The sequence below is a fragment of the Nonomuraea phyllanthi genome, from assembly GCF_006334985.2.
Classification (GTDB): Bacteria; Actinomycetota; Actinomycetes; order Streptosporangiales; family Streptosporangiaceae; genus Nonomuraea; species Nonomuraea phyllanthi.
This window is the reverse complement of the sequence record NZ_VDLX02000025.1, coordinates 1-56,177: the sequence shown is the minus strand read 5'-3', so window position 1 is coordinate 56,177 and position 56,177 is coordinate 1. Positions and strand designations below refer to the sequence as shown.

Genomic DNA, 56,177 nt, shown 5'->3' with positions numbered 1-56,177 from the left:
CGGCGTCTCGTCGCCCACGGCGAACGTGGTCGTGGCGAGCACGTCGTTCAGCGCGTCGGTGAGCACCCAGTACTGCTCGGTGTTCAGCTTCCAGCGGTCCAGGCCCTCGACGATCCGGTGCCCGCGCCGCTCCGGCACGACGGCCACCTCGTGCGCGACGAAGCCGCCCGGGTGGGCCGCCCACTGCCCGCCCGTGAGATGCAGGTAGTCCGGCGAGGCCCGGAAGGAGTCGCAGATCCCGCCGTGCCAGCCGGCGAGACCGGTGCCGGCGGCTACCGCCGCGGACAGACCGAGCACCTGTTCGTCGGTGGCCTGCCCCTGGGTGTAGCACTGCACGACGAGGTCGGTCGCGGCGAGCTTGTCGGCGTCCGCGTACACCTCGGGGCTCTCGTGCACCTCGACGGCGTAGCCGTGCGCCTCCAGGAACGGGATGAACCTCTCGGTCGCCTCGACGGGGCTGTGTCCCTCCCAGCCTCCCCGGACGATCAGGGCCTTGCGGGTGCGCGCACTGTCCATGCTTCTCCTTGGTGTGTGGGTCCGGTCGGAACTGTAGCCAATCGATTTGCAAAACACCAGGGAGCCTCCTGGCGGCTCTGGAGGCAGGTCGAGTCCCGCGGGATCACCACGATCGTGGGCGAGCGGCGTCTGCTGAGTGAGATCGCCGAGCGTCTGCTCGGCTCGGAGCAGGACACGCACACCGAGATCGCCGGCATGTCGGGCGTACCCCGATGCCTGCCGCCGGCTCGCCGCCACGGCCAGGCGACGTCTCCACCGCGATCGGCGCCGCGCCGTCAGTGCCCATCGGCATCGCCGCATCGTCTCCGCCTTCAAGAACGCCTGCGAGCACGGCGACCTCGGCACCCTCATCGCCCTGCTCGACCCTCAGGTCAGCGTTCGCACCGACGGCGGGCGAAAGACCAGGGCGGTCAGGCGTGCGATCCTCGGCGCCGAGAAGGCGGCGCGTTGCCTCCTCTATCTGCGTCGGAAGGAGTTCGTCCCGAAGATCGCCGGCCTGATCGGGCGGGTAGAGCAGGGCACGTACGCCGGCCTCGAACACCGCCCGCCGGCCGGCCGGCGGGTCCTCGGTCCCGGTCGCCAGCGCGAAGAACCCGCCCACCAGCGCGCGCATGGCGAACGCCTGGTCCGCGAAGTCCCAGTCGTCCCTGGCCAGACCGTGCGCGCGCCACACCTCGATCCCGGACGACCAGTTCGGCGATCAGGTCCCCTTCGTCCGCCATTAGAGGTAGAGCGTTCCCTTGCCGATGTGCGCCGCCCGTGCGATCTCCGAGACGTTGGTGCTCCGCACCCCGTGACGGAGCACCAACTCCCGCGTGGCCTTGAGGATGCGTGCGGCCTTGGCCGGGTCGTGGCGCACAAGCTCGTTCACCGCATCTCCTCCAGGCTCGCACGGCCGCCACGTCCGCGTTCTTCGACATCCTGCGGCGCATGAAATACTGCCGGACCCAGCGGCCGATGGCGGGCCGGTCCTCGCCCCGGGTCCAGAAGTGGCGCAGCAGAGCCTCACGGCGACCTGACGGGTTGAACCACTGACGCAGCCCTTCGGCCGTGCCCTGCCACTCGGTGATGACCGGTTGCAGGTTGCGCTCCCATGCGGAAACGCCCGTTCGAGGTCGTCCGGATGCCGCTGCAGCGTCGTGCCGAGCAGATCCGCTCCGCCGGAGGTACGCGGAACTCGGCGTCGACGTCGTCCGTGCAGTACGTGAGCATCACGGTGGGGGTCCGGTCCCGGAATCCGAACACCACATCGCGAGGTCCTGGTCGGGTTCCAGAAGTACGGCCGTGTAAATCTCATAGCCGAAGGACCTCACATCTGACGCGGCTGAATCGTCGAAGCCGCTGTCTTCGTGGATCGCCCTCAGTCCCCGGCCGGCACGCCAGAATTCGGGGGAAGGCGAAGGCCACCTGCGGACAACAAGAGATGACCGATGTCCCGCCGACTACAAGGCCTTGAATGAATGAGCCACCTGAATGAATGAGCCACACCTGGCGGATCCCCCGGACATGGCCTCACCGCCGCAGGACGACGCCGTGGTGATCGAACGGTCCTGGGACGAGCCCGAGCGTTTCGGCGCCGTCTTCGACGCGCACCACGCGGAGATCCACCGGTATGTCTCCCGCCGGCTCGGCGCGCACGCCGCCGACGACGTCTCCGCCGAGACGTTCGCCCTCGCCTTCCGGCAGCGACGCCGCTACGACATGAGCCGCCGCAGCGCCCGCCCCTGGCTCTACGGCATCGCGACCAACCTCATCAGCCGGCACCGCCGCGACGAGGTGCGGCTCCTTCGCGCCGTGGACCGCCTGCATCCGGAGGCGGACCCGGCCCGGGGCCACGAGGACGAGGTGACGGCGAAGGTGAGCGCGCAAGCCGTCAAAGGCACGCTGGCCCGCGCCATCGCCGCCCTGCCCGCGGACCAGCGTGACGTGCTACTGCTGGTGGCGCTCGCGGAGCTGAGCTACGACGAGGTGGCACAGGCTCTGGACGTGCCCTCCGGCACGGTGTCCTCGCGGCTCAACCGGGCCCGCAAGAAGCTACGCAAGGCGCTGGGCGGATCGAATGCGCTGCTCGACGAGGAAGAGACACATCGATGAACGACCTTCATCTCGTACGGGGGATGTACGACGACCCGCCCCCGCCCTCCGAGAAGGCCGTCGCGGCCGCCCGTGCCCGGATGCTGGACCAGGACGACTCCGCACGGCCACGCCCCCGCCGCAGGTGGCGCATCCCTGCCGGCGTGCTCGCCGCCGCCACGGCCGCGGCCGTCGTGGCAGGTGTGACGCTCGCCACCGACGACCCCGCGCGACCGCGGACAGGCGTGGAGGCCACTCCTCACACCCTGTCGCCTCGCGGCATGATGCTGGCCGCCGCCTCCCAGGCGGAGCGACAGCAGCAGGGCCCCTACTGGTACACGCACCAGCGCACCGGCTTCGCGGCGCTCGCGCGCGGCAGGACCGGCGGGTACGTCGTGGAGGAGCGCGACGAGACCTTCACGTGGACGGGAAGAACCCCCGGCGACGGCGAGTCCTTCTACGGCCGCGCCTTCGCGGGCAAACCCCAGACCAGCGCCGACGCCGATGCCTGGCGCGCGGCGGGTTCCCCTTCGCACTGGACGGTGCGCTCGTCGGGTGTGAGCAGGACCGTCACGACGAAGTCCGGTGCCTGGCAGGTGGACGATCCGAACGACCAGGGCGGCGGCACGTTCGACATCGGCGGCGTCGGCCAGTTCACCTATCAGGAGCTCCAGGAGCTGCCCACCGACCCAGGAGCGCTGCGCACGCTGCTGTGCGAGGGCTCGGTGAAGCTCGCGGCGGGCCGGTCCGGGGCGCCGAGGCACTGCGACGGCCCCGGAAGAGTGCTCGACCAGGTCTTCTCCGTGCTCAAAGACACGCCCGTGCCGCCCAAGGTGCGGGCCGGCCTCATGCGCCTGATCACCGATTATCCGGGCGTGCAGCGGCTGGGCACCGTCACGGATCCGCTCGGCCGGCCGGCGGTCGGCCTCGCGGCCCCGTTCGAGAGCGCCGACGGCCGGGGGACGATCCGGAGAGAGGTGCTCTTCGACCAGCGGACCGGCCAGGTTCTGGGCAGCCGTGACATCCAGCTCCAGCCAGGCGCCGACAGCGAGAAGTGGCAGGTCCCCGGCAGGATGCTGGACTACTGGCTGGTCCTCGACTCGGGTTGGAGCAACGCCGAACCCGCCCTTCCCGACTGACTTCCGGGGTGAGCGGCGCCGCCGCACGGCGCACCTGTCACGGCCACCGGCAGCCGCTCACCATGGGCTCACGGAAACCGTCATGGGGCCGAGCCCGAGATCGGCCAGTGCGGCGGCGCCACGGGCGGCATGCTCGCCACCGGCCAGCACCATCGTCCGCGCCGCCTGGTAGCGGCAGCCAGCGGCCTCGAAGACGTCCGCGGTGGCGAGCAGGCGCTCGCGGTCCTGGTCGAGGAGGGATCCCGCCCGCTCCACGACGGCGCCGGCGACCGGGTTGCCGGCCGTGATGGTACGGGCGTCGGCCAGGCGGTCGCGCGCGACCGGGCTTCCGGCGAGGACGGTGGCCTCGGCGCGTATCGCCACGTACCAGTGGAGCCAGATCCAGGTCACCCACTTCCACACCTCCCCGGGCTCGGGCGCCATCCGCTCCATGGCTTCCCCGGCCTGCCCGTGATGGAGCATCCGCATCGCGTCGTAGAGCGCCCCGTAGCCGTAGGTGCGCTCCGACGGCTCGCCGAGCCGGTCCAGCACCTCCTGCCATTCACGCTCGTGGTCGCCGCGAAAGCTGTGGATCATCGCCACCGCGTCGGCCGCCGGGCCGAGGGCCGCCTTGGCCGGGCTGCCGGCGCGCCGCCACGCGTCGAGGAAGCGCGTGCTGCCGGAGAGGACGTCGTCGGCGTTGCCCGCCAGCGCGTCGGCGACCAGCAGCCAGCACGTGGCCCGATGGCCCACCTCGGCCAGTGCCGGATGGTCGGCCAGCTGCCGTCCCCACCGGCGGGCGTCCGCCAGGTTTCCCACGCCGAGGCTGGTCTGGACAGCCATGCCGAGCCCGTCGATCAGCTCGTGGACGCCGCCCGGCGTCTCCGGCCGGTCCGCCATGGAGGAGAGCAGCGTGACCCGGCGCCCGGCGGTGGCCGCGCAGGCGAACGTGTCCCCGGCCCAGGCGTGTGCCGCGGTGAGCGCGTCGAGCGCCGCGGACTCGGCGAGCGGGTCGCCGATGCGGCGGGCCAGCTCGACCGCGCGTTCGGCACGCGCGAGCGTCTCCGGTACGGCGTTGTCGGCCGGCCCCTGAACCGCGCCGAACGCGTCGCTGAGCACCCCTGCCTCCGCCAGCGCCACCGCCGCCTCGGCGGCCGGGTCGTCACCGGCCAGCTCCCGCGCCTCGGAGACCAGGGCGACCGCCTCCTCCTCGGGCGGGATCCGTACGAACGTGCTCGAGAACCGGTACGCGGCGGTGGCTGCGGTGGCCAGGTCCACGGCGGCGCGGGCGGTGTCGCCGGCACGGCGGGCGGCATCCGCGGCGGCGCGGTGGAGGCGGTACATGTCGTCGCCGCGCGTACGACAGCCGGCGACGTCCGCGGCCTTCCGGAACATGGACGCGGTGGCGGCGGGCTCGTCGGCGAGCGCGGCCGCCTGCTCGTATCGCTGCTGCGATTCGCCGATCAGGTGGCGGGTGAACGTCAGCTCGGCCAGGTGCCGGGCAAGATCGTGGGCATCCGTGCGCCGCTCCGGCTCGCCTGCCGCCCACGTCAGCGCCGCGCGGAGGTCGTCGGCGACCGCGTCGAACCGGGCCCGCCAGTCCGGCCCGGCCGCCGCCAGGTCAACGGCCTGGGTGAAGCACCAGCGCAGGTGCCGGGCCCGGGCACCGGCCAGCTCACCGGCCTGGCTGAGCCGTTCTGTCCCGTACTGGCGGATGGCCTCCAATGCCCGGTAGGAGGTGCCTCTCGGGGATGCCGTAACCGTCAGCAGGCTCTGTTCGGCGAGCCGGGCCAGTCCGTCGGTGACCACGTCCATCGTGGCTCCGGTGACCTCGGCCGCCGCCGATGCGGTGAACGGCGCTACGAAGATCGACATCTGGTGCAGGAGCTCCTGGTCGGCCGGTTCCAGCAGAGCGTGGCTCCAGTCCAGCACGGCCCGCACCGAGCGGTGCCGTTCATCGGTACGTGATCCGCCGGTGAGCATCCGCAGCGGGTGGGACAGCGCGGAGGTGATGCCGTCCAGCCCGAGCGTGGGGCAGCGGGCGGCGGCAAGCTCGATCGCCAGCGCCATCCCGTCCAGCCGCTCGCAGATCGAGGCGATCCGGCCGCGCAACGCGGGATCCAGCGGCAGGCCGGCCGCCGCCGCCCGCTCCACGAACAGCGCGACCGCGTCCGACTCTCCATCCACGGCCAGCGACAACGGCGGGACCGGATACACCCGTTCGAACGGCACCATCAGCCGGGCCTGGCTGGTCGCCAGGACGGTCATTCGAGGGCAGGCCGCGAGCAGCCGCTCGAGAAGCAGCGCCACCCCGTCCACGACGTGCTCGCAGTTGTCGAGCACCAGCAGCGCATGTCGGTCGGCCAGCGCGGCGACCACCGACTCGGTCAAGTCGCGGCCGGGCTGCTCGCCGAGTCCGAGCGCACCCGCGACAGCGGTCGCGATCATGCCGGGGTCGGTGACCGGGATCAGGTCGACGAACCACACCCCGTCGGTGTACCGGCCGGCCAGCTCCGCCGCCACCGCCAGCGCGAGCCGGGTCTTGCCCACGCCGCCCGGACCGACCGCGGTCACCTGGCGGTGCGCCGTCACCATCCCGGACAGCTCTCCCCGCTCCCTGGCCCGGCCGATGAACGAGGACAGCGGAGCCGGCAGGGGAACCGGCTCCCGGCGGGGCCGATCGACGGCCGCGCGCAGGGCGAGCGCTCGCCGGTCCGGCACCCCCAGCTTGCGCAGCAGTGAGGAGACGTGACTCTCGACGGTACGTACCGAGATGAACAGCTGCGCTGCGATCTCAGCGTTGCTGAAGTGAGCGCCGAGGAGCTCCAGCACCTCGGCCTCTCGCGGAGAGATGTCACCTTCCGTCGCCATAGTCGCATTCTTTCGTATCTCCTCCGTGCCCCACCCCGTGCGGGCGACCCGTGGCCGGGCCCCGTGGCCGGGCCCCGTGGTCAGGCCCGTGGTCAGGCCCGTGGTCGGTTCCGTGGTCGGTTCCGTGGTCACCACGGATGCCGACCGGCCAGGCCAGGCCGGAAGCTAGGAGCACAAGAGATCGCGCCCACAGGAGCAATCATGATCAAGACCGTCCTGCACCCCGTGTCCGACCTGGCCAAGGCCAAGGAGGTCTACGCCGCCCTGCTCGGCGTCCCACCGGAGCACGACGCTCCTTACTACGTCGGCTTCGAGGCCGATGGCCAGCACATCGGGCTCGTCCCGAACGGCGGACCGCAGGGCATGACCGCCCCGGTGGCCTACTGGCACGTGCCGGACATCGAGGCGAAGCTCGCCGCGGTGATCGCCGCGGGGGCCACGGTGCAGGAGGCGGCACACGAGGTCGGCGGCGGCCGCCTGGTGGCCACCTTCACCGACCCCGACGGCAATGTCCTCGGCCTCATCCAGGACCGATAAGGAGAAACCCGCAATGACCACCATTCACTCCGTCACGTTCGAAGTCCCCGACCCCACGGCCGCCGATGACTTCTACGCCACCGCCTTCGGCGTGGGAGCCCACGTACGCACCCGCGCCGCACAGCCGCCCGCGACCGGCTTCCGCGGCTACATCATGTCGCTGGTGGTGTCGCAGCCGAGCACCGTGGACAGCCTCTTCGGCACCGCGCTGCAGAGCGGCGCGACCGCCCTGAAGCCACCCACGAAGAGCTTCTGGGGTTATGGCGGTGTCCTGCGCGATCCGTACGGCACGCTCTGGAAGATCGCATCGTCGTCGAAGAAGGACACCGGCCCGGCCACCCGGGACATCGACGACATCGTCCTGCTGCTGGGCGTCGACGACGTCGCCGTGACCAAGCGCTTCTACGTCGAGCGCGGCCTGTCGGTGACCAAGAGCTTCGGTCGTAAGTACGTCGAGTTCGCCACCGCGCCGGTCAGGCTCGCCCTCTACAGCCGCCGGGCCGCCGCCAAGGACGCCGGCGTTCCCGTCGAGGGAACCGGCTCGCACCGGCTCATCATCAACACCGACGCCGACGCCATTGTCGACCCGGACGGGTTCACGTGGGAGGCCACCTCCCTCCCCGCTCGATGAACCCACCACCGACCGGCCGGCAACGCGCCCAGCGTCCGGCCGCCCCTTCCTCGGTCATGGAGATGACAGCATGAGCGTGACCCGTCCTCCGGCCCGCCCCCGCGACGAGCGGATCCGCGACACCCTGCACCGGCTCGAACACGACGTCGACGCCTGGTTCGCCACCGCGGACCCGGCCGGCTCGCCCTACCTCATGCCGCTGTCGTTCCTCTGGGACGGCCACACCGTGCTCATCTCCACGGCCGGGACCAACCCCACGGCCCGGTTCCTGGAAGCGACCGGCACGAGCAGGATCGCGTTCGGCCACACGCGCGACGTCATCCTCGTCGACGCCGAACTCCGCGAGACGATCCCCGCCGCCGAGATCCCGGACGAGGTCGGCGACGCCTTCGCCGCCAGGACCGGCTTCGATCCTCGCGACCAGAGCGGTGGCTACCTCTACTTCCGCCTGGCCCCGCGCAAGGTGCAGGCCTGGCGCGAGGCGAACGAGCTCAGCGGCCGCACCCTCATGACCGGCGGCACGTGGCTCACCGGCGAAGAACCACACAGCATCCGGCCAACCCGATCCGAAAGGTCGTGACAGGACATGAACCCGCAGATCACCGAGCGCCCACCCGGCGCCAAGGACATTGAGCAGCCCAAGGGGCGTGGAAGGAGGTTCACGCTCAACGGCGTACTGTGGCCGCTTCAAGTGGTGTTCGGCTTCTTCTTCGCCGGCAGCGGTTTCGGCAAGGTGCTGTTGTACGACGGCGTTCTGTATGCGGCGGCCCCTCGGGCCGTGGCCTGGTACGCCGCGGTGCCGCAGCCCCTGATCGTCTTCATCGGGGTCTGTGAGGTGCTCGGCGGCGTCGGCCTCATCCTGCCGGCGATGACGGGAGTCAAGCCGAAGCTGACGCCGCTCGCCGCCGCCGGCCTGACGCTGACGATGATTCTCGCGGCCGGCTTTCACATCGTGCGCGGCGAATACGCGCTGGTGCCCGCGAATCTCCTGCTGGGAGGCGGTACGGCGTTCATCGCGGTAGGACGGGGGAAGCTGAGGCCCGTCGCACCCGCGACCATCACCACCTCGCGAGCGCTCCAGTCGTTCGCGGTCCTCGGCGCGCTGGCCCTGCTGGTGTGCGCTCCGACGTGGTACACGATGACCAACGTGCAATTCTGATCACCCCGGTGGTCCGGCGGCCGGCGCCCCCTGGCCCCAGACCGACTTCTCCTGGCAGTACGTGGAAGGGCCTCGGCGGGGATGGCTACGCGACACGCGCCACGTATTTGCCGCTGCCCCTGCCGTCCGCGAGCAGCTGGTGGACGGCGGGCACGCCGGCCAGCGAGCCGATGTCCGTGACCGCTACATCCAGCCGGCCGGCGCTGATCAGCTCCAGGACGCGGCGCAGCGCCGCGGCGACCCGTTCCGGAGCCGACCTGCTCAGGCTGGTGATGCTGAAACCGCCGATCGCGACGTTGCCGCCGATGAGCTTGCCGAGGGGCGGCAGCGGGGCGGGCTGCCCGCCGCCGGCGTTGCCGAACAGGACGATCCGCCCTCCCGGCGCCGTGATGTCCAGGTCGACATCGACCAGGCTCGTGCCCAAGGGGTCCAGGACGACGTTGACGCCGTTCCCTTTGGTGGCGGCACGCACCGAGTCGACCAGATCGGCGCCGCGGGCGAGGGCGATGTCATAACCGCTCTGCCGTGCGGAGTCGGTTTTGTCCGGCCGGCCGACGGTGCCGATGAGCAGACCGCCGCCCAGCGCCGGCACCAGCTGCGCCAGGGCGCTTCCCACACCCCCGCCGGCCGAGTGCACCAGGACGCTCTCTCCTGAGGAGAGCCGGGCGGCGTCCGTCAGCAACAGCAGCGCGGTGGAGAACACCATCGGCGTGCCCGCCGCCGTCAGCAAGGAAATCTCGTCCGGCACCGGTACGGTGAGCGCTGCCCGCGCGATGGCCACCTCGGCGAAGCCGCCGCCCGCCGTGAACGCCACCACCCGCTGCCCCACGGCGAGCCCGCTCACGCCGGCGCCGAGTTCCCGTACGGTTCCGGCCACCTCGAGCCCGGGCACGTACGGCCAGGACGAGGCGTAGCCGGGATCGCCGCGGCGCGCCATCACGTCCATGAAGTTCACTCCGGCGTAGGTGACATCGATACTCACCTGTCCCTCACCAGGACGTGGTTCGGCGATCTCCTCCACGTCCGTGCGATCCGTCCCGTCTGAGGGCGCGGTCATCACCAAGGCACGCATGCTTTCCTCTTTCTACATTCGTCGTACGACGAAAGTCGTATCATGCTTGTACGCTGCTTGTCGAAAGAGAAAGGCGAGACATGCCCCGCACCCACCGCCGCCGCCCCGAACTGGTCCACCCGGACACCGAGGAGTTCGACGTCCTCGACGTCCTGCACGCGCTGGCCGATCCGACGCGCATGACCATCGTGCAGACCCTGCGCGCCGCCCCCGAGCGGGCCTGCGGCACCTTCCCGGTGGACGTCGCGCCGTCCACGCTCACCCACCACTTCCGGGTGCTCCGCGAAGCCGGGATCATCCGCCAGCGCGAGGAAGGCAACCGCCGCTGGACGGCACTGCGCATGGACGACCTCGACGCCCGCTTCCCCGGCCTCCTGGACGCCATCGTCACCGCCTACGACCGGCAGGCCGCCCAAGCCCCCGCCCTGGACGCCCCGATCACCGGCCATTGATCGGCGCCCGGTCAAGGACCTGGCGGTCACTCGGCGTACGGGGACTCTGCCACCTCACAGCGGGACCACCCTTCGCGGGGGAGCGAGCCGGTCTCGGGGAGTTCGTCGACGAGCTGGACGAGGCGCGCGTCGCCGGGCGCATTCCACCGCTGCGTGTCGTCACTCCGCTCGCCGTGCTGAGCACCGCCGGGGCTCCTGCTCGCCGCCGCGCCCGGAGCACGGCCGATCCCGCTCGCCGCCACGGCCGGAGCACGGCCGATCCCGATTCCCCGCGCCCGCCACGCATCGGGGCGTTCCCACCGCATACTGGGCGCGTGGATCACGTGGCGTATGTGCGCGAAGCCTTCGGCTGGGATCGGGAAGTCGTCGTGTCCCCAGGGCCTCAGGGTGCGCAAGGGCGGATCTGGCGGCTGGAAGTGGGCCGGGCGCGCTACGCGCTGAAGGAGATCTACGCCGACCCGCCGTCGAAGGCGTCGATCGACGCGGAGCTGGCCTTCGCGCGGCGGGCCACCGAGGCCGGGGTGCGCCTGCCTGCCAGCCACGCCGACCGCGAGGGGCGTTACCTCCTGACCACGCCCGACGGGACGTGGCTGCGCCTGTACGACTGGGCCGACCTGCGGCCGCTCGATCCGGCGGCGCGGACCACGCCGGGCGAGCTCGGGAAGCTGCTGGCGCGCCTGCACCGGTGCGCACCCGCCACGGCCTCGGAGCCGGACGGCCGACCACCCGCCTCCTGGTACGACCGGGTCCCCGCCGCGCACGAGTGGTCGAAGGTGTCCGCCTCGGACGCGTCGTGGGCCGGACGCCTGGCCGACCTGCCGGCCATGCTGCCCGATCTGGTCGCGGCGGTCGCGCCGGCCGATCCCGCCGGCCTGATCGTCTGCCATCGTGACCTGCACCCGGACAATGTCCTGGCGGACCCCGACGGCAACCTGGTGGTGGTCGACTGGGGCGACTTCGGCCCTGCCGCGCCGGGCCGGGAACTGGCCCGGGCGCTGTTCGACTGGTTCTGCGACGACTCGGTAACCGACCTCGACGCCATGCGCGGCATGTACGAGGCTTACGTGCGCGCGGGCGGTCCCGGTCGCCTGGCCGAGCAGGCGGACTTCTCGATGCTGGTGGCCTCCCGGCTCAACTTCCTGCTGCTCCAGGCACGCATCGCCGTCGATTCCGAAGCCGAGCCACGCCACCGGGAGTGGGCGGAACGCGAGATCGACGAGATGCTGCGCATCCTGCCGACCCCCCGGCAACTGGCTGACGTGCTGCAGATGGCCCTCGGAACTCCTTGATCTCCAGCACGGGGCGCCGCACCTCGTTCCCGTCGCCCGCCCGGTGTTCGAGGTCAGGCACCTGCGAGGCGTCGGGCCGGTCATCGTGCACATGGAGAAGGTCACCAGGGACGTCTGCCACGCAGCAGCGATGGTGGACGGCGGTCGATCCCCCGAAGAGCGGCAGCCGCTGATCTCGCCAGTGGTGTAGCGCCAGATGATCCGGCACGCGTCCACCGCCTCCTCGATCGTCAGCCCCCGCATACGGCGGCATCCTGTCATGCTAATTTTTATACATGTATAAAAACTTGTGGATCGTGGCGGTGCTCGCGTTCGCGGTAGCCGTGGGGACCCTCCAGATGACCGTCGTCGTGCCTCTGCTACCGGGTCTCGAACAGCAGCTCCAAGTCCCGCCCACCACCGTCTCGTGGACGCTCACCGCCGGGCTGCTGTCGGGAGCGGTCTCGATCCCGCTACTGGCCCGGCTCGGCGACATGTACGGCCGGCGCACGACATCGCTGGTCGCGCTCGGCCTGCTCGTCGTCGGTTCGATAATCAGCGCCGTGGCCGGCACGCTGCCGCTGCTCATCGTCGGCCGGGTGCTTCAGGGAACGGCCGCGCCGCTGCTCCCGCTGGCCATGGGCCTGCTCAGGCAGGTGGTGCCCGGCCACCGGCTGCCCAGCGCGATCGGGGTGCTCAGCGCCACCATCGGGGTGGGCAGCGGCGGCGGCATGATCCTCGCCGGGGTGCTGGAGGGGAACCACCGGACGGTGTTCTGGGCGCTGGCCGGGCTGGCCGCGCTGAGTTTCGTCCTGGTGGCGACTGTGGTGCGGGAGGCGCCGGCGCGCGGAGCAGGACGGCCTGACCTGGCTGGGGCGGCGCTCGTCGCGCTCTGGCTCATCTGCCTGCTGCTGGCCATCAGCAAGGGCGCGGCCTGGGGCTGGACCTCGCCACTGACGCTGGGCCTGTTCGCCATGGCGGTGGCGGTGGCCGCGGTGTGGGTCGCGACCGCCCGCCGTACCGCGGCGCCACTGATCGAGATCCCCATGCTGCTGCACCGGGGAACGGTGGGGGCCACCGTGGCGTCGTTCCTGCTGGGATTCGCGCTGTTCGCCGCCATCACGACCGTTTCGGCGGTAGCCCAGGGCACGCTCGGGGCCTCGGTGCTGCAGGTAGGGATCTACCTGTTGCCGACGACGGTGCTGATGCTCGTGGTCTCCGTGCTGGCGGGGCCCCTGATGCGCCGTTTCACCGCGTCCGCGCTCGTGGCGGGCGGCTCGGTACTGGTGACGGCCGCCACCCTGTGGCTGGTGGTGTCCAGGTCCTCGGGCGCGGACCTGTACGGTGCCGCGACGCTGCTGGGGCTGGGCATCGGACTCGGCTACGCGGCGCTCGGGACGATGGCCGTCGAGCACGTGGAGCCCGCCAAGACCGCAGCGGCCGGCGGGGTGAACGCACTGGTCAGGGTCGTGGGCAGCAGCGTGGCCGGGGCGGTGGGGGCGGCGGTGCTCTCCAGCGGGGGCGCCGGATGGGCCTTCGGCGTCGCGGCCGGCGCGGCTCTGCTGGCGGCCCTGTTCGCCGCCGTCCACGGAAACCTCTCGCGAAAGGCACTGGCATGACGGACCGGGACGCGGCCATGACGGCTCATGCGCGGAGTTTGACCACGTATCGGTAGCGGTCTCCCCGGGCTGCCGACCGGGTGTACTCGACCGGCCTGCCGGCGCGATCGTACGTCCATCTGCGGATGACGATGAGCGGGCTGCCGAACGGCACACCGAGGACCTGGGCCTCCCGCTCGTCGGCCGCCTCGGCGTGAATGCTCTCCGTCGCCTCGGCGACCCTGGTGTCGAGGTCCTCGGCGAGCGAGGCGTACAGCGACTGCCGGCGGGCCAGGGTTTCGGGGTCGATCCGGGAGCCGATCCGGTCGGGCAGCCACGAGTCCAGCAGCGCGAAGGGCGCCCCCGACCCGGTTCTGATCCGGCGTACCAGCCAGACGGCCTCGGAGGGCAGGAACCCGAGGATCTCCAGCGGCGGGCTCGGGTCGCGGCGGATCTCGACCCCGCTGATGCCCGGCTCCAGCCCCAGGTCGCGCAGCAGCGTGGTGAAGCTGCGCAGGCTGCCGAGCGAGTGGCTGATGCCGATCTCCACGTTGACGTAGCTGCCGGAGCCGCGGCGCCGGGTGATGAGGTTGGCCGCGGCCAGGCGGTCGAGCGCCACCCGGACGGTGTTCCGGCTGACGCCGTATTCCTCGGTGAGGGCGCCCTCGGAGGGCAGACGCTCACCCGGTTTGTACCGGCCTTCCAGGATCTGCGTGCGCAGCGAATCAGCGACGATCTCGTGCGCATGGCGCTTGGTCATGCGGGGCCTCTCTCCTCGCTCACAAAGCCGGCGCAGACCGAGCTATCAGTCAACGGTCATCAAGCACAACTTATACCAACAGGAGTCGGACTTGTACCTACAAGTCTTGACATTGCTTGGTACTGATTCCTACTCTCAACGGCACAGGCGGCACGGGGCGCGCCTTGAACCTGTTGAGTCGTCTCGTCGGGATGCGTAATGCGAAACATCAGAGCCGGGCTCGTAGCAGCCCTCACAGCGGCCGCCCTGGCGGCCTGTTCGACCGTCGGAGGGGGAGGACCGAGCGCCGCGCCGGGCGGCGGCGCAACCGGAGGCACCAAGGTCGCCTTCGTGTCGCAGGTGGAGGGTGTCCCCTACTTCTCCGCCTTCAAGCACGGCGCGGAGCAGACAGCGAGCTCGCTCGGCATGTCGTACACACAGGCAGGGCCGGCCACCGCCGACGCGACCGAGCAGGTCCGCATCTTCAACGGCCTCGTCCAGCAGGGCTACGCCGCCATCGCGGTGTCCCCGCTCGACCCGCGCTCCATGAACCCCGCCATCGCGGCGGCCCGGCAGAAGGGCATCGTCGTGATCACCTCGGACGCCGACGCGCCCGACAGCCAGCGCCAGCTCTTCGCGCAGCAGGCCACCGACGCCGCGCTCGGATCGACGGTCATGGACGAGATCGCCAAGCCGATGGGCGGCAAGGGCAAGTACGGCATCGTCTCGGGGGCGGCCGACACCCAGACCTTCAACAGCTGGGTGGCGGAGGCGCGCAAGCGGCAGGAGTCCGCGTACCCGGAGATGCAGCTGGTGGGCGGCGTGCGTTACACCACGGACACCGCGCAGGCGCTGAAGGAGGCGCAGGACCTCATGACCGCGAACCCCGACCTCAAGGGGCTGATCGCGGTGCCCTCGACGGCCGTTCCCGGCGTGGCGCAGGCCGTCCAGATCGCCGGCAAGGTCGGCAAGGTGGCGGTGTCGGGCTTCGGGTCGCCCAAGACGGCACGTACGTTCGTGGAATCCGGCGCCATGACCTCCACGGTCCTGTGGGACGTGCCGCAGCTCGGCATCCTGACCGTCTGGGCGATGAAGCAGCTCCTGGACGGCAAGCAGATCCCCGCGGAGGCGACGGTGCCGGGCCTCCCGCAGCCGGTGAAGTACGACGCGGCCACCAAGACTCTGGTGCTGGGCCCGCCGCAGGTCTTCACCAAGTCGAACATCGCGCAGTTCGATTACTAGGAGCGACGTGAGGACCATCCTCTCGGTCTCCGGCCTCTCCAAGAGCTTCGGAGCCACGGCCGCGCTCACCGACGTCGGCTTCACGCTGGCGGCAGGAGAACGGCTGGCCCTGCTCGGCGAGAACGGTGCGGGCAAATCCACCCTCATCAAGATCATCGCCGGCGTGCACCGTCCGGACGCCGGCGAGATGACCCTTGACGGCGCGGCCCACCGGCCGTCCTCCCCGGGCGACGCGCTGGCCGGTGGTGTCAGCGTCGTCTACCAGGAGCCGTCGTTCTTCCCCCGGATGTCGGTGCTGGAGAACCTGTTCGTCGGCCGCGAGCCGCGCGATCGCCTGGGGCAGGTCGACTGGCGCGGGATGCGCAGGCGCGGGGCGGAGCTGTTCGAACGGCTCGACGTCCCCGTGGAGCTGCTGAACCGGCGGATGGACGCGCTGAGCCTGGCCGAGCAGCAGCTCGCCCTGATCGCGCGGGCCGTCGACGTCGACGCCAAGGTGCTGATCCTCGACGAGCCCACCTCGATCCTCACCGACGCCGAGGTGCGCCGGCTCTTCCACACCGTGCGGCGGCTCTCCGAGGCGGGCGTGGGCATCCTCTACATCACGCACCGCTTCGAGGAGCTGGAGCACGTCGCGGACCGGTTCATCGTGCTGAAGGACGGCCGGCTCGCCGGCGACCTGCCAGCCTCGGCGGCGGACCACGACCGGATCCTGGAGATGATGTCCGGGCGGCCGGTCAACGCCACGATCAGCCGGACGGTCCCGGATCCGGGGCCGGTCATGCTGGAGGCGTCCGGGATCACGGTGCCGGGAGTGCTGTCCGACGCCGGCCTGAGCGTGCGGCGTGGCGAGGTGGTCGGGCTGTACGGGCTGGTCGGCGCCGGCCGTACCGAGCTGGCCCTGACCTTCTTCGGCATGATGAGGCCCAGCGCCGGATCGATGCGGGTGGAGGGCCGGGCGTACGCGCCGCGCAACCCGCGGGACGCCATGACGCACGGGATCGCGTACCTGCCGGAGGACCGCAAGACGCTCGGCATCTTCCCGGGCATGGACACGCTGAGCAACATCACGGCCGTCCGGCTGCCGGCCCTGCTGGGCCGGCTCGGCGTCATCCGGCGGGCCCAGGAACGAGAGCTGGCCGCCAGGTGGGTGCGCACCCTGCGAATCAAGGCCCCGGCGCTCAGCTTCCCCGTCACCGGCCTGTCCGGCGGCCACCAGCAGAAGGTGCTCTTCGCCCGCCAGCTCGCCACCGAGCCGAAGATCCTCATCCTGGACGAGCCGACACGGGGCATCGACGTCGCCACCAAGACCGACATCCAGCAGCGGCTGGTGGAGGTGGCCCGCGACGGCATGGCCGTGCTGGTGATCTCCAGCGACCTGCCGGAGCTGCTGGCCGTCTCCGACCGCGTCTACGTCATGCGCGAGGGCCGGATGGCCGCCGAGCTGTCGGGCGACGACCTGACCGAGGACGGCGTGCTGCGCGCCACGATGGGGGTGAACCGATGACGACGGCCGCCCTCACCGCTCGTGCGGAGCCCTCGGCCCGGCTCCTGACCGTGCTGCGCGACGCCCTGCTGCCGATCCTCCTGCTGGCCGAGGTGATCTTCTTCGGCGTCGCCGCGCCCGACTTCCTGTCCGCGGCGAACCTCGGCAACGTCGTGATCAACTCGGCCGACCTGGCGCTGCTGGCGGCCGGGATGACGCTGGTCGTGCTGCTGGCGGGGATCGACGTGTCGGTGGGCCCGATGCTGGGCGTGGTCGCCTGGGTCGGCGCGACCCTGTTCGTCGCCGGCCTGCCGCCGCTGCTCGTGGTGCTGATCTCGGTGCTGCTCGGCGGCGTGCTGGGCGCGGTCAACGCCGGCCTGATCGTCGGCGGGCGGATCTCCCCCATCATCGCCACCCTCGGTACGGCCGCCGTCTTCAAGACGATCCTGTTCGTGCTGTGGGACAGCACCGACGTCTTCACCGGTCCGGTGATCCCCCTGCTCGGCCCGGCGCGGGCCGGCGGCGTCCCCCTGGTCGGCCTGGTCGTGCTGGTCATGTTCGGGATCTTCGCATACGTCCTGCGGCGCCGCGTGTTCGGCCGGCGGCTGTTCGCCATCGGCAACGACGCGGAGGGCGCCCGGCTGCTGGGTGTTCCCGTCGGCCGCACCTCGTTCGCCGCGTACGTGCTCGTGGGCGCCCTCGTCGGCGTCGCCGCCCTGATCTACGTGGGCAGGGTCGGCGTCGTGCAGGCCACGGCCGGGCAGGAGCTGACCCTGCCGGCCATCGCCGCCGTGGTCGTCGGCGGCACCAGCATCCTGGGCGGCGAGGGCGGCGTGCTACGCACCCTCGGCGGCCTGGTCTTCATCGCGTTGCTGCAGAACGGAGTCGTGCTGATGGGCGTTCCTCCGCTGTGGAACGGCGTTCTGGTCGGGGTGGCGGTCGCCCTCGCGGTGGCCTTCGACGTCCTGACCCGGCGCAGCCTCGACAAGCGGATCGGAGCACAGAAGTGAGCGCAGGAACGAGCGCGGGAATGAGCGCCGAGCCGGCCGTGCGGGCCGTGGCCCCCCGATCGCTGCGTGACCGGGTGAGCGACCGCAGGGTGTTCCTCCTCGTGCTCGTCGTCGCGCTCGGCGCGCTGATGAGCCTGCTGTCGCCGTACTTCCTGCAGGTGAGCAACCTGCTGGCGATGACGCAGTACGGCGCGGTCATCGGCCTGCTGGCCCTCGGCCAGGCGTTCGTCATCCTGGGCGGGCGGGGCGGCATCGACCTGTCCGTGGGGTCGGTGCTGAGCCTGTCGGGGATCTTCATGGGCCTGCTCGCCCAGAACCTCGGGCTCAGCCCGTGGCTCGCCGCGGCGGCGACGGTGGTCTTCGGCGCCCTGCTCGGCTCGGTGAACGGCTTCATGATCGCCCGGCTCGGCCTGCCGCCGTTGATCGTCACGCTGAGCACGCTCTTCCTGTACGGGGCCCTGGCCCAGGTGCTCACCAACGGGGGCCAGCTCGGCGGGTTCGACCGCGAGGGCTTCGCGGCCCTCGGCCAGAGCGCGATCCTGGGCGTGCCCACGCAGGTCCTGCTGGTCCTGGCGCCGATGTTCGCGCTGGGCATCTGGGCCCAGAACCGCACCGGGTTCGGCCGCCGCCTGCACCAGGCCGGCACCAGCGACCGGGCCGCCGGGCTGGCCGGGCTCGACGTGAACAGACTGCGGTTCCGGCTCTATCTCCTGTCGGGCGCGCTGGCCGCGCTCGGCGCCGTGGTGACCAACGCGTGGCTGCTCACCGCCCGGCCCAGCGCCGGCACCGGGATGGAGCTCCAGGCGATCACCATCGCGGTGCTCGGCGGAATCGACATCTTCGGCGGGCGGGGCCATCTCAGCGGTGTGCTGCTGGCGCTCACGGTCGTGGTGGTCCTGTCGTGGGGGCTGCAACTGGCGCAGGTGGGCAACTCCGTGCAGACCGGCATCCTCGGCCTGGTCCTGGTGGGCGCGGCCCTGCTGAACAACCTGATCGGCAGGAAGGCGCCCGCATGACGACCTCACCTGCCCGGCCCGTCGACGTGCTGGCGGTGGGTGACGCCAGTGTCGACTACTTCGTACGGGTGCCGCACATCGCCGGCGCCGACGACAAGGCGATCGGGCGGCTGGCCGGCGTGCACGGCGGCGGCATGAGCGCCAACCTGGCCGCCGCCGCGGGGTTCGCCGGGGCGCGTGCCGCCCTGGCCACCGCCGTCGGCTCCGACGAGCCCGGCCGCCAGGCCCTGGACCGGCTCGCGCGGCACGGCGTGGACGTCTCCCCCAGCATCACCGTCCCCGGAGGGCACACCTGGTTCTGCGTGATCCAGCTCGACGCCACCGGGGAGAAATCCCTCGTCGGGGCCGTGACCGAGGTGAAGATCCCCGAGGTCGGCCAGATCTCCGACGACCTGCTGCGCACGGCGCGGGTCGTCGCCCCGCTCGCGGACGATCTGGGCTGGGCGACCGACCTGGCCGCGCGCGCCCGTGCGGGCGGCGCGAAGGTGGCCGTCGACCTGGAGCCCGACGCGGTCGCCGGACGGTGGGACCAGGTACGCGCCCTCGCCCGCCACAGCGACCTCGTCTTCTGCAACCAGGGGGCGGTCCAGGTGCTCGCCGACGGCGACCCGGTGCGCTGCGCCGAGCTCCTCGTCTCCGCCGGCGCCACCGCCGTCGTGACGACCGGCGGGCGCGACGGCGCCTCCTGCTACAGCCGTACGGAGAGCTGGTCCGCGCGCGGGCCTGAGATCGAGGTCGTGGACACCACCGGCGCCGGCGACGCGCTGGCCGGGGCGTTCACCGGGTACTGGATCCTCGGGCGCTCCCTCGCCGACAGCCTGCGCGCCGGGGTCGCCACCGCGTCCCTGTGCGTCGGCCACCTCGGCTCACGTGCCTACCTCGATGCCGGCACCGGTGTCGAGACCTTCGCGCGGAAGGTCACCCTCGACCCCGCGCCCCGTCTACAAGGAAACCCATGACCACACTTCTGCACCGCATCCACGGCAGCCTGGCCGCCGCCTGCATCGCCGACGCGCTCGGCGCCCCCACCGAGGAACGCTCCATCCCGGAGATCCGGCGGCTGTTCGGCCGGCGCGTGGAGAGCTTCCACGCGCCGCTGCCCGACGCACCGTACGCGGTCGGGCGCGGGCCGGCCCAGATCACCGACGACTCCAGCCAGATGCTGCTGCTGGCCGAGGCCTTCATCGAGCACGGCGGCGAGGTCACCCCCAAGGTCATGGCCGACCTGCTCATCGGCTGGTCCGGCAACCCCGACTACTTCCCCCACTTCGCCGGCCCCACCACGCGCCGGGCGATCGAACGCCTCAAGGCCGGCGACGACCCCTGGGACGTGGGCCGGACCGGGCGCATCATGAGCGAGGGCGCCAGCAACGGCGGCGCCATGCGGGTCGCCCCCGCCGGCCTGGTGCACCCCGGGGACATCGAGGGCGCCGTCCGGGCCGCGCACCTGACCTGCGTACCCAGTCACCACACGAACATCGGCGTCGCCGGGGCCGCGGCCATCGCCGCCGCCACCGCGATGGCCTGCGTGGACGGCGCGGACCTGTTCCAGGTCGTCCGGGCCGCCCGGCACGGCGCGGAGCTCGGCGAGCGGCTGGGCGCCGAGCAGGGCCGGCAGGTCCCCGGGCCCTCGGTCGCCCAGCGGATCGACCTCGCCGTCAAGCTCGCCGTCGAGTCCCGCGACCTGGACGACGCCATCGAGCGGATCGCCTCCGTCATCGGCACCGGGCTGCCCGCGGCCGAGGCGTGCCCGGCGGCCATCGGCCTGCTGGTGGCAGCGGGCGGCGACCCGTTCCGGACGGCGGTCGCCGCGGCCACCGCCGGGGGCGACTCGGACACGGTCGGCTGCATGGCGGCGGCCATCGCGGGCGCGCTCCGCGGCATCTCCGCCCTCCCCGCCGACCTGGTGGCCCGGGTGGAGCAGGCCAACAGGCTGAACCTGGCCGACGTGGCGGCCCGCCTGACCACCGTCGCCCGCCCGGCTCCTGTGGCGGTCCAGGACTGACCCGGGACCCGTGGCGGAGAGGGTCATCAGCGGGCAGCCGGGCAGGAGATCCGGTGCCGCCTCATGTCAGCTCTCCAGCACCGTGTCCCAGATCGCCGCATCAAGGACGGGCGGTTCCCCGCCGGGGAGGAGGGGCTGCTCGGCCCAGATGGTCTTGCCGTCGGCGCGGTAGCGGGTGCCCCAGCGGGAGGTGAGCTGGGCGACCAGGAACAGGCCGCGGCCGCCCTCGTCGCTGAGGCGGGCCCGACGCAGGTGCGGAGCGCTGAGGCTGCTGTCGGAGACCTCGCAGATGAGGACGTCGGTGTGGATCAGGCGCAGCTCGATGGGGCCACGTGCGTGGCGGATGGCGTTGGTGATCAGCTCGCTGACGATGAGCTCGGTGGTGAAGGAGAGCGGCTCCAGATTCCAGGCGCCCAGCTGCCCGGCGGCCAGGGCGCGGGCATCGGCGACCAGGGCGGGCTCTGCCTGCAGCCGCCAGGAGGCGACCCGATCCGCGCCCAGGCGGCGGGTGCGGCCCACCAGCAGGGCGACGTCCTCGGCGCGGCGCTCGGGCAGCAGGACGGCCTCCACGGCTTCGCAGAACTGGTCCGGCGACCGGCCGGGGCCGGCCAGGGTGCCGGCGAGCCGGTCGAGTCCGGCCTCGGTGAGGCCGGTGTAGAGGGCCAGCAGGGTGCCTTCAGCGAGGTGGAACTCGGCGGTTTCGAAGGGCAGCCCGCCCCGGCCCAGGGGCGGGCCCGGCGGCAGGTCGAGGAACTCCACCGCGCCATCGGAGTGGACCACGGCAGGGGGCGGGTGGCCGGCCCGGGCCAGGGTGCAGGTTCCGGCGATCGGGTCGTAGACGGCGTACAGGCAGGTGGCCCCCTCGATGGTGGGGTCTTCCTGGGCGAGGCGGATGACGAGGGCGTCGAGCTGGGTGAGGACCTCCTCGGGAGCGAGGTCGAGCTCGGCCAGGGTGTGGACGGCGGTGCGCAGCCGCCCCATGGTGGCGGCGGCGTGCAGGCCATGGTCGGTGACCTTTCCGACGATCAGGGCGACGCGCGCGCCGGACACAGGCAGCACGTCGAACCAGCCTCCGCCCACGTGGAGGTGGGTGGCGGCGGGCAGGTAGCAGCAGGCGCTCTCGACGGCGGGGTGGCGGGGAAGGTCGCGGGGAAGCAGGCTTCGCTGCAGGGCCAGGGCGGTGGTGTGCTCGCGGGTGTAGCGGCGGGCGTTGTCGACGCACACCGCGGCCCGGGAGGCGAGATCCTCAGCCAGGGCGAGGTCCTCCTGGTCGAAGGGCTCGGGATCCCGGTAGCGGGCGAAGCCGGCCAGGCCCAGCGTGACCCCGCGGGCCCGCAGCGGCACCACCATGAGCGAGTGCATCCCGAACTCGCGGATCTTCTCGGCCCTTCGCGTATCGAAGGCGAACCACTGGCCGGTGTCCAGGGCCGGCACCAGGACCGGCTTCTCGATGGCCAGGCACCAGGCCTGAGGGGTGCCGCAGGGGTATGCCACCGTCTCGCCCACCGCGTACACGGCCTCCGGAGCGTGCTCGGAGAGCGTGCGGATTCCCGTCCGGCGGGCCAGGACCTGTTCGCCGGGCGGGCAAGGGGCCGGCTCCTCCCCCTGGAAGATCGCCTCCAGCAGGTCGACGCTGACGATGTCGGCGAGCGCGGGAACGGCCGCGTCGGCCAGTTCCTGGGCGGTGCGTGTCACGTCCAGCGTGGTGCCGATGCGGGCGCTGGCCTTGTTCACCAGGGCCAGCCGCCGCTGGGCCCGGTAGCCGTCGGTGACGTCGACGGACGCCAGGCACATCCCCAGGGTCTGGCCGGCCGGGTCCGTCAGCCGGAAGGAAGAGAGCGACCACGCACGCTCGCGGTCGGGGTGGCGCGGAGTGCGGCCGCGCACCTGGAAGCCGATCACCGGCTCACCGGTGTCGCGCACCCGGCGCAGAGTCGCCTCGAGCCCCTCGACGTCTATGTGCGGTACGGCATCGCTGATGCGCAGGCCGACGAGCCGCTCGGCCGGCGCACCGATATCGCGCTCCGCTTCGGCGTTCACCCACAGGTAGCGCAGCTCGGGATCCACGACGACCACGCTGATCGGGGACTGGGTGAACAGCGCCTCCAGTATTCCCTGGTACATCGCCTCCCGACGAGCCCGATGCGCATCGGCGGCCATGACCAACCAGCCGCGCCCGCCCTCCGGGGACAGCGCCGGGCACACCCGCAGCGTCACCTGAACCTCGTGCCCGTCGCGGTGCCGCATGCCCAGCACGCCGTCCCAGCTCTTCCCGGCCGGTTGCCGTTCGACGGCGGCCACCGCCTGCCGATCCTCCGGTGTGGCCAGCAGGTCCACCGCGGGCCGTCCGCAGGCCTCGCGCGCCGGGTAGCCGAGAAGGGCCTGCGCCTGCGGGCTCCACAGGAGGATCCTGCCATGAGCATCCACCACTGCGATGGGCGTGTTCGCCCCCAGGGACGGCCATCCGGATCCGCTGCCGGAGCCGTCGCCGGTGGTCTTGGGCCCGCCCATCGGAACCAACCCTCGCCCTGCCCCTTCGCCTATCTCTTTCCCATGGTAGGTGGGCTCGCGCGTGGCTCGGGATCGAGCAGGGCGGCAAGCCGTGATCAGGCACGGGCACGCCACAGCAGGTAGAGGAAGTACGGCGTGCCGATCAGGGCCGTCACCAGGCCGGCGGGCACCTGGGCCGGTGCGATCACGGTGCGGCCGAGCGTGTCGGCGAGGCTGACCAGCAGCCCGCCGAGCAGCGCGGCCACCGGCAGCACCCGTACGTGGTGGGCACCGACCAGGGCGCGGGCGGCGTGCGGGGCCACCAGGCCGACGAAGCCGACGACCCCGACGGCCGAGACGGCGGTGGAGGTGAGCAGCACGGAGCCGGCCAGAGCGCCCAGCCGGACCGGCTCCAGGGGCACGCCGAGGATGCGGGGCGTGTCCTCGTCCAGGGACAGCAGGTCGAGGTCCCTGCGCAGCCAGGCCAGCAGGGGCACCACGGTCACCAGCGCCAGCACGACGGGGATTAGCTGCACCGGGACGCGGCCGTAGGTGGAGCCGGACAGCCAGGTCAGCGCCTTGGCGGTGTCCCAGGGGTCGGACAGCACGATGATCAGCACGGTGATCGCGGTGCAGGCGGCCTGCACGGCGACGCCGATCAGGACCAGCCGATCGGAGCTCAGCCCGCCCCGCCAGGCCAGCCCGTAGACCAGGCCGAACGCGGCCACCGCGCCCAGGCCGGCCGCCGCGGACATCGCCCAGATCCCGGCCAGCGGCGCGAAGGTGAGCAGCGCGACCGCGCCGACGCCCGCTCCGCTGGTGACGCCGAGCACGCCGGGCTCGGCCAGGGGGTTACGGCACACGGCCTGCACCGCGGTGCCCGCCACGGCCAGCGCCGCCCCGGCCAGCACGGCGGCCAGCACCCTGGGCCAGCGCTGGTCCAGGACGAAGGTCAGCGCCCGACCGCTGCGTCCCTGCAGCCAGTTGGCCACGTCACCGGTGAGCAGCCAGCGGTCGCCGCCCAGCAGGCCCAGCACGAGCGCGCCCCCCAGCAGGACCGCGCAGACGGCGACCACGACCAGGAAGGCGGTCCGGGAGCGGGCCGCGCCCGTGCGCGCCTCGGGCGGCCTGCGGGTCGGGCCGGCGTCGCGGTAGCGGCGGGCCAGCCAGACCATCACGGCCGCGCCGAGGACGGTGGTCACGGTGCCCGGCGGCACCTCCACTCCGGCCTGGGCGCCGAGCACGGCCCGCAGCACGATGTCGGAGCCCAGCACGATCAGCACCCCGGCCAGCCCGGACAGGGGTAGCAGGACGCGGTGCCGGTGCAGCCCGGGGATGGACTTGGGCAGCAGCCGGACGACCACCGGCGCGCACAGCCCGACGAACCCGATGGGCCCGGCGATCGTCACCGCGGCGGCGGCCAGCAGCACGGCCAGCAGTGTCAGCCACAGGCGTAGCCGCCGCACGTTCACGCCGAGCACGGTCGCGGCGTCGTCGCCGAGCCCGAGGATGTCCAGCCGGGGTCCGGCCGCCACGGCGGCGGCCAGCGCCAGCACGATCAGCGGGCCGAGCTGGGTGACGGCGGCCAGGTCGCTCTGCACGAGCGAGCCGCTGCCCCAGGCGAACAGGCCGGTGGTCTCCTGCTGGAACAGGATCATGACGAGGTTCGTCAGCGAGTACAGCGCCAGCGACGTGGCCGTGCCGGCCAGGATCAGCCGGGTCGTGCCGGTACGCCCGCCGGCCGACAGGGCCAGCACCAGCGCGGCGGCGGCCAGCCCGCCGAGCAGGGCGAGCCCGCCCGACACGGGGACGGGCAGCGCCGGCCCGAACGCGGACGCCGCGACGACCGCCAGGTAGGCGCCGGAGCTGACGGCGAGCGTGTCGGGCGATGCCATGGCGTTGCGGGCGATCGCCTGCAACAGGGCGCCCGCGACGCCCAGCGCGACGCCCACGCAGAGGCCTGCCATCAGCCTGGGCAGCCGCGAGGCGAGCAGCACGCGGGCGGCCTCCTCGGCGTTGCCGGAGTCGCCGAAGGGCAGCGCCAGCAGGTCGAGCGCGCCGATCGACGAGGTGCCCTGCGTGAGGTGCACGGCCGCCACCAGGACGGTGGCGGCCAGTGCGAGGAGGAGGATCCCGGCGGTGCCCAGCCGCCGCAGCGGCGTGGTGGGCGGAGCCGGGGTCAGGACGTCCGTCGTGCTCAAGCCGTGAACGCCTTCACCAGGGTGTCGGCGTACTGCTGGCACGACAGGGGCCCGCCGAAGGTCCAGATGCCGTCGGGCAGCTTGGTGACCTGCTGCTTCTTGACGAACGGCAGCGACTTCCAGATGGCGTTGTCCGCCAGGCCGTCGGCGAAGACGTCCTCGCCGTCGGAGGCGTTGTAGAAGAAGCGGATGTCGGGGTCCTTGAGCCCGCTGAGTCCCTCGACGTCGGTGGTGCCCAGGCCCCACTCCCCGTCCACCTTGCCGGTCCAGGCGTTGGTCAGCCCGAGCTGCCCGGCCACCTCGGAGACCAGCGCGCCCTTTCCGAACAGGCGGATGCTGATGGTGCTGCCCTGCTTCCAGCCGTCGGCCATGATGAACGGCTTGCCGGCCGCGCCGGCGGCGGCGAGCCTGGCCTTGCCGTCGGCCAGCGCGGCGTCGAAGTCGCTCAGCAGCTTGGCGGCGGCGTCGGTCCTGCCCGTGGCGGTGGCGATCATGTTGACGTCGTCGCGCATGCGCTTGAGGTTGTCGCTCGCGTCGCTGCCCTTGGCCACCAGGACCGGGACGAACTTCTCCAGCTGCGCGGCCAGTTCCTCGTCGTCGGACTCCATGACGACCAGGTCGGGCTCCAGGGCGCTGATCGAGTCGACGCTGGGCTCCTGCCGGGTGCCGACGTCCTTGACGGAGGCGTCGAGCTTGGCGGCGGTGACCCAGGTGCCGTAGCCCTTGACGTCGGCCGCGCCGACGGGCATGACGCCGAGGCCGGCCAGGATCTCGGTCTCGCCCCACTCCAGGCTGACCACCCTGGTCGCGGGGCGGTCGAGCGTGACCTGCTTGCCGCGGGCGTCGGTCACGGTGATCGGGGCGGCAGCGGCCGAGGTGGCGCCCGCGGGGGCGGGAGCCTGCTCGGTCACAGGGGCCTCGGTGGTGCCGCAGGCGGCAAGGAGGGCGATGGCGGCGATGGCCGTCAGGGCGGTGCGCATGGGGGTTCCTGTCATGTCGTCGCGTGCAGGGTCTTGCTGTGGCGGCCGATCGGCCGGGTGGTCAGGGTGCCGGTCGTGTCGTCGTGGCTGACCTCGATGCGGATGCCGTAGGTGTCGGTAAGGAGGTCCTCGGTCAGGACGTGCGCGGGCGGGCCGTCCGCGCGGACCCGGCCCCGGTGCAGCAGGACGATGTGGTCGGCGACCTCGGCGGCCTGGTTGAGGTCGTGCAGGACGACGCCGACGGCCACCCCGTGCTCCTGGGCCAGGTCGCGCATCAGGTCGAGCAGTTCCACCTGGTAGCGCAGGTCGAGGAAGGTGGTGGGCTCGTCCAGCAGGAGGATGCCGGTGTCCTGGGCCAGGCAGGTGGCCAGCCAGACGCGCTGCAGCTCGCCTCCTGACAGCTCGTCCACCGGCCGCTCGGCCATCGGGGTCACGCCGGTCAGTTGCATCGCCCGTTCGACGGCGGTGGCGCCCTCGGGGTCGGTGGCCCGCCAGCGCCGCCGGTAGGGGTGGCGTCCGTACTCGACGACGTCGCGCACCCGCACGCCGCCCGGTGTCGGGCGGCTCTGCGCCAGCAGCGTCACCTGCTTGGCGAACTCGCGGGCGGACAGATCCAGCGCGTCGGCGCCGTCACCGAACGTCACGGTGCCGCTGTCGGGACGGTGCAGCCGGGCCAGCCCGCGCAGCAGCGTGGACTTGCCGCTGCCGTTGGGGCCGACGAGGGCGGTCACGTGGCCGGGCCGCAGCGTGATGCGCCCCTCCTCCACCACGGTGGTGCCGTGATAGCTGAGGTTGAGCTCCGCGCCGCGGAGAGAGATCTCCTCGGTCATGGAACAAAGGTTAGGCTAACCTTGCTTACGGCGCCATGCCGGGGTCCGCGCGGGCGTTCCTTCCCGGCTCAGAGCCAGGCCGGCAGGATGGACGGCGGGATCGGCCCCCTGTTGCGCCGCCCCTGCCCGGACTCCTCCCAGGCGTGGGCCAAGATCCCGGCGGATCTGCTGAGCACGAAGGGCCCGCGCGCCAGGGGCGCGGGGAAGCCCAGCTCGGCGTAGACCACCGCGGTCGCCCCGTCGACGTTCATCGGCATCGGCGTTCCCATGGTGAACGAACCGGTGCCGACGCCAGGCCACTGGAACATCAAGGACATCTACCAGGGGGTCTTCGCCGACCGACCCATCGCAAACCGTTGTAAGGTCGAGATTCCCTGAGCCGAATCATGACGTCACCGACGCGGCCATGCAGTCGGTGGCCGAGGAGTGGCGCAACCTCACCATGGCGCTGGTCGGCATCGGCAGCGTGCAGCCCTCGCCGCTGCTGCGCGACAGCGGCAACGCGATCGCCCCGGCCGACCAGGACCACCTGATCGCCGCCCACGCGGTCGGCGACGCCTGCCAGCGGTTCTTCGACGCGGCCGGTGAGCTGATCCGCAGCGACCTGAACAGCCGGGTCGTCGGCATCGATCCGGACGCCTTCCGTACGATCCCGCGCCGGATCGGCATGGCCGGCGGCGAACGCAAGCACGCGGCCATCCGCGCGGCGATCAGCGGCGGCTGGGTCAACGTCATCATTACCGACGTCGCGGCGGCCCGGGCGCTGCTCGACGAGGATCACTAGGCTCCACGGCCGCCGGCACATCGCCACCTTCGGGTCATGCACCGAGGCGAAGGACATCGATGGAGCGGGCTTCGTCCCGAACGGCGACGTCCTGTCACGGATCGGGCGCCGGACCGGTCCCCGGTGAAGGACGAAAGTCCCGCTTCGCAGAGTCTTTCAGCCCTGCCGGTTCGCGCAGGCGCCTCTCACGGTGATGACCAAGGAGGTCACACGATGAAAAGTTCGACCAATCCGTTGATGTTGCGTACGCGCCTGTACCGCCCGGACGGCAACCCCCTGCGCCGGCGCCATGACCGGCGGGAGTCCGCGGTCGTGCTGGCCGCCTTCTTGCTGGTGCTGGTCAGTGTCTGGCCGGCGGTGCTGACCGGCCGGCTGGCCTACGAGAGCGCGCTGCGGGACGAGAGCGCCGCCGCCCGCCACCAGGTCACGGCGACCCTGCTGGAGGACGCCCCGGCGGCGCGCGTCTCCTTCACGGAGGTCCCCGCCGGACGGCCGACCGCGACGGCGCGCTGGACGACCTCCACGGGCCGGGAACAGGTCGCCGACGTGCCCGTGCCCGCACTCGCCAGGGCGGGCTCGTCGGTGGTGGTGTGGCTTGACTCCTCCGGTACGCCTGCCTCGCCGCCCACGGACCCGGCGGTCCTGCTGATGAGAGGGGTGGCGGTGGGCACGCTGATCGTGCTCGGTGCCGGGCTGCTGGCTCTGGGCTCGTTCGTGAGCGCGCGACGGTGGCTGGACCGGGCTCGCTACAGGGACTGGGATCTCGCCTGGCAGCGGGCCGACGCGAAGTGGCGTCACCCACGGCAGACCTGAATGCTCCCGCGGAGCGGCCGGGCAGGCATCCGCGATCAATTCGTACCGGACGCCGAAGCAGTGGGTGGTGGCGATGAACCCCTCGCGTGGGGGTAGGCCGAGGTCACCGACGGAAGGGACCTTCGCACCTGGTCGGGCGCCACCGTCACCGGCGAGCGTGAAAGCCGGCACACGAGGAGGACACGCCATGAGGGCACTCGTCTATCACGGGCCTGGCCGCCGCTCCTGGGAGGACGTTCCGGATCCGCGGGTCGTCGACGCGACCGACGCAGTCGTCCGCGTGGACGCCGTCACGATCTGCGGCACGGACCTGCACATCCTCAAGGGCGACGTCCCTGCCGTGGAGCCGGGCAGGATCCTCGGCCACGAGGCGGTCGGCACGGTGACCGTGACCGGGAGCGCGGTCGGGACGGTCAAGGAGGGCGACCGCGTGCTCGTCTCCTGCATCACCGCCTGCGGGCGCTGCCGCTACTGCCGCACCGGCGCGTACGGCCAGTGCCTGGGCGGTGGAGGATGGATCCTCGGCCACCGCGTCGACGGCGCCCAGGCGGAGTACGTACGGGTGCCGTTCGCCGACACCTCCACCCACCCGCTGCCCGACGGCGTGACGGACGAGGCGGCGCTCATGCTGGCCGACATCCTGCCCACCGCCTACGAGGTCGGGGTGCTGAACGGGCGGGTCCGGCCCGGCGACACCGTGGTGGTCGTCGGCGCGGGCCCCATCGGGCTGGCCGCGATCACCACCGCGCGCCTGCTCACGCCGAGCCACATCGTCGCCGTCGATCCCGTCCCGGCCCGCCTGGAGGCCGCCGAACGGCTGGGCGCGGACATGCTCGTCGGCGCCGATGACGATCCCCGGACCGCGGTCGCCGACCTCACCGGCGGCCTGGGCGCCGACGTCGCCATCGAGGCGGTCGGCGTCCCGGAGACCTTCGAGCTCTGCACCCGCCTGGTGCGACCGGGAGGGCACGTGGCAAACGCCGGCGTGCACGGCGCGCCGGCGACGCTGCACCTCGAGGACCTGTGGATCCGCAACGTGACCATCACCACCGGCCTGGTGGACACGTACTCCACGCCGACCCTGCTGGACATGGTCGCCGCCGGGCGCCTCGACCCGGCCGCGTTCATCACCCACCGCTTCGGCCTGCAGCAGATGGACGAGGGCTACCGGACGTTCTCCGATTCCCGGACGACCGGAGCGCTCAAGGTGGTCCTGGCCCGGAACTGAGCCCGCTCGCCGCATCGGCGGGGGCTTTGCGTCAGTTTCCGTACTGCTTGGTGTCCGGGTGCTCGACGAGCAGGACATGGGCGGTCCTGTCGGCGACGGGGCGGTGTCGCATCCCCCGGGGAACGACGAACAACTCGCCCGCCTTCAGCACCACCGGGTCCCGCCCCTCCAGGTCGATCCTGAAGCTGCCGTCCCAGCACAGGAACAGCTCGTCCTCGTCGTGGTGATGCCAGGGGAACTCGCCCTCCAATCGGGCCAGGCGTACGACGGTGGTGTCATTCACCATCGCCAGGTTGTGCTGCTGGAAGGGGCCCGGGAGCCGGCCGATGGCGTCAGGAACCGAGACCGCGGCAAGATCGCGCACATCTTCGTGTCGAGTGGTCATGCCACGATCCTTGCCCTCATAGTGGTCCGGCAACAGAGCCAATGCGCGACAATTGGTCTTCCTTGCGAGCCAATTGTGACGCTGTCCGGCTGGATGCAGCGCCACACCGAGGCCGCCATCGCCGTCCGTATGGCGGGCCGGGTCAACGGTGTCGTCGGTGTGGTCGGCAGGCTCGCCTGGAGGCAGGACGACTCCCAGTGGGAGGCGGGCTGATCGATGAGCTGCCCCTTCCCCGTCGCGATGAGGGGGAGGCACGCGCTCACTGCGGCTGTGGAGGCGCCGGCAGGTGGTCCGGCGGCGTCGGGCTCGGTCACTGTCCGACGTTCGGGAGCCGGCGCCGCACGGCTCCGTAAGGGATCTCGCGGAAGACCGACACCCCGTCCACCTTCGCGCCACGGACCTGCCCGTGCTCAGTGGCGACGGTCGTGCATGTTCCACAGGTCACCTCACGTCTGAGGGAGAAGCCTCGAAGTCTCCGGGCAGCGTTGCGGCGAACGCGAGCGACCACCCCAGCCGCCCTGGGCGAGGCCGAAGTTCCTGGCCCGCGCACCCACGATTCCGCTCCGGTTGCATCATAGTAAGATCATCGGTATATATCGTTCACATGAAGAACAGGTCGATGCAGGAACCGACATTCCTGATCCTCACGGCCCTGGCGGCCGGGCCGCAGCACGGCTACGGCATCATCACCGATGTCCTGGAGATCTCCGGTGAGCGCGTGCGGTTGCGCGCCGGCACGCTCTACGCTGCGCTCGATCGGCTCCAGGGCGAGCAGCTGATCGAGACCGACCACGAGGAGGTCGTCGACGGCCGGGCCCGGCGCTACTACCGCCTCACCGCCGGGGGCGCGGCCCGGCTGTCGGCCGAGGCCGAACGGCTGCGCCGGAACGCCGACACCGCCGCCGCGCGGCTGCGCCGAGGGCCGGCCGCGCGGCCGGGTCTCGAGGGGGCGTCGTGACCGCGCTGGAACGGCGTTACCGCCGGCTGCTGGCCTGGTACCCGAAGGACCACAGGGCGCAGCACGAGGAGGAGATGCTCGCCGTGCTGCTGGCGGCCTCGGCTCCGGGCCGGAACCGCCCTGCCGTGCGGGACGCGTTTGACCTGGTGCGCGGTGGCCTGGCGATCCGGCTGCGCCGGGTCGTGCCGCTCAGGTCGCGTCGGGTCTGGCGGGCCGCCGTCGACCTGGCCGCCCTTCTCGCCCCTCTCGTCCTGTTCGGCGCCGGCCTGTTCCGCGTCGCCGGGTACGCCGGACGGTTCGCCTTCGACCTGGCCGTCCCGGTGCTCGTCGATGCGCTGCCGTACGGGCTGGTCGTGCTGCTGGCGTGGCTGGGGCGGCGGTGGGCGGCGATCGCCTGCGCGTGGGCCCTGGCGGCGCTGCACGCGACGATGCAACTGGTCCAGCTGCTGTCCCTTCCCGAAGGGACCATGGTGGTGGGCGACGTGATTCTCGTCTCGGGGCGGCCGGTGATCGCTGCCAGCATGCTGCTGTCCGCCCTGCCGGCGTGCGTCTGCGCGGCGATGCTGACCCTCGCGCCGTCGCCCGGTCCTGGCCCGGTGGGGTCTCGGCGGCTGCTGCTCTGGGCGGGCGGAGTGCTGGCCGCGTGCGTCGGAGGCGTCCTGCTGCCCAAGGTCTTCGGGGCCGCCCTGATGCTGGCCGCCCTCGGCACGGTGGCCGTGATGGCGCTGCGCTTCACTACGGGCCGCCGTACCGCTGCCGTCCTGATGCCGCTCCTCGTCGTCGCTGTCATGCCGTCGTGGTTCACCGATCCGGCGAGCCTGACGGGGGTCGCCGCCGCGACGGCGGCGCTACTGGGCGCCACGGCGTGGCTGGCCCGCACCGGGGAACCCGCCTGACGTGGCCGGCCTCGACCGGCGCGCAGCCCTCGGCCCACACCCGGATGACGACCTGTCCCGGACTCGCGCGTCGTACGATCGCGAGCGCTCGCCCGTCGAAGGTCGACACCGCAACGGCAGTCGCCCCCCGGAGCGTGCGGGGAGCTCGGATCGAGCGCAACTCCGGAGCCGGCGTCGGCGCGAGCGCGCGAGCACGGCGAGCGGGCCGGAGGACGGCGAAGCGGACCGTCAGTATGTGGCCCTTCCGCCGCTGATGTCGTAGACGGCGCCGGTGGAGAAGCTGACCTTGTCGGAGGCCAGCCAGGCGATGAGCTCCGCCACCTCCTCGGGCCTTCCGACGCGGCGCATGGGGATGAGGCTGGTGATGTGGGCCAGGGCTTCGGGGCCGGTGTCGGCGTTCATCGGGGTCTCGATCACGGCCGGGGCGATGGCGTTGACCAGGACACCGCTGGTGGCCAGCTCCTTGCCGAGCGACTTGGTCAGGGCGATGACGGCGGCCTTGCTGGCGGAGTAGGCGGCCATGGTGGGGTTGCCGTCCTTCCCGGCCATGCTGGCGAGGTTGACGATGCGGCCCCAGCCGCGCTCGCGCATGCCGGGGACGAAAGCGCGGCAGGTGTGGAAGATGCCGTTCACGTTGACGTCGAAGGTGCGCTGCCAGCCGTCGAGCGGGAGCTCCCACAGCGGGGCGTTGGGGCCGACGATTCCGGCGGAGTTGACGAGGATGTCGATCGGGCCGAGGTCGTCGGCGGCGGCCTGGACGGCGGCCGGGTCGCTGACGTCCACGACCAGGTCGGCGCCGTCGGTCACGTCGAGGGTGACGACCGTGACGCCGTCGGCTTCCAGACGGATGGCGGCGGCCTTGCCCAGGCCGCTGACGCCGCCGGTGATGAGGGCGGTGCGGGGCATGAGGAGTCCTTTCAGGGTGATTCGCGCGGTACGTGGCCGCCGCTGGAACCGACGAAGAAGCCGAGCTTCCCGCCATGAGCCACCGAATCTTCCATTAATTGGAACATCGATCCGAATTATGAAAACCACGGGAAGAGTAACCCAAACTTCGCGTGGGCGGAATCCGCTTCGAGAAGAACTTCCGTTTCATGGAATGGCGATCTAGTATTCGGAACATGTCCGAGCTGATCGACGAGCCGAAGCTCGTCGGGTCCGACCGCGTGCTGGCGGTGCTGGCCGAGCTGGCGCGCCATCCCGACGGGATCGGGCTGGAGGAGATGGCCCGGGCCGTCGCCAGCCCGAAACCGACCGTGCACCGCGCGCTGGCCGCGCTGCGCCGTGCCGGGTTCGCCGCGCGGCACGGTCACGGCCGGTACGTGCTGGGCGACGAGTTCCTGCGGATGGCCTTCGCCCATCACGAGGCCCGGCCCGACCATGTGCGGGTCACCCCCCTGCTCAAGGCGCTGTGCGACCGGTACGGCGAGACCGTGCACTACGCGGTGCTGGACGGCGACTCGGTGGTCTACCGCTCCAAGCTCGACCCGGCGGCCGGCGCCGTCCGGCTCACCTCGGTCGTCGGCGGCCGCAATCCGGCGCACTGCACGGCCGTCGGCAAACTCCTGCTCGCCCACCGCCTTCCGGACGCGGACGCGGTCCGCGCGTGGGTGGGCGACCGGGTGCTGGAGCGCCGCACCGAGCGCTCCATCACCACCGTCGAGGGCCTGCACGCCGCGCTGGAGCGCATTCGCGAGCAGGGTTACGCCACCGACGATCAGGAGAGCGAGCCGGGCGTCAACTGCCTGGCGGTGCCTGCCTACCTGACCTCTCCCACGATGCCCAGCGGTGCGATCAGCGTCAGCGGCCTGGCCTACCGGACCCCGTTGCGGGCGCTCATCGACGACGTGGCCGCCATCCGTGCCGTCGTCACGGGAAGGCAGCCCCTGTGAAGGCCACCCCGGCCTCGGCCGACCCGTACGTCCTGCGCGAGAGCCAGGTTCGGATGCCCACGCCCTGCTGAAACCCCTTCGGAAAGAGACACCCGTGTACCTCATGCGCATCGGCGCGCCCGGCGCCGAGAAGCCCGTCGTCCGCATCGACGAGACGCACTACATCGACGTCTCCGACGTCACGCCCGACTTCGACGAGAAGTTCTTCGCGGCGGGCGGCGTCGCGCTGCTCGCCGAGAAGGTCGCCACCGGTCGGCCCCGGGAGTTCGCCGGCGAGCGGATCGGCGCGCCGTTCGCCCGGCCGCACCAGATCCTGTGCATCGGCCTCAACTACAGCGACCACGCCGCCGAGACAGGACAGGCGGTCCCCGACGAGCCGATCCTGTTCACCAAGTCGCCCAACACGCTCGTCGGCCCCAATGACGACGTACGCATCCCGCGCGGCTCCACCAAAACCGACTGGGAGGTCGAGCTCGGCATCGTCATCGGCCGCCGCAGCTCCTACCTCGGCTCGGCCGAGGAGGCGAAGGGGGCCATCGCCGGCTACTGCGTGGTCAACGACGTCAGCGAGCGCGCCTTCCAGATGGAGCGCGGCGGCCAATGGAGCAAGGGCAAGTCCGCCGAGACGTTCAACCCGGCCGGGCCCTGGCTGGTCACCCCCGGCGAGATCGCCGACGTGACGAACCTCGGCATGTGGCTGGACGTCAACGGGGTGCGCCGCCAGAGCGGCACCACCGCGAACATGATCTTCGACCCGTACGTGATCGTCCATCATCTGAGCCAGTTCATGGTCCTGGAGCCCGGCGACCTCATCAACACCGGCACCCCGCCCGGCGTCGGCATGGGCCACGACCCGCAGATCTGGCTCCAGCCGGGCGACGTGGTGGAGCTCGGCATCGACGGCCTGGGCAGCCAGCGCCAGCACGTCGTCGGCCCCCGGTAGACGCGTCCTCAGGTCGCCACCTGGTCGCGTGCCCGCGGACTCCGCCTGAAGACGCCCTGATCCCTGAGCAGGACGGCTCCCGCCAGCGCGAGCCCGATGGCCATCAGCACGAGCAGGACGCCGAAGTTCTCCGGCTTCACGGGCATGCTGCGCATGCCCAGGTGGAAGCCCAGGTGCACGCCGGCCGCCATCCACAGCCCGCCGCCGCGCACCCGCGCCGCCCCGGCCGCGAAACCGAGCGCCGTGGCCATGAGCACGTACAGCAGCTTGTCGCCGATGGTGGTTCCCGAGCCCTGGGAGAAGACGTGCATGGAGCCGAACGCGACCGACGTGATGATCAGGACCGCTCGCGGCGACAGCCGCTGTGACAGGGTGTCGAAGACGTGGCCGCGCCAGAGCAGCTCTTCCGGGAAGGCCTGGTTGAGCAGGAGCAACACGGCGCCCAGCGGCAGTTGACCCAGCAGGACGGAGGCGTCCACCGGCACCCAGGTTCCGGCCCCCATGGCCATGGCCGTCCCGAAGGCGGCGAGGATCGGCAGCGCACCCGCGAGAACGCCGAGCAGGAGGTGCCACGGTCTGTGCCAGCCCAGTGACGACCAGGGCCGCCGGTCCAGGAATCGCCGCACCACGTAGACGAGCAGCAGCGCGGTGAGCGTGATGCCGAGCGGGCCGAGAAGACTCACCAGCGGGCTCGTCCGGTCGAGGAACAGTAACGGGAGGGTGGAGCCGATGATCGCCTGCGCGAACATGAGCACCATGGCGAGCAGGACGGTCCGGAGAGTTCTCATACCGGGAACGCTAGGAAAGCGCGGACGCGCGGCGCATCGAGCCAGAGATAGAACTCACCATGACCAACGTCATGGTGACCTTCGGTGGATCACAGGTGCCCGGCGGAACCGTAGGTTTGTCGTATGGCATGGCTACGTGACCCCGATCGGCCCCCTCTCCTGAGCGTGGTGTTCTGGCTGGTGCTCGGGGCCACGGTCGCGGTCAACCTGATGCTGCCCAGCGGCGTGGTCAACCGGCTCCTGTTCTTCGCCGACGTCGTGCTGCTGTGCGGGTTGTGGCTGGTCATGCCGTGGCGGCCCGGACGCGGCCGGCTCCTGGCCACCCCCGTCTTCCTGGCGGGCTCCTTCGCGCTGGGGCTGGTCGGGGCGGCGGGCACGCACGCGCCCTTGACGCTCCTGGGCATGGCCAACCTCGCCCTGGTGTACGGCATGCGGACCGCCGGCGCGACCCTGGCCGCCTTCGGTGCGATCCTGGTCATCGTCCCTCCCCTGTTCTTCGGCAGGACGTTCGTCCAGGCGCTGGTCGATCTGGCGGCGATCGCGGTGCTCAGCGCCTTCTCCATGGGCATGGCGTCGGCGGTGCTGCGGGCCAGGCGGCTCGCCGAGCGGGTGCGGGAGTTGACCGTCGCCGAGGAGCGCGCCAGGATCGCGGCGGAGATGCACGACTCGATCGGCCACCATCTGACGGTGATCAAACTGGGTCTGGAGAACGCCGAGCGTTTCCGCGAGCGCCGGCCCGAGGCGGCCTGGGAAGAGGTGCACCAGGCCAAGGACCTCACCCAGGCGGCGCTGGCCGACGCCCGCCGGTGGGTGCGCGCGCTGCGCCCTCTGGCGCTCGACGGCGACCTGGGCAGTGCCGCGCTGCAGAAACTCGCCGACTCCTTCTCCGGCACGGGTGTCACGGTGACGTTCGAGGTGGAGGGGATGGAACGCCCGCTGGCGCCCGACACCGAACTGGTGCTCTACCGGGTGCTGCAGGAGGGGCTCACCAACGCCGTACGGCACGCGGAAGCGACGTCCGTGCGCGGCACGCTGACGTTCGACAGGAGGAGGATCGTGCTCGTGGTCGCCGACAACGGCAAGGGGTTCGGCCAGGGCCATGGCTCGGGCTTCGGGCTGAGCTCGCTGAGCGACCGGGTCGCGGCGCTCGGCGGCAGGCTCATCAGCGGCGACCAGGCCGTGGGCTTCGAACTGCGCGCGGAGCTGCCGTCGTGAGCGCGGTCCGGGTGCTGCTGGTCGACGACCAGGAGCTGATGCGGCAAGGACTGCGCAAGCTGCTGGAGATCGAGGAGGGCATCGAGGTCGTGGGCGAGGCCGCCGACGGGGTGGCCGCGCTGGCGGCGATCGACGAGACCAGACCCGACGTGGCGCTCGTGGACGCCCGGATGCCGCGCATGGACGGCGTGGAGCTGATCACCCGGCTGTCGGCCGAGCATCCGGGGGTGGCGGCGATCGTGCTCAGCACCTTCGACGAGGACGACTACATCTTCGGGGCGCTGCGCGGCGGCGCCGTCGGCTACCTGCTCAAGGACTGCTCCCCCGACGAACTGGTCGCGGCCGTGCTGCGCGCCGGCCGCGGCGAGACCGTGCTGAGCAGCCCGGTCGCCGCCCGGCTGGTCGCCAACCTGCGCCGGACACCGGCGCACGGCGCGTTCTCCGGCGAGGACCTGCTGTCCGGCAGGGAGCGCGAAGTGGCGCGGATGGTGGCCGCCGGGGCCGCCAACAGGGAGATCGCCGCCCGGCTGCACATCACCGAGGGCACGGTGAAGAACCACGTCTCGAGCGTGCTGCGCAAGCTGGGGCTGCGTGATCGCACCCAGCTCGCTCTGCACCTGACGGAACGGCGGTCCTGACCTCGCGCGGTTTCCGCGGCGCGGGGCTCACTCCGCCGTGGTGTCCCCCGTGGCCCACACGCCGCGCACGTGCCGGAGATGCCGGCGCATGAGCGCCTCCGCTCCGTCGGCGTCACGCGCGCAGATCAGGTCGATCAGCTCCGCGTGCTCACGGGCGGTCGCCTCCAGTTCCCCGCGCTCGGCCAGTCTGGCGATGCCGTACAACCGCGAGCGGACCCGGAGGCTGTGCACGGTGTTCACCAGGCTCTGGTTGTTGCCGTAGGACAGCAACTTGAGGTGGAACTGCAGGTCGGTGGCGCTGTGCCCGATCGCGTCCTTGTCCCGGGCCGTGCGGACGAGTTCGTCCGCCATGGCGCGCAGTTCGTCGAGGCCCGCCTTGTCGTCGATGCCCCGTTCGGCTATGAGCCGCACGGTGGGGGCCTCGATCAGTTCGCGCAGCTGGATGAGTTCGTCGAGTTCGGTGCCGGTGAGCTGGACGACCCGGAATCCCTTGTTGGGGATCGCCTCGACGAGCCCTTCCTTGACCAGGTCGAGCATCGCCTCACGGACGGGGGTCGCGGAGATTCCGAGCTGTGCGCCGAGCGCCCGGGCGGAGTAGACGGTGCCGGGCTGGAGGTAGCCCGACATGATCGCGGCGTGCAGCCGTCGCACCGTCGCGTCGCGAAGGGACTCGCGGGGACGCAGGGTCGCCAGCGGATCGTCCGTCATCGTGTCGGCGGGCATGTCGGTGGCCCTCATCGCCTCGTCGTCCGGCGCCGGCCGGACGTCCGCCGGCGATCGCCCGGCGGCTCCTCCTGGTTCACGATTGGCTCTCCCCTCGGTCTCGGACACCGGTTGATCGTAGTCCAGCGGGGACGTGTCCCTCCCCGCGTAGGGGTGCCGCTCCCCCGCGCATCGCGACCCGGTTGACGCAGAAATCTGGTCATCAGCCCTTCCCGATTCACCGGAACACCATCTAAGCTGCACTGCTATATCACATGCGACACCTGATACTCTGCTCCATTCTCGCAGGTAAGCGCAAGAGAAGAGGGACGAATGGCCGAATCCACGACCAAGCGACGTCTTGCCGTCGATGTGGGCGGAACCTTCATCGACTACGTGCTGCTCGACGAGACCACCGGGGAGGTGGTCGTCGAGAAGCAGCCCGCGACGGCGAGCAACCTGCTGAACGAGTTCATGACCGGCATCGAACGCCTGCCCGTGCCGCTGTCGGAGATCGAGCTGCTCATCCACGGCACCACGGTCGCGCTCAACACCCTGGTCCAGCTCCGCGGGGCCAAGACCGGGCTGCTGACCACGAAGGGCTTTCGCGACGTGCTCGAACTCGGTCGCGGCGGCCGGCCGGACATGTTCGACCTGCAGATCACGGCCCCCGAGCCGCTCGTCGAGCGCAAGCTCCGTCGCGAGATCGGCGAGCGCCTGGCGGCCGACGGCGGCGTGGTGCGTCCCGTGGACTTCGACGAGGTCAAGCGCGAGGTCGACTTCCTCGTCGGGCAGGGCGTGAAAGCGGTCGCGATCACGTTCCTGCACAGCTACAAGAACCCGAAACACGAGCAGCTCGTCGCCGAGTACGTACGCTCCACCTACCCCGACCTGTCCGTGAGCGTCTCCAGCGAGCTGGTCCGCGAGTGGCGCGAGTTCGAGCGGACGTCGACCACGGTCATCAACGCGTTCACCCAGCCCCACTTCGCCGGTTACGCCGGCGCGGTGGAGGCGGCCACGCGTGAGAACGGCCTGGCCAACCCGATCGCGTTCCTGCGCTCCAACGGCGGCGTCATGCCGATCAGCGCCGCCCAGCGGCGCCCCGTGGACACGCTCGGATCGGGTCCGGCCGGCGGGGTCGTCGGGGCGCGGGCGCTGCTCGCGGCGACCCCGTACCGCAACGGGATCTGCGCCGACGTCGGCGGCACGACCTACGACGTCGCCCTGATCCGCGACGGCGAGGTCGTCGAGCGGTCGGAGACCATCGTGGAGGGCCGCCCGATCATGGGCTCGGTCATCGACATCGTGTCGGTGGGCGCCGGCGGCGGGTCCATCGCCTCGATCAACCCCCTGTCCGGCACGTTGAAGGTGGGGCCGGAGAGCGCCGGAGCCCATCCCGGCCCGGCCTGTTTCGGCCATGGCGGCACCGAGCCCACCGTGACCGACGCTCAGGTGATCCTCCAGATGCTGGACCCCGACCGGTTCCTCGGCCGGCGGATGACGCTCGACCGCGAGCGCGCGGAACACGCCATCATCGGCGCGCTCGGCGACGGCGCGAGCGTGGTGGAGCACGCCGCGGGCATCGTCGCGGTCGCCCAGGCCAACATGGCCAACGCGATCCGGCAGATGACGACGCAGCGCGGCCTCGACCCCCGCGAGTTCGTGATGATCTCCTTCGGCGGGGGCGGCGGCCTGTTCGCGGCCGGGGTCAGCGAGGAGCTCGGCGTCCGCACCGTCCTCGTCCCGCCGGCGGCGGCCGGCTTCTCCGCGTGGGGGATGCTCACCAGCGACTACCGCGAGGACGCGACGGTCACCGTCTCGGTCCCGATCACCACCGAGACCTACCCGCTGATCACGCGCCAGCTCAAGGAGCTGCACGCCGAGGCGACGGCGGCGCTCGGCGGCTACGGCTTCCCCCTCGACCGCGTCGAGTGCTCGTACAGCGCGGAGATCCGCTTCGCCGGTCAGGAGCACACGCTCAGCACGCCGGTCGACGCCGCCGTGGTCGAGGACGACGCGCTGGAACTCCTCGGCGAGCTGCCCGCGCAGTTCGCCGCCCAGCACCGCGAACGGTACGGGCACGGCGACCCGGAGGCGCTCACCGAGGTGGTCACCCTGCGCTGCCGGGCCATCGCCCCCGTGGTGCGCCCCGCCTTCCCCACCCCGCCCACCGTGTCCGAGGTCACGCCGGTGACCTCGCGCGACATCTGGTTCCCCGCCACCGGCTGGTGCCGGGACGTCCCGGTGTACGAGCGAGCCGACCTCGGGCTCGGAGTGACGATCAACGGCCCCGCCGTGGTGGACGAGTGGACGACCACCGTGATCGTGCCACCGGCGTGGAACGCCCGGATCGACCAGACCGGGAACCTTGAACTCACCTTCGACGGCAAAGGGAGCGTCCGATGAAGGCTATCGCCGACCCGGTCAAGGCCGAGATCGCCCGTAACGCGCTGGTCTCCGCGGCCAGGGAGATGCACGACACCCTCATCCGCAGCGCGTACAACCCGCTGATCTTCGACGTCAAGGACTTCGGCGTCACCATCCTGTCGGCCGACGGCGACCTGTGGGCCGACGCGCCCGGCCTGCCCGTCTTCGTCAGCTCGCTGCCGGAGACCGTGCGGTCCGGCATCCGCCGCTGGGGCAAGGACGGGTTCCAGGAGGGCGACGTGCTGATCGCCAACTGCCCGTACCTCACCGGCACCCACCTGTCGGACACGGCGGTCTACATGCCGGTCTTCCACGAGGGCGAGCTGGTGGCCTTCACCGCCACCATGGCGCACTGGGCCGACATCGGCGGCATGAGCCCCGGCGGCTGGACCGTGAACTCGACGGAGATCTACCAGGAGGGCCTCCGGTTCACCAACCAGCGACTGCACATCGCCGGCGAGCCGAACGTCGACCTCCTCGACTTCATCGCGGCGAACGTGCGCGTCTCGCACATCGTGATGGGCGACCTGAACGCCCAGATCGCGACCTGCCTGACGGGCGCGCGCCGCATCCAGAGCCTGTGCGACCGGTACGACCGCAAGGACGTCACCGCCATCATGGGCGACGTCATCGGCCGCACGGAGGCGGCGCTGCGCCGGGAGCTCGCCGTCCTGCCCGACGGCCGGATGGAGCGCGTGCTCGAACTCGACTTCGACGGCATCGACCGCGGCTACCGTCCGCGGGTCGCGGTGCAGGTCGCGGTCGAGGGCGACCGGCTCACCATCGGCTTCGACGGCACGTCGGCCGCCGCCCCTGGCCCGATCAACGTCGGCAGCGCGGCCGCGTTCAGCGCCGTCACCGAGGCGGTCAAGGGCATCCTCGACCCGCTGGGGCCGACCAACGAGGCGCATCTGAAGGTCATCGACGTGACGTGGCCGGAGGAGAGGACGCTGGTCACGCCCGGCCAGCCGTCTCCGTGCGACTCCTACGGCTACGTCGGCACCAGCCTCACCGAGCTGATCGCGCACGCCATGACCGAGGTCGCGCCGGAGCGCGGCCGCGCGGCGTCGTACCAGATGGTCTCCGACTACGTGCTGCGCACGAAGGCCGGCACCCGGCAGTTCGTGTTCGCCGAACCGGTGATGGGCGGGCACGGCGCGTTCGAGGGGCACGACGGCGGCACGTTCGTCTTCAGCGGCGACGGCGACACGCTCAACACGCCCGTCGAGGTGATGGAGAGCCGGTACCCGCTGCGGTGCGAGAGGTTCGCCTTCAACACCGAGTCGCCCGGGGCGGGCGAGTTCCGCGGCGGCATGGGCGTCATCCGCGACATCCGCGCCCTCGAGGACGACTGCATGATCAAGACCGCGCTGGAGAACACCAAGGACCCCCTGGCGCTCGGCCTGCACGGCGGCGCCGCGGGCGAGAGCACCAGGACGGTCCTGACCTACGCCTCCGGCGAGGCCGAGACGCAGCACGAGCGCGTCGGCGACTTCCCCGTGCCCAAGGACACGGTGATGAGCCTGCGGACCGGCGGTGGCGGCGGGTACGGCGACCCGCTCCTCCGCGACCCCGCGCGGGTGCTGAAGGACGTGGACAACGACTTCCTCGACCTCGACGGCGCCCGGACGGTCTACGGCGTCCACCTGCTCCGCGACGAGAACGGCGAGCTGTCGGTGGACGAGCGCGCGACCGAGCGGGAGCGGGCCTCCCTGCGCGAAGGCCGCCGGCCGTGAGACCCCGCGCGATCGCCGCCGCGGCCCTGGCCGGCGTCCTGGCGCTGGCCGGGTGCACCGCGGACAAGCTGGGCGTGACCGGTCCGGCCGTCTCGCGGGGAGCCGACTCCGCTCCCCTGCAGGTCAGCTTCGCCTCGGCGCCCGCCTCGCTCGACCCGGCCAAGAGCTGCACGGGCGAGGACCGCCAGCTGCTCAACTCGCTGTACGTGCGCCTGGTCGACTTCGGGGCCGAACCGGGCCCCGAGGGCACGACCCAGATCGACTACTCCACGATCACGCCGTATCTGGCCAGGAGCTGGGACGCCTCCGACGACGGCAAGACCTACACCTTCAAGCTCAAGACCGGCTGGAAGTTCCCCAGCGGCACCCCGATGGACGCGCGCGCGGTCGAGTTCTCGCTCGAACGCGCGCTGAAGATGAACCAGTGCGGCGCGGTGATCCTCCACGACCTGTACACCGATCCGCCGCTGATCAAGGAGATCGAGGCGCCCGACGCGGAGACGCTGGTGATCAGGCTGAGCCAGCCGGACCCGCAGGTGCTCGCCGCGCTCGCCGACACCTCCGGCGGCATCGTCGACCCGTCGCTCGTCAAGGCCAACGGCGGCGTCGTGGAGAACGAGGGCAACGCCTGGATGGACTCGCATTCGGCGGGCGGCGGCGCGTTCGTGCTGCAGTCGTACGCGGCCGGTGCCTCGGCCGTGCTGAAGGCCAACCCCGACTACGGCGGGCTGCCACCGGCGAGCAAGGAGATCCGCATCACCTGGGTGACGTCGCCGTCCACGCAGTTGCTGAACGTCCAGAACGGCACCACCGACATCGCCTACGGCCTGAGCGGGTCCGCGCTGAACTCGCTCAAGTCCGACCCGAAGGTGCGGGTCGTGTCCTACGACGACACCCAGTCGATGCTCATGACGCTGCCGAACAACCAGGAGCCGTGGACGAACCGCGACGTCCGCGAGGCCGTGGTCAAGGCGATCCCGACCGAGGACATCATCAAGAACGTCGTGTACGGGTTCGGCAAGGCCTACTACGGGCCGATCCCGCCGTCGATGCCGGGTTACAGCGAGGAGCACGGCCGGCCGGTCGCCACCGACGTGGCCGGGGCCAAGGCGCTGATCGCCAAGTCAGGGGTCAGGACGCCGATCGACGTGACGCTCGACATCCTGGCCGGCGACCAGAACCAGAAGGCGCTGTCGACGGTCATCCAGAGCGCGCTCAAGGAGATCGGCATCAACGTGTCGGTGCGCACGCTGACCTCGAGCGCCTGGAACGACGCCGTCTACAACGGCAAGAGCCAGGCCTCGCTCCGGTTCGACGGGCCCGCGCTGGCCAACGCCGGCTACTACCTGCAGTACGACGAGGCGTGCAGCAGCGTCGGCTCGTTCAACACGGGATACATCTGCGTCAAGGCCAACACGCCGCTGCTGGACCGGGCGCGCGGGACGGCCGACACGAGCGAGCGGGACGAGCTGTACGCGCAGCTCACCGAGAACTGGGTGAAGGAGTATCCGCGGGTGACGCTCTACCAGAGCCTCACGCCGTTCGTGCTCTCCTCGTCGGTGCGCGCGTTCCACTTCTCCAGCTCGTACGACATGCGGACATGGGCGAAGTAGCCATGAACGGCACGACATCCGCCTGGCGCCGCTGGCCGGTGATCGCCTCGATGGTCATCCTGGCCGTCTACCTCATGCTCGCCCTCGCCGGGACCTTCCTCGGCGACCAGGCCAACGTGGCGGACGTGACGCGGACGCTGCGCCCGCCGAGCGCCGAGCACCTGCTCGGGACCGACGGCGAGGGCCGCGACGTGCTGAGCCGCGTCAGCGTCGGGGCGGGGATCTCGATCATGCTGGCCGCGATCTCGGTCGCGCTCGGCGCGGCGGGCGGCCTGATCGTCGCCCTGGCCTGCGGGCTGGGCGCGCGGTGGCTCGACCGGGTGCTGATGGCGCCCATGAACGCCGTGCTGGCCTTCCCGCAGCTCCTGCTCGCCATGGCCATCGCGATCGCGCTCGGCAGCGGGCTGACCAGCGCGGTGATCGGCATCGTCGTGACCATCATCCCGGTGTTCGCGGTGACGCTCCGCGGTGAGGCACTGCGCAGCAGGTCCGAGGCGTTCGTCGAGGCGGCCACCACCATCGGGCTGCCCCGCTGGCGCATCGCGCTGCGCCACGTCGTCCCGTACCTGGGCACCACCATGACGGTGCAGATCGCCGCGAACTTCGGCTCCGCGGTGATCACGCTGGCGGCGCTCAGCTACGTCGGCGTCGGCGCCAGGCCGCCCACCGCCGAATGGGGCGCCATGATCAACGACGGGTTGCAGCACGCGGTCAGCGGCCAGTGGTGGGTCGGCGTCGCGCCGGGCATCGCCCTGCTCGGCCTGGTCATCGCCGTCAACATCTTCACCGACCAGGTCCGGGCGCGCCGCCGCCCGGCCGGCTGGTGACCGGAACGCAGGAGAGTGCCGCATGTTCCGCGACATCCGCCAAAGACTCCTCGCCAGCGCCGTGACCATCGTGCTGGCGTCGTTCGTCTCCTTCGTCGTCCTCCGCGCGCTGCCCGGCGACCCGGCCCGGCTCATCGCCGGTCCCCTCGCCGGCCCCGAGACCCTGGCCGCCACCCGAAGCAGCCTCGGCCTGGACCGTCCGTTCTTCGCCCAGTACGGGCAGTTCCTGTGGAACTTCGTCCGCGGCGACTGGGGTTACTCGTTCTCCGTCGGCGACGAGGTGCGCGAAGCGCTGACGTCCCGCCTCACGGCCACGCTCGAACTGGCGCTGTACGCCTTCGTCCTGGCGGTCGTGGGCGCGCTGGTGTGCGCCAGCGTGGCGAGCTTCCGCCCGGGGTTCCGGCGCGGGCTGGTGCGGCTCTTCGCCCTCGTGGGTCTCGGCAGCCCGCCGTTCTGGGTCGGGCTGGTCCTCATCGTGGTGTTCTCGTCCTACCTGGGGTGGTGGCCGGGCCCGAGCGGCCGGCTGTCGCCACAGCTGTACCCGCCGGAGCCCGTGACCGGCTTCTACACGGTCGACTTCGCGCTGCACGGCGACCTCATCGGCGTCAGCGACTCGGCCGCGCACCTCGTGCTCCCGGTCGTCTCGCTGGCCCTGCTGCCGTGGGCGTTCCTGACCCGGCTGCTGACGGCCAACATGGCCGACACGGCGGGGCAGCCGTACATCCTCGTGGTCCGCAGCAAGGGCGTCCCCGCATGGCGCACGCACGTGCGGCACGTGCTGGCCAACAGCCTCCTGCCGACGGTGAGCTCGTGCGGGCTCATCCTGGCCACGCTGATCACCGGCAGCGTGCTGGTCGAGACGGTGTTCAACTGGCCGGGCGTGGGCGCCATGCTCACCGAGGGCATCTCGGCCCAGGACTTCGCGCTGGTCCAGAGCTTCATCCTGCTGAGCGCGATCCTCTACGTCGTCGGCAACCTGGTCGGCGACGCGGTGAACCGAATGATCGACGCCCGCCTGCGCACCCCGGGAGCCGCCAGATGACCGTGAGCACAGTGAACCCCACCGGCACCGCGGTCGAGGTGTCGGACCTGCGCGTCGCCTACGGCGGCGACGAGGTTGTGCACGGCGTCTCGTTCCGGCTGCGACGCGGCGCCCGCCTGGGCATCGTCGGCGAGTCGGGCTCCGGCAAGTCGACCGTCGCGCGGGCGGTGCTCGGCCTGCTGCCGCCGGGCGGCCACGTGACGGGGGGCCGGATCGAGCTGCTGGACACCGACGTGGTGGGACGGACCGACAAGGAGATGAACGACCTGCGCGGGCGCGTCGTCTCCCTGGTGTTCCAGGACCCGCTCACGTCTCTCGACCCGGTCAAGCCCATCGGCAAGCAGATCGCCGAGGTGATCGTCCAGCACCACCGGGGCCTGCCCAGGGCCGAGGTGCGGGAGCGCTGCCTGCGGCTGCTGAACGAGGTCGGCGTGAACGACGCCGAGCGGCGGCTCAAGCAGTACCCGCACGAGTTCTCCGGCGGGATGCGCCAGCGCGTGCTCATCGCCATCGCCATCGCCAACCAGCCGGACGTGCTGATCGCCGACGAGCCGACCACCGCGCTCGACGTCACGACCCAGGCGCAGGTCCTCGACCTGCTCAGGACGACCGCCGAACGGCACGGCATGTCGGTCATCCTGGTGACCCACGACCTCGGCGTCGTCGCGGAGTTCTGCGACGAGGTCGTGGTGATGAAGGCGGGCGAGATCATCGAGACCGGGACGGCGGAGCAGATCTTCGCCTCGCCGGCGCAGGACTACACCCGGCACCTGCTCGACTGCATCCCGCGGCCCGGCGATCGCCGTCCCGGCCCGGAGTTCGGCGACCCCGGCGACGCCGAACCGGCCGCGGTGCTGACGATCACGGGCCTGCGCAAGCGGTACGGGCGCGGCCCGCACGTGCTGGACGACATCGACCTGACGCTGCACGCCGGTGAGACGGTCGGCATCGTCGGCGAGTCGGGCGCGGGCAAGTCCACCCTGGCCAGGACCCTGATCCGGCTGGAGAACGCGTCCGGCGGGACCATCGACCTGAACGGGGCCGACTTCGGCGCCGCCAGGTCCAAGCGGCTGCGCGAGCTGCGCCGCGACATCCAGATGGTCTTCCAGGACCCGTTCAGCTCGCTCGACCCGCACATGCAGGTCGTGGACATCGTGGCGCAGCCGCTGATCGTGCACGGCCTCTGCGACCGGCCCGCCGCCCGCGCCCGCGCCACCGAGATGCTCGCGAGCATGGGGCTGGACGAGCAGTTCCTCGACCGGCTGCCGCGCAACCTCTCAGGCGGGCAGCGGCAGCGGGTCGCCATCGCCCGGGCGCTGATCCTGCGCCCCGCCGTGGCCGTGCTCGACGAGCCGATCTCCGCGCTCGACGTGTCGGTCCGCGCGCAGGTGCTCGACCTGCTGCGCGAGGAGCAGCTCTCCCTCGGTACGGCGTATCTGTTCATCGTGCACGACCTCGCGGTCGCCCGGTACTTCTGCGACCGGATCGCGGTCCTGTACGAGGGGAAGATCGTCGAGTTCGGCAGCCCGGCGGACCTGTTCGAGCGGCCGCGGCACCCGTACACCCGGCGCCTGCTGGACGCGATCCCCGATCCCCACCACCTACAGCGACGGATGAAGGACACCACATGACCGTGATCGGACTGCGCGGCGCGACGATCTTCGACGCGACCGGGCGTGAACCCCGGCGTGCCGACGTCTGGCTGCGCGACGGCACCATCGGCGAGATCGGCGGCGGCGTGCCCGCCGGCGACGGCGACGCCCTGGACCTCGACGGGCACACGGTGCTGCCCGGCTTCATCGACGCGCACGCCCACGTGGGCCTGCTCTCCCTGTACGGCCAGGCGGCCTGGTCGGACGCGGAGCAGGCCGCCTACGTCTTCCGCAACCTGCGGGAGTCGCTCGACCAGGGCTTCACGACGCTGCGCGACCTCGGCGGCATCGACGGCGGCGTGGTGAAGGCGATCAGGGCCGGGCTCGTCGAGGGCCCGCGGGTCCTGCCCAGCGGCCAGATCCTCTCCCAGATCGGCGGGCACGGCGACATGCGGCCGCGAGCGTCCGACGAGCCGGAGAACCCGAGCTTCGGCTGCGGCGGCCTGGTGCGCAACCACGCCCTGTGCACCGGGACCGATCAGGTGCGGGCCGCGGTGCGCACCCAGTTCCGCCGCGGCGCCACCCAGATCAAGATGTTCGTCACCGGCGGCGTGCTGTCCGAGGGCGACCCGCTCGACGTGCCGCAGTTCACCGTCGAGGAGATCCGCGCCGCGCACGAGGAGGCCGCCGGCCACGGCTCCTACGTGACGGTGCACGCGCACAGCGACGCCGGGCTGCTGCGCGCCCTGGAAGCCGGGGTGCGCTCGTTCGAGCACGCGTCCATGATCAGCGAGGAGGCGGCGCAGGCGTTGAAGCGCGCCGGCGCGTTCGCCGTGCCGACGCTGGCGGTCGACGAGGTCCTGGCGTCCGACCCGGCTTCCTGGGGCGTGCCCGCCCACCTGCTCGACGACCTCGACGACCTGCGCGACAGCCAGCGCCGCTCGGTGCGGATGCTCTTCGGGCTGGGCGTGCCGCTCGGCTCGGGCGCCGACCTGATCGGCGTCGAGCAGCGCAGCCGCGCACGGCAGATCTACCTGATGGCGAAGGAGATCGGGCTCGCGAACGCCATCGAGTCGGCCACCCGCGTCAACGCCGAGCTCATGGGCCTCGCCGGCCGGGTCGGGACGATCGAGACCGGCAAGATCGCCGACCTGGTCGTGTACGAGGGCGACGCGGCCGTCGACCCGGAGATCATCGGAACCCGTCCCCCGGCGTACGTCATCCAGGGCGGGCGGATCGTGCGCAGACCCTGACCGCCGCCCGGCACGCACGCAACCCCGGCCTCCGCCGCCCGGCGCGAGGCCCCGACCTGGAGGTGCCCCGTTTCCGACATCCCCTTCCTCGACTCACACGAGGTCGCCGCGCGGCTGCCCTGGCCCGCCGTGATCGACGCGCTCGACCGAGCCGTTCCGGCGGCGTTCGGGGACGGCCGCTTCCACGACCGTTCCGTGATCCCGGCCCGTGGCGGGCACCTGCTCGCGATGCCGGCGGCGAGCGAGAACGCGGTGGGCGTCAAGCTCGTCGGCGTGGGCCCGGACAACCCGCGGCACGGGCTCCCCCGCATCCAGGCCCTCTACGTCGTCTTCGACGCGCGGCACCTTTCGCCGCTCGCCGTCCTCGACGGCACCAGCCTCACCACCATCCGCACGGCCGGCCAGTCCGCGGCGGTGGTGCGGCGGCTGGCCGCGCCGGACGCGCGCCACCTGGTCGTCTTCGGCTCAGGACCGCAGGCCCGGGCGCACGTGGAGGCCCTGTGCGCGGTGCGGCCCGTCGAGACGGTGCGCATCGTGGCGCGCCGCCCCGAGCCGGTCGCCGCGCTCTGCGCCGAGCTGGGCTCCGACCGGCTCGACGTCCGGCCCGGCACGCCGGACGACGTGTCGAAGGCGGACGTCGTGGTCTGCGCGACCACCTCGGCGACGCCCGTCTTCGACGGGAGAGACCTGGGCGAGCGGGCATGCGTCGTCGCGGTCGGCTCGCACACGCCGGACGCCCGCGAACTCGACCACGCCGTGTTCACGCGCGCGTCCCTGACGCTCGTCGAGCACCGCGGCACTGCGCTGCGCGAGGCCGGCGACATCATCCACGCGGTCGCCGCCGGCGTCCTGACGGAGGACCGGATCACGGACTTCGGCGACCTCGCGGAGCGCGGGGCGCCGGCGGTCGAGGGAATCTCGGTCTACAAGAGCGTCGGCATGGGCTACCAGGACCTGGCCGTCATCGAGGAGGCGCTACGCGCCGACGTCGCAGCCCGGCGGTGACGCTTCCCCCACCGCGCCGGGTTCAGGCCGTCTCCCCGGCCGGGTATCCCGCCGGCATCGCCAGGGCCACGTCGCGCACCGCTTCATCGCCCGGCAGGAAGCCGGAGCCGCGCAGGCCGTGGCCGTCACTCGGTCACGGCGAGCGCGTCGAGTTAGGCGCGGACGCCGATGGCGCGGCCGGGAATGGTGCGCCGCGGGCGATGGGGCCCGGCCACCGGGTACGGCGTCGGGCGGGCTCCTGATCCGGCCGGCTCAGGAGCGCGGGACCGCGGTGGTGGCGGGCACCCCGAACCAGGAGGTGAGGGCCTCCGCAAGTCCTTCGGGGTCGGCTGTCGTGCGGGCCCAGGCGACGTAGCCGTCCGGTCGGATGAGCAGACCGGCCGGCTCGCCGCAGGACGCGCCGGACGCGGTGACGATCCGCACCCGGTCGGAGTACCCGGCCGCCGCGGCGCGGATCTCCGCCGAGCCGGCCAGGTCCATCAGGACCGCACGGCCCTGCCGCAGCGGCACGGCGGCGAGATTCCACGTGCCGGGGTCCAGGTCCGGCATGAACCTGCCGACCAGGGGGTGTGTCGAGCCGGGCGCGTAGTCGATCTCGGTGCTGTTGGCCATCGCGACGAAGTGGCGCATGACGGCGGGGATCCCCAGCACCTCGGCGAGCACCTCCCGCAGGGCTTCGACCTGCGGGCCGGGCCGCATCAACGCGACCTGCGCGCGGCTGTTGCGCAGCACCCGCTCGCCGATCGGGTGGCGTTCGGCGGTGTAGGTGTCCAGCAGGGAGTCCGGCGCCAGGCCGCGGACCACCAGAGCGAGTTTCCAGCCCAGGTTCATCGCGTCCTGCATGCCGAGGTTGAGCCCTTGGCCCCCGATCGGCGAATGCACGTGCGCGGCGTCACCGGCCAGCAGGATCCGGCCCTCGCGGTACGTGGCCGCCTGCCGGGCGTTGTCGCTGTACCGGCTGCCCACGGTCAGGCCGGTGAGCGTGACGTCGACGCCGGCGGCGCGGCGGATGCTGGCCTGCATCTCCTCCAGGGTGACCGGCGCGGTGCGGTCGCCGGGCCCGTCGTCGAACTCCATGGTGGTGATCTCGCCCGGGATCAGGGGGGACACGGTGACCGTGCCGCCCGGTCCGCGTGGGTTCGAGGGGAGTGCTGCGGGATCGGCCACCTCGGCCATGGCCACGCGGCCGGTCATCGTCGGCTCGGTGCCGGGGAACGCTATCCCGGCGCGCTTGCGCACGGTGCTGTGGCCGCCGTCGCAGCCGACCAGGTAGGGCGCGCGGAGGGTGCGCCCGTCGGCCAGTACCGCGAGCACGGCCTCACCGTCGTCGACGACGTCGACGACCTGGCTGCCGTGCCAGATCCGCACCCCGAGCCCGCTGGCCCAGTCGAGCAGGAACCGCTCGAACAGGTGCTGCCTGAGCAGGTGCGGCTCCCGCTGCACGGTGTTCTCGCCGGCGCCCTCCTCGTACAGCATCAGCCCGCCGAAATGGCCTCGCGCCCTGGCGGATCGGAGTGCGGGGACCGGGGCGGCACCGGCGTCGCCGTCGCCACGTGCGGCGTTCACCCGCTCGAATGTCTCCTGCTGCACTCGGGCCAGTGGTCCGGTCAGACCGCGCAACCGCAGGCTCTGGGTGCTGCGGGCGTTGAGGCCGCGCAGGCCGAGGCTGCGGGCGCGGCGTCCGGTGCCGTCGGCGGCTTCGAGGACGAGCGGGGCCAGGCCGGCCAGGCGCAGCTCGCCGGCCAGCAGCAGGCCGACCGGCCCGCCACCCACAACGAGGACATCGGTCAAGGCAACCCCCTATTTACGCCGTATATTTACACCGTAAATAGCTATATGTATGCTGTAACCCTGTCAACCCGGAACGAGGGAAGGATGAGCGGGTGGCGCCGAGGCAACCACTGACCCGGGAACGCATCCTGGACGCGGCCCTGGCCCTGGCCAGTACGGAGGGGCTGGACGGCCTGTCCATGCGCAAGCTCGCCAAGACCCTCGGCGTCGAGGCGATGGCACTGTACAACCACGTGGCCAACAAGACGGACATCCTCGACGGCATCGTCGACCGGGTGTTCACCGGCATCGTCCGCGCCGACCCCGGACTCCCCTGGCCCGAACGGGTGCGCGCCACCGCGCTGGGCATGTACCGCGCACTGCGCCGCCACCCCGTCGTCCCGATGGCGCTGGTCACCGACCAGGCCAACCCGACATCGCTGCGGGCCCTGCACCCGTTGGACGACCTCTTCGGCGCGTTCTACGAGGCGGGACTGGACGATGACGGCGTACGTCAGGCGTTCGGCGCGGTACAGAGCCTGATCTACGGCTCGATCCTGCTGTCGACCACCGGGTTCATCGGCGACACCGGCCAGGCCGCCCCACGCGAGCAACTCGACCCCTACGTCCACCGCCTGGACCCGGACAAGCTGCCCCACTTCAGCCGGATTCTGCCCACGCTGGCGGCCGAGGACACGGAGAGCGACTTCATACGGCGGTTGGACGTAGTGATCGCCGGGCTTCCGGCGCTGAAGTGACCCGCGAGGGAGTTGACGACGCAGGCAGCGAGCGAGGTGGTGATCGGGATCTCGGGCTTGATCTCGTAGAGGGCGGCGCCCGGCGATCGCGCCCTGCTGCTCGAGCCCGACGAACAGCGTGGGTGCGGCGGTGAAGCCGGGGATCGCCGGCCCGGCGGTGAACGGGGCGACAGGCGACCGCCCACCCCACGCCGGCGACTCGAACTCCTGCACCGGATTCCGCATCACCGCGGGCTCTGGAGACTGCCACGACAAGGCCACTACCCGGTTGGCATCCGAAGCGCAGTCCCGCCCGCTCTTCTCCTGTCGATCGTGTCGCAGAGATTGGTTCTCGCCTCACGCGTGGAAGAAAATCTGTAGTCGCCACTGTAGACATTCGGGCGGACAGGGGATAAGCTTTCTGACATCGCAAAGGATGTATCCACGAAGGCAGTGCAGGACGAGCAGCACGACGAACTGCCTGGACGAGCGTGGACAGTAGTACCGAATGAAGGAAGGGCAGAAGGTCGGACTGCCGCGGCCAGTGCGTTGGAAGGGCCGCGGCGGTGGACGTACTGCCCTGCATGAAGTCGGCACCAGCGGTTGGGGTGTCGAGGTACCGATAACCGGAAGGGAGTGTTGAACGCCATCAGGATCGCCCGTCGCCAGGCGCATGTAGCCGCACGGGTACCGCAGCTCCACGAACAGGACGGTGGTCTACGGTCACGCTTACGCGATCCCCGCACCCCCGCATCGAGCGGCTGGTGCGGAATAGGTGAACCGGCCAGAAGTGCCGGTCGATGGTGTTAAACCTCTGGGCCCCGGCGCATCATGGCGCCGGGGCCCCTGTTCGCATGTGGGAAGGTTGAATGGATCAAACACCTCAGGCATCGGCCGCCGCCTCCAGGCTGGAGCGGCCCCGCCCTGCCGATGATGCGCCGGCCGACACGCCGACCGCCTCGGCAGGCAGTCCCGAGCAACGGCTCGACGACGAGGACTACCCCGCCTACAGCATGGGCCGGGCCGCTGAGATCCTCGGCGTCACCCCCGCCTTCCTGCGCAGCCTCGGCGCCGCCAAGCTGATCGAGCCGCTACGCAGCGAAGGCGGTCACCGCCGCTTCTCCCGCTACCAACTGCGTCTGGCCGCCCGCGCCCGCGAACTCGTCGACACGGGCACCGCGCTGGAGGCGGCCTGCCGCATCATCATCTTGGAAGACCAGCTCGCCGAAGCGCTGCGCATCAACGAAGAACTGCGCCAACGCCGCTGAAGCCCTGTTCTCGCGCCGGGCCATGCCAAGGTCACAGGACCGGCCACACTGGCCGGTCAAACACCTCAGCACTGCGGCGCGCTGGTCAGGAGGAGACAGCGCGAACCTCTGTCACCGTGAACGTGTCGACGACGTGCCGGTTGGCGAGGAGGAACCCGATCAGTCCCGCGATCGCCTCCGTGCCGGTGGCGGCCCGCGCCTGTCCGCTGAGAAGGTAGACCAGCGGCGTGGACGGCTGGTCGAGCGCGAAGTGGCGGCCGTGGCGGCGTACGGCTTTCAGTGCCCTGATCGGCATCGGCCGCTCAGATGTGAACCACACCGCGACTCTCCACAGCGGCAACGCCGGATCCGCCTCGGTGGAGGCGTGATAGCAGGCGATGCAGCCCTTGCCGGCGTGCAGTCCGTGTGGGCAGGTCCATCCAACGATGTCATCGGCCGGCCGGCCGCGGGGGTCCAGCTTCGCTTCGGTCACGCGGTGGCGTAGGGGTCGTGCCGGCTGCTCGGACGGGGGATCGGAACGGCTATCGATGATCAAATCCTTTCCCTGCTGTGTCAGTCAGCGGAAGCGTCGGGACGGGCGACGCAGGAGGGCATCCGCCTGAGGCGGCAGCACCCGCTCGAGCCCCTCGTCCGCGTGGCCGGCGGCCGCGCCGAACCACCGCAGGGGCGCCGGGACCGTCGATCGGTTCCTCGGCAACCAGTTCGGCCGAGGAGCCCATATCTCGAGCCTTCGGCCACCAGCACGTCGGGGCGCCACTGGCGACGACCTCGACCGCCGAGCATGCCAGAGCATGAGGAGCGCAGAGTGTCGTACGGCGCTGGTAGCGCCAGAAGGTGCACGCGGCGAGCACCGCGTGTTCGAGGACTTCTCGAGGTACGGGCCGGTGGCCCGTCGAAAGGGCGGCCAGGCCGATGACCGGCGCGGCGGTGAAGGCGTGCACAAGTCTGCCACTGCCCACACGGAGAAGGGTATGGCCGGCCAACGGTTCGAGGGGGCTGTCGGAGTTCTGATGGTGGCGCAATGTCATTTCGCGATGGGCGCCGACCGACGAGTGGCCGCTCGCCATCGGACGTGCCACCTGTCTCTGGCGTGAAGCCCGCCTGTGTCCAGGGCCATGCCGACGCGGGTGCCCGCATACGGGCGGTCCCAAGTGAGCTCACCATACGCCGCCCGGCAACGTGCAGGGCTGAGCGCGGTGCCGGGTTCGCACCCGCCGGCGGGTGCGAGCCCGGGTCACCGCCGCGTCAGCGTCAGGTCAGGCGGCCACGATATTCTCCGCCTGCAGCCCCTCATGGCCCTGGACGACGTCGAAGAACACCTTCTGGCCGGCGTGCAGTTCGCGGTAGCCGCCGTCGGCGGCAATGTCGGAGTAATGGGCGATGACGTCGGCGCCGCCGGCGTCCTGCGCGATGAAACCGAAGCCTTTTCCGAGCTGAACCACTTCACGGTGCCGGATGCCATGGCGATCTCCTTCAGGGATGTGGAGTAACGCGATTCGCACGGCGCGAATCGCGGTGTCGCCGCGATGAAAGCCCATCCGGGGATGACCGGAAACAAAATCGCACCTGGAAGCACTTCTGCCAGGTGCGTATGAATTCTTCATGGGTACAACAACTGCAACATCGGTGATCTTAGCACCTTCTCCCGAGCACCAGATCGAGGCGCGCCGCGCAGGCAGGCGCCGTCGAGGCCGCCCGCCTACTCCACCTTATGGATCGTGACAGCCTGAACCGCCGTCAGAAGGACCGTGTGCACGGGAGATTCGTGTCGCGTTGATGCGGATCCGTGGGCGAATTCATCGAGTACGACCGTGTTGCGGGCACGATCCAGCTCAACAACCACCCCTTTGAGCGATTGCCCCCCATGGAGGTGCACCGTCACCCGCTGCTGCTTGCCTTCGACGCTCGACAGCGCGTACACCCATACATCAATATCTGCCATCTCATCCTCCACGAATCTCGCGGCGACAACATCGAGCACGCGCGCCCGAAGGACACTCACAAGGTCAACGCCGTCCCGGCGAATAAAACAGGAATGTTTCGGTCAAGTCCGCGTGCGGATGCTGTTCGACACCGCTTCAGTACCAAAAATAGTGCAACACCCGCCATGTCCACCAAAATGATCGGCATCGCGCGAACCGACCCCAGGCATTGACCGGCGGCTCTTCACTGCATGCGGAGAGCCCGCTCAGCCTCGGCGCTACGGTCGATCCGTTCGTCCAGGAACTCGAGCGACTGCGCCAAGGCCTAGACGAGTAAGTCCTAAGTCGCCGCGGGATGGAGTGTGTACATGACGAAGGGTGTTGACGATCGGTTTGTGACAACAGACCTCAACACCCTTCTCACCGCACTGTACGTCAGCATCGACGACTGG

The 56,177-nt window shown here is 71.4% G+C and carries 53 protein-coding genes and 1 pseudogene (1 of these 54 running past the window's edge); 36 read left to right on the top strand and 18 right to left on the bottom strand.

The window, feature by feature from the left end; genetic code table 11:
• From FH608_RS44120 to FH608_RS52070, 3 genes are all read right to left on the bottom strand, one after another.
• On the bottom strand, window positions 1-516 hold the 5' portion of the coding sequence (locus tag FH608_RS44120) for a ThuA domain-containing protein (RefSeq protein WP_139637021.1). The gene continues 153 nt to the left of window position 1, outside the view; 516 of the gene's 669 nt are visible here — the first part of the coding sequence; the start codon lies at window positions 514-516; the stop codon falls past the left edge of the window.
• A gap of 103 nt (window positions 517-619) precedes the next feature.
• Complete coding sequence (locus FH608_RS44115) at window positions 620-1,189, bottom strand: hypothetical protein (protein ID WP_139637020.1); 570 nt, start codon at window positions 1,187-1,189, stop codon at window positions 620-622.
• Window positions 1,190-1,237: 48 nt separating this feature from the next.
• Window positions 1,238-1,387, bottom strand: a complete 150-nt coding sequence (locus FH608_RS52070; protein ID WP_193318961.1) for a helix-turn-helix domain-containing protein — start codon at window positions 1,385-1,387, stop codon at window positions 1,238-1,240.
• A gap of 602 nt (window positions 1,388-1,989) precedes the next feature.
• On the opposite strand from FH608_RS52070, the gene FH608_RS44100 reads away from it, so the two are divergent.
• Together FH608_RS44100 and FH608_RS44095 are read left to right on the top strand one after the other, a co-directional pair.
• Complete coding sequence (locus FH608_RS44100; RefSeq protein ID WP_226900451.1) at window positions 1,990-2,610, top strand: RNA polymerase sigma factor; 621 nt, start codon at window positions 1,990-1,992, stop codon at window positions 2,608-2,610.
• Window positions 2,607-3,728: a CU044_5270 family protein gene (locus FH608_RS44095; protein WP_139637019.1), complete on the top strand. Its 1,122-nt coding sequence runs from the start codon at window positions 2,607-2,609 to the stop codon at window positions 3,726-3,728. Before FH608_RS44100 ends, FH608_RS44095 begins: the two co-directional genes overlap by 4 nt.
• Window positions 3,729-3,785: 57 nt before the next feature.
• Here FH608_RS44095 and FH608_RS44090 read toward each other — a convergent pair whose 3' ends face one another.
• The gene (locus tag FH608_RS44090) at window positions 3,786-6,578 is read right to left on the bottom strand and encodes an ATP-binding protein (RefSeq protein WP_139637018.1); all 2,793 of its coding nucleotides are present in this window, start codon (window positions 6,576-6,578) and stop codon (window positions 3,786-3,788) included.
• 201 nt (window positions 6,579-6,779) lie between these two features.
• On the opposite strand from FH608_RS44090, the gene FH608_RS44085 reads away from it, so the two are divergent.
• The 4 genes from FH608_RS44085 to FH608_RS44070 all read left to right on the top strand — a co-directional run bounded on the left by FH608_RS44085 (window position 6,780) and on the right by FH608_RS44070 (window position 8,905).
• Window positions 6,780-7,115 carry a VOC family protein gene (locus FH608_RS44085; RefSeq protein WP_139637017.1) on the top strand — a complete coding sequence of 112 codons (336 nt, stop codon included), beginning with the start codon at window positions 6,780-6,782 and terminating at the stop codon, window positions 7,113-7,115.
• A gap of 13 nt (window positions 7,116-7,128) precedes the next feature.
• On the top strand, window positions 7,129-7,746 hold the full coding sequence (locus FH608_RS44080; protein ID WP_139637016.1) for a VOC family protein: 618 nt from the start codon (window positions 7,129-7,131) through the stop codon (window positions 7,744-7,746).
• A 70-nt stretch (window positions 7,747-7,816) separates the two neighbouring features.
• Window positions 7,817-8,326: a pyridoxamine 5'-phosphate oxidase family protein gene (locus FH608_RS44075; protein WP_226900450.1), complete on the top strand. Its 510-nt coding sequence runs from the start codon at window positions 7,817-7,819 to the stop codon at window positions 8,324-8,326.
• A 6-nt stretch (window positions 8,327-8,332) separates the two neighbouring features.
• Complete coding sequence (locus tag FH608_RS44070; protein ID WP_139637015.1) at window positions 8,333-8,905, top strand: DoxX family protein; 573 nt, start codon at window positions 8,333-8,335, stop codon at window positions 8,903-8,905.
• 85 nt (window positions 8,906-8,990) lie between these two features.
• Here the strand turns inward: FH608_RS44070 and FH608_RS44065 are convergent, their stop codons facing one another.
• Entirely contained in the window at window positions 8,991-9,887 is an 897-nt protein-coding gene (locus tag FH608_RS44065; protein ID WP_263008672.1) for a quinone oxidoreductase family protein, read from the bottom strand.
• A gap of 170 nt (window positions 9,888-10,057) precedes the next feature.
• Here FH608_RS44065 and FH608_RS44060 point away from each other — a divergent pair, with 170 nt between their 5' ends.
• From FH608_RS44060 to FH608_RS44050, 4 genes are all read left to right on the top strand, one after another.
• The gene (locus tag FH608_RS44060; protein ID WP_139637013.1) at window positions 10,058-10,429 is read left to right on the top strand and encodes an ArsR/SmtB family transcription factor; all 372 of its coding nucleotides are present in this window, start codon (window positions 10,058-10,060) and stop codon (window positions 10,427-10,429) included.
• A gap of 314 nt (window positions 10,430-10,743) precedes the next feature.
• Window positions 10,744-11,718, top strand: coding sequence for a phosphotransferase enzyme family protein (locus FH608_RS44055; protein ID WP_193318960.1), 975 nt, complete (start codon window positions 10,744-10,746; stop codon window positions 11,716-11,718).
• Between the two features lie 43 nt (window positions 11,719-11,761).
• Window positions 11,762-11,908 carry a hypothetical protein gene (locus FH608_RS52065; protein ID WP_193318959.1) on the top strand — a complete coding sequence of 49 codons (147 nt, stop codon included), beginning with the start codon at window positions 11,762-11,764 and terminating at the stop codon, window positions 11,906-11,908.
• A gap of 85 nt (window positions 11,909-11,993) precedes the next feature.
• Window positions 11,994-13,316: an MFS transporter gene (locus FH608_RS44050; protein ID WP_139637012.1), complete on the top strand. Its 1,323-nt coding sequence runs from the start codon at window positions 11,994-11,996 to the stop codon at window positions 13,314-13,316.
• Window positions 13,317-13,341: 25 nt separating this feature from the next.
• On the opposite strand, the gene FH608_RS44045 is transcribed toward FH608_RS44050, so the two are convergent.
• On the bottom strand, window positions 13,342-14,055 hold the full coding sequence (locus tag FH608_RS44045; RefSeq protein WP_139637011.1) for a GntR family transcriptional regulator: 714 nt from the start codon (window positions 14,053-14,055) through the stop codon (window positions 13,342-13,344).
• Between the two features lie 198 nt (window positions 14,056-14,253).
• Here FH608_RS44045 and FH608_RS44040 point away from each other — a divergent pair, with 198 nt between their 5' ends.
• From FH608_RS44040 to FH608_RS44015, 6 genes are read left to right on the top strand one after another with little or no spacing between them, the layout of a single operon-like run.
• The gene (locus FH608_RS44040; RefSeq protein WP_139637010.1) at window positions 14,254-15,276 is read left to right on the top strand and encodes an autoinducer 2 ABC transporter substrate-binding protein; all 1,023 of its coding nucleotides are present in this window, start codon (window positions 14,254-14,256) and stop codon (window positions 15,274-15,276) included.
• A 7-nt stretch (window positions 15,277-15,283) separates the two neighbouring features.
• A complete protein-coding gene (locus tag FH608_RS44035; protein ID WP_139637009.1) occupies window positions 15,284-16,780 on the top strand; it encodes a sugar ABC transporter ATP-binding protein in 1,497 nt (498 codons plus the stop codon).
• A complete protein-coding gene (locus FH608_RS44030; protein ID WP_139637008.1) occupies window positions 16,777-17,769 on the top strand; it encodes an ABC transporter permease in 993 nt (330 codons plus the stop codon). The genes FH608_RS44035 and FH608_RS44030 overlap by 4 nt, the downstream gene beginning before the upstream one ends.
• 20 nt (window positions 17,770-17,789) lie before the next feature.
• Window positions 17,790-18,785: an ABC transporter permease gene (locus FH608_RS44025; protein ID WP_139637007.1), complete on the top strand. Its 996-nt coding sequence runs from the start codon at window positions 17,790-17,792 to the stop codon at window positions 18,783-18,785.
• Window positions 18,782-19,744 (top strand): carbohydrate kinase family protein, encoded by a 963-nt coding sequence (locus FH608_RS44020; protein WP_139637006.1) that lies wholly within the window; start codon window positions 18,782-18,784, stop codon window positions 19,742-19,744. Before FH608_RS44025 ends, FH608_RS44020 begins: the two co-directional genes overlap by 4 nt.
• Entirely contained in the window at window positions 19,741-20,790 is a 1,050-nt protein-coding gene (locus FH608_RS44015) for an ADP-ribosylglycohydrolase family protein (RefSeq protein ID WP_139637005.1), read from the top strand. The genes FH608_RS44020 and FH608_RS44015 overlap by 4 nt, the downstream gene beginning before the upstream one ends.
• Window positions 20,791-20,856: 66 nt before the next feature.
• Here the strand turns inward: FH608_RS44015 and FH608_RS44010 are convergent, their stop codons facing one another.
• The 5 genes from FH608_RS44010 to FH608_RS43990 form a co-directional block, all read right to left on the bottom strand.
• The gene (locus FH608_RS44010; RefSeq protein WP_139637004.1) at window positions 20,857-23,301 is read right to left on the bottom strand and encodes a SpoIIE family protein phosphatase; all 2,445 of its coding nucleotides are present in this window, start codon (window positions 23,299-23,301) and stop codon (window positions 20,857-20,859) included.
• 95 nt (window positions 23,302-23,396) lie between these two features.
• Window positions 23,397-25,481 carry an iron ABC transporter permease gene (locus tag FH608_RS44005; protein ID WP_139637003.1) on the bottom strand — a complete coding sequence of 695 codons (2,085 nt, stop codon included), beginning with the start codon at window positions 25,479-25,481 and terminating at the stop codon, window positions 23,397-23,399.
• Window positions 25,478-26,461, bottom strand: coding sequence for an ABC transporter substrate-binding protein (locus tag FH608_RS44000; protein ID WP_139637002.1), 984 nt, complete (start codon window positions 26,459-26,461; stop codon window positions 25,478-25,480). The genes FH608_RS44005 and FH608_RS44000 overlap by 4 nt, the downstream gene beginning before the upstream one ends.
• 11 nt (window positions 26,462-26,472) lie before the next feature.
• The gene (locus FH608_RS43995; protein ID WP_139637001.1) at window positions 26,473-27,291 is read right to left on the bottom strand and encodes an ABC transporter ATP-binding protein; all 819 of its coding nucleotides are present in this window, start codon (window positions 27,289-27,291) and stop codon (window positions 26,473-26,475) included.
• Between the two features lie 68 nt (window positions 27,292-27,359).
• On the bottom strand, window positions 27,360-27,599 hold the full coding sequence (locus FH608_RS43990) for a citrate/2-methylcitrate synthase (RefSeq protein ID WP_226900449.1): 240 nt from the start codon (window positions 27,597-27,599) through the stop codon (window positions 27,360-27,362).
• Between the two features lie 98 nt (window positions 27,600-27,697).
• Between FH608_RS43990 and FH608_RS43985 the strand changes: the two genes are divergently transcribed.
• The 3 genes from FH608_RS43985 to FH608_RS43975 all read left to right on the top strand — a co-directional run bounded on the left by FH608_RS43985 (window position 27,698) and on the right by FH608_RS43975 (window position 30,116).
• The gene (locus FH608_RS43985) at window positions 27,698-28,075 is read left to right on the top strand and encodes a sugar-binding domain-containing protein (RefSeq protein ID WP_139637000.1); all 378 of its coding nucleotides are present in this window, start codon (window positions 27,698-27,700) and stop codon (window positions 28,073-28,075) included.
• Between the two features lie 213 nt (window positions 28,076-28,288).
• Entirely contained in the window at window positions 28,289-28,888 is a 600-nt protein-coding gene (locus FH608_RS43980; protein ID WP_139636999.1) for an Rv1733c family protein, read from the top strand.
• A gap of 187 nt (window positions 28,889-29,075) precedes the next feature.
• On the top strand, window positions 29,076-30,116 hold the full coding sequence (locus FH608_RS43975; RefSeq protein WP_139636998.1) for a zinc-dependent alcohol dehydrogenase family protein: 1,041 nt from the start codon (window positions 29,076-29,078) through the stop codon (window positions 30,114-30,116).
• A gap of 31 nt (window positions 30,117-30,147) precedes the next feature.
• Here the strand turns inward: FH608_RS43975 and FH608_RS43970 are convergent, their stop codons facing one another.
• On the bottom strand, window positions 30,148-30,501 hold the full coding sequence (locus FH608_RS43970) for a cupin domain-containing protein (protein WP_139636997.1): 354 nt from the start codon (window positions 30,499-30,501) through the stop codon (window positions 30,148-30,150).
• Window positions 30,502-31,120: 619 nt separating this feature from the next.
• Between FH608_RS43970 and FH608_RS43960 the strand changes: the two genes are divergently transcribed.
• Both FH608_RS43960 and FH608_RS43955 read left to right on the top strand, forming a co-directional pair.
• On the top strand, window positions 31,121-31,459 hold the full coding sequence (locus FH608_RS43960) for a PadR family transcriptional regulator (protein WP_139636995.1): 339 nt from the start codon (window positions 31,121-31,123) through the stop codon (window positions 31,457-31,459).
• Complete coding sequence (locus tag FH608_RS43955) at window positions 31,456-32,355, top strand: hypothetical protein (RefSeq protein WP_139636994.1); 900 nt, start codon at window positions 31,456-31,458, stop codon at window positions 32,353-32,355. The genes FH608_RS43960 and FH608_RS43955 overlap by 4 nt, the downstream gene beginning before the upstream one ends.
• Window positions 32,356-32,583: 228 nt before the next feature.
• On the opposite strand, the gene FH608_RS43950 is transcribed toward FH608_RS43955, so the two are convergent.
• The gene (locus tag FH608_RS43950; RefSeq protein ID WP_139636993.1) at window positions 32,584-33,261 is read right to left on the bottom strand and encodes an SDR family NAD(P)-dependent oxidoreductase; all 678 of its coding nucleotides are present in this window, start codon (window positions 33,259-33,261) and stop codon (window positions 32,584-32,586) included.
• A gap of 215 nt (window positions 33,262-33,476) precedes the next feature.
• Here FH608_RS43950 and FH608_RS43945 point away from each other — a divergent pair, with 215 nt between their 5' ends.
• Both FH608_RS43945 and FH608_RS43940 read left to right on the top strand, forming a co-directional pair.
• A complete protein-coding gene (locus tag FH608_RS43945; RefSeq protein ID WP_139636992.1) occupies window positions 33,477-34,247 on the top strand; it encodes an IclR family transcriptional regulator in 771 nt (256 codons plus the stop codon).
• 94 nt (window positions 34,248-34,341) lie between these two features.
• Complete coding sequence (locus tag FH608_RS43940; RefSeq protein WP_139636991.1) at window positions 34,342-35,190, top strand: fumarylacetoacetate hydrolase family protein; 849 nt, start codon at window positions 34,342-34,344, stop codon at window positions 35,188-35,190.
• An 8-nt stretch (window positions 35,191-35,198) separates the two neighbouring features.
• On the opposite strand, the gene FH608_RS43935 is transcribed toward FH608_RS43940, so the two are convergent.
• The gene (locus FH608_RS43935) at window positions 35,199-35,978 is read right to left on the bottom strand and encodes a CPBP family intramembrane glutamic endopeptidase (RefSeq protein ID WP_139636990.1); all 780 of its coding nucleotides are present in this window, start codon (window positions 35,976-35,978) and stop codon (window positions 35,199-35,201) included.
• 123 nt (window positions 35,979-36,101) lie between these two features.
• On the opposite strand from FH608_RS43935, the gene FH608_RS43930 reads away from it, so the two are divergent.
• Together FH608_RS43930 and FH608_RS43925 are read left to right on the top strand one after the other, a co-directional pair.
• Window positions 36,102-37,193, top strand: a complete 1,092-nt coding sequence (locus FH608_RS43930; RefSeq protein ID WP_139636989.1) for a sensor histidine kinase — start codon at window positions 36,102-36,104, stop codon at window positions 37,191-37,193.
• On the top strand, window positions 37,190-37,831 hold the full coding sequence (locus tag FH608_RS43925; RefSeq protein ID WP_139636988.1) for a response regulator: 642 nt from the start codon (window positions 37,190-37,192) through the stop codon (window positions 37,829-37,831). The genes FH608_RS43930 and FH608_RS43925 overlap by 4 nt, the downstream gene beginning before the upstream one ends.
• Window positions 37,832-37,858: 27 nt before the next feature.
• Here the strand turns inward: FH608_RS43925 and FH608_RS43920 are convergent, their stop codons facing one another.
• Window positions 37,859-38,569, bottom strand: coding sequence for a GntR family transcriptional regulator (locus FH608_RS43920; protein ID WP_226900448.1), 711 nt, complete (start codon window positions 38,567-38,569; stop codon window positions 37,859-37,861).
• 297 nt (window positions 38,570-38,866) lie between these two features.
• Between FH608_RS43920 and FH608_RS43915 the strand changes: the two genes are divergently transcribed.
• The 8 genes from FH608_RS43915 to FH608_RS43880 all read left to right on the top strand — a co-directional run bounded on the left by FH608_RS43915 (window position 38,867) and on the right by FH608_RS43880 (window position 50,028).
• On the top strand, window positions 38,867-40,939 hold the full coding sequence (locus tag FH608_RS43915; protein WP_139636987.1) for a hydantoinase/oxoprolinase family protein: 2,073 nt from the start codon (window positions 38,867-38,869) through the stop codon (window positions 40,937-40,939).
• Entirely contained in the window at window positions 40,936-42,696 is a 1,761-nt protein-coding gene (locus FH608_RS43910) for a hydantoinase B/oxoprolinase family protein (RefSeq protein ID WP_139636986.1), read from the top strand. Before FH608_RS43915 ends, FH608_RS43910 begins: the two co-directional genes overlap by 4 nt.
• Window positions 42,693-44,309 (top strand): ABC transporter substrate-binding protein, encoded by a 1,617-nt coding sequence (locus FH608_RS43905; protein ID WP_139636985.1) that lies wholly within the window; start codon window positions 42,693-42,695, stop codon window positions 44,307-44,309. Before FH608_RS43910 ends, FH608_RS43905 begins: the two co-directional genes overlap by 4 nt.
• Window positions 44,297-45,136, top strand: coding sequence for an ABC transporter permease (locus FH608_RS43900; RefSeq protein WP_139636984.1), 840 nt, complete (start codon window positions 44,297-44,299; stop codon window positions 45,134-45,136). The genes FH608_RS43905 and FH608_RS43900 overlap by 13 nt, the downstream gene beginning before the upstream one ends.
• Window positions 45,137-45,158: 22 nt before the next feature.
• Window positions 45,159-46,178, top strand: a complete 1,020-nt coding sequence (locus FH608_RS43895) for an ABC transporter permease (protein ID WP_139636983.1) — start codon at window positions 45,159-45,161, stop codon at window positions 46,176-46,178.
• Window positions 46,175-47,809, top strand: coding sequence for a dipeptide ABC transporter ATP-binding protein (locus FH608_RS43890; protein WP_139636982.1), 1,635 nt, complete (start codon window positions 46,175-46,177; stop codon window positions 47,807-47,809). The genes FH608_RS43895 and FH608_RS43890 overlap by 4 nt, the downstream gene beginning before the upstream one ends.
• Window positions 47,806-49,023 carry a metal-dependent hydrolase family protein gene (locus FH608_RS43885; protein ID WP_139636981.1) on the top strand — a complete coding sequence of 406 codons (1,218 nt, stop codon included), beginning with the start codon at window positions 47,806-47,808 and terminating at the stop codon, window positions 49,021-49,023. Before FH608_RS43890 ends, FH608_RS43885 begins: the two co-directional genes overlap by 4 nt.
• A gap of 129 nt (window positions 49,024-49,152) precedes the next feature.
• On the top strand, window positions 49,153-50,028 hold the full coding sequence (locus FH608_RS43880; protein WP_226900447.1) for an ornithine cyclodeaminase family protein: 876 nt from the start codon (window positions 49,153-49,155) through the stop codon (window positions 50,026-50,028).
• Between the two features lie 252 nt (window positions 50,029-50,280).
• On the opposite strand, the gene FH608_RS43875 is transcribed toward FH608_RS43880, so the two are convergent.
• Window positions 50,281-51,819, bottom strand: a complete 1,539-nt coding sequence (locus tag FH608_RS43875; RefSeq protein WP_139636979.1) for an FAD-dependent monooxygenase — start codon at window positions 51,817-51,819, stop codon at window positions 50,281-50,283.
• 92 nt (window positions 51,820-51,911) lie between these two features.
• Here FH608_RS43875 and FH608_RS43870 point away from each other — a divergent pair, with 92 nt between their 5' ends.
• Window positions 51,912-52,556, top strand: a complete 645-nt coding sequence (locus FH608_RS43870) for a TetR/AcrR family transcriptional regulator (protein ID WP_139636978.1) — start codon at window positions 51,912-51,914, stop codon at window positions 52,554-52,556.
• Window positions 52,557-53,548: 992 nt separating this feature from the next.
• Window positions 53,549-53,803, top strand: a complete 255-nt coding sequence (locus FH608_RS54580; RefSeq protein ID WP_139637103.1) for a MerR family transcriptional regulator — start codon at window positions 53,549-53,551, stop codon at window positions 53,801-53,803.
• 85 nt (window positions 53,804-53,888) lie between these two features.
• Here FH608_RS54580 and FH608_RS43860 read toward each other — a convergent pair whose 3' ends face one another.
• Window positions 53,889-54,122 carry a hypothetical protein gene (locus tag FH608_RS43860; protein ID WP_139636977.1) on the bottom strand — a complete coding sequence of 78 codons (234 nt, stop codon included), beginning with the start codon at window positions 54,120-54,122 and terminating at the stop codon, window positions 53,889-53,891.
• Window positions 54,123-55,059: 937 nt separating this feature from the next.
• A pseudogene (locus tag FH608_RS43855) lies at window positions 55,060-55,265 on the bottom strand (cold-shock protein).
• Window positions 55,266-55,589: 324 nt separating this feature from the next.
• Between FH608_RS43855 and FH608_RS43850 the strand changes: the two are divergent.
• Window positions 55,590-55,958, top strand: coding sequence for a hypothetical protein (locus FH608_RS43850; protein ID WP_139636976.1), 369 nt, complete (start codon window positions 55,590-55,592; stop codon window positions 55,956-55,958).
• Window positions 55,959-56,177 lie beyond the last annotated feature (219 nt).

What these genes read in the sequence shown, in the direction of transcription:
- FH608_RS44040 (WP_139637010.1), top strand. Translation starts at nt 14,254, where the DNA reads ATGCGAAACATCAGAGCCGGGCTCGTAGCAGCCCTCACAGCGGCCGCC.
- FH608_RS43985 (WP_139637000.1), top strand. Translation starts at nt 27,698, where the DNA reads ATGCAGTCGGTGGCCGAGGAGTGGCGCAACCTCACCATGGCGCTGGTC.
- FH608_RS43935 (WP_139636990.1), bottom strand. Translation starts at nt 35,978, where the DNA reads ATGAGAACTCTCCGGACCGTCCTGCTCGCCATGGTGCTCATGTTCGCG.
- FH608_RS43910 (WP_139636986.1), top strand. Translation starts at nt 40,936, where the DNA reads ATGAAGGCTATCGCCGACCCGGTCAAGGCCGAGATCGCCCGTAACGCG.
- FH608_RS44085 (WP_139637017.1), top strand. Translation starts at nt 6,780, where the DNA reads ATGATCAAGACCGTCCTGCACCCCGTGTCCGACCTGGCCAAGGCCAAG.
- FH608_RS43895 (WP_139636983.1), top strand. Translation starts at nt 45,159, where the DNA reads ATGTTCCGCGACATCCGCCAAAGACTCCTCGCCAGCGCCGTGACCATC.
- FH608_RS44095 (WP_139637019.1), top strand. Translation starts at nt 2,607, where the DNA reads ATGAACGACCTTCATCTCGTACGGGGGATGTACGACGACCCGCCCCCG.
- FH608_RS43995 (WP_139637001.1), bottom strand. Translation starts at nt 27,291, where the DNA reads ATGACCGAGGAGATCTCTCTCCGCGGCGCGGAGCTCAACCTCAGCTAT.
- FH608_RS44020 (WP_139637006.1), top strand. Translation starts at nt 18,782, where the DNA reads ATGACGACCTCACCTGCCCGGCCCGTCGACGTGCTGGCGGTGGGTGAC.
- FH608_RS43990 (WP_226900449.1), bottom strand. Translation starts at nt 27,599, where the DNA reads ATGTTCCAGTGGCCTGGCGTCGGCACCGGTTCGTTCACCATGGGAACG.
- FH608_RS44075 (WP_226900450.1), top strand. Translation starts at nt 7,817, where the DNA reads ATGAGCGTGACCCGTCCTCCGGCCCGCCCCCGCGACGAGCGGATCCGC.
- FH608_RS43980 (WP_139636999.1), top strand. Translation starts at nt 28,289, where the DNA reads ATGAAAAGTTCGACCAATCCGTTGATGTTGCGTACGCGCCTGTACCGC.
- FH608_RS43930 (WP_139636989.1), top strand. Translation starts at nt 36,102, where the DNA reads ATGGCATGGCTACGTGACCCCGATCGGCCCCCTCTCCTGAGCGTGGTG.
- FH608_RS44090 (WP_139637018.1), bottom strand. Translation starts at nt 6,578, where the DNA reads ATGGCGACGGAAGGTGACATCTCTCCGCGAGAGGCCGAGGTGCTGGAG.
- FH608_RS43900 (WP_139636984.1), top strand. Translation starts at nt 44,297, where the DNA reads ATGGGCGAAGTAGCCATGAACGGCACGACATCCGCCTGGCGCCGCTGG.
- FH608_RS44050 (WP_139637012.1), top strand. Translation starts at nt 11,994, where the DNA reads ATGTATAAAAACTTGTGGATCGTGGCGGTGCTCGCGTTCGCGGTAGCC.
- FH608_RS44045 (WP_139637011.1), bottom strand. Translation starts at nt 14,055, where the DNA reads ATGACCAAGCGCCATGCGCACGAGATCGTCGCTGATTCGCTGCGCACG.
- FH608_RS44060 (WP_139637013.1), top strand. Translation starts at nt 10,058, where the DNA reads ATGCCCCGCACCCACCGCCGCCGCCCCGAACTGGTCCACCCGGACACC.
- FH608_RS44010 (WP_139637004.1), bottom strand. Translation starts at nt 23,301, where the DNA reads ATGGGCGGGCCCAAGACCACCGGCGACGGCTCCGGCAGCGGATCCGGA.
- FH608_RS44015 (WP_139637005.1), top strand. Translation starts at nt 19,741, where the DNA reads ATGACCACACTTCTGCACCGCATCCACGGCAGCCTGGCCGCCGCCTGC.
- FH608_RS44030 (WP_139637008.1), top strand. Translation starts at nt 16,777, where the DNA reads ATGACGACGGCCGCCCTCACCGCTCGTGCGGAGCCCTCGGCCCGGCTC.
- FH608_RS43945 (WP_139636992.1), top strand. Translation starts at nt 33,477, where the DNA reads ATGTCCGAGCTGATCGACGAGCCGAAGCTCGTCGGGTCCGACCGCGTG.
- FH608_RS54580 (WP_139637103.1), top strand. Translation starts at nt 53,549, where the DNA reads ATGGGCCGGGCCGCTGAGATCCTCGGCGTCACCCCCGCCTTCCTGCGC.
- FH608_RS43920 (WP_226900448.1), bottom strand. Translation starts at nt 38,569, where the DNA reads ATGAGGGCCACCGACATGCCCGCCGACACGATGACGGACGATCCGCTG.
- FH608_RS44070 (WP_139637015.1), top strand. Translation starts at nt 8,333, where the DNA reads ATGAACCCGCAGATCACCGAGCGCCCACCCGGCGCCAAGGACATTGAG.
- FH608_RS44025 (WP_139637007.1), top strand. Translation starts at nt 17,790, where the DNA reads ATGAGCGCCGAGCCGGCCGTGCGGGCCGTGGCCCCCCGATCGCTGCGT.
- FH608_RS44080 (WP_139637016.1), top strand. Translation starts at nt 7,129, where the DNA reads ATGACCACCATTCACTCCGTCACGTTCGAAGTCCCCGACCCCACGGCC.
- FH608_RS43885 (WP_139636981.1), top strand. Translation starts at nt 47,806, where the DNA reads ATGACCGTGATCGGACTGCGCGGCGCGACGATCTTCGACGCGACCGGG.
- FH608_RS43890 (WP_139636982.1), top strand. Translation starts at nt 46,175, where the DNA reads ATGACCGTGAGCACAGTGAACCCCACCGGCACCGCGGTCGAGGTGTCG.
- FH608_RS44000 (WP_139637002.1), bottom strand. Translation starts at nt 26,461, where the DNA reads ATGCGCACCGCCCTGACGGCCATCGCCGCCATCGCCCTCCTTGCCGCC.
- FH608_RS44100 (WP_226900451.1), top strand. Translation starts at nt 1,990, where the DNA reads ATGAATGAGCCACACCTGGCGGATCCCCCGGACATGGCCTCACCGCCG.
- FH608_RS43915 (WP_139636987.1), top strand. Translation starts at nt 38,867, where the DNA reads ATGGCCGAATCCACGACCAAGCGACGTCTTGCCGTCGATGTGGGCGGA.
- FH608_RS43950 (WP_139636993.1), bottom strand. Translation starts at nt 33,261, where the DNA reads ATGCCCCGCACCGCCCTCATCACCGGCGGCGTCAGCGGCCTGGGCAAG.
- FH608_RS43975 (WP_139636998.1), top strand. Translation starts at nt 29,076, where the DNA reads ATGAGGGCACTCGTCTATCACGGGCCTGGCCGCCGCTCCTGGGAGGAC.
- FH608_RS43960 (WP_139636995.1), top strand. Translation starts at nt 31,121, where the DNA reads ATGCAGGAACCGACATTCCTGATCCTCACGGCCCTGGCGGCCGGGCCG.
- FH608_RS43970 (WP_139636997.1), bottom strand. Translation starts at nt 30,501, where the DNA reads ATGACCACTCGACACGAAGATGTGCGCGATCTTGCCGCGGTCTCGGTT.